The 56755-nt window shown below is 65.4% G+C and carries 53 protein-coding genes and 1 tRNA gene (1 of these 54 only partly in view); 39 read left to right on the plus strand and 15 right to left on the minus strand.

All coding sequences use genetic code 11. The annotated features are described in order from the left end of the window. From LK535_RS12425 to LK535_RS12445, 5 genes are all read left to right on the plus strand, one after another. A protein-coding gene (locus LK535_RS12425) for a class I adenylate-forming enzyme family protein (RefSeq protein ID WP_227772217.1) crosses the window boundary here: on the plus strand, positions 1-240 show its 3' end. It extends 1260 nt beyond the left edge of the window; the window shows 240 of its 1500 coding nt (coding positions 1261-1500); the start codon falls outside the window, past its left edge; its stop codon occupies positions 238-240. A 10-nt stretch (positions 241-250) separates the two neighbouring features. Beyond that, the gene (locus LK535_RS12430) at positions 251-1489 is read left to right on the plus strand and encodes a cytochrome P450 (RefSeq protein ID WP_227772218.1); all 1239 of its coding nucleotides are present in this window, start codon (positions 251-253) and stop codon (positions 1487-1489) included. Beyond that, entirely contained in the window at positions 1486-1887 is a 402-nt protein-coding gene (locus LK535_RS12435) for a Zn-ribbon domain-containing OB-fold protein (protein WP_227772219.1), read from the plus strand. The genes LK535_RS12430 and LK535_RS12435 overlap by 4 nt, the downstream gene beginning before the upstream one ends. Beyond that, positions 1884-3050 carry a thiolase C-terminal domain-containing protein gene (locus LK535_RS12440; protein ID WP_227772220.1) on the plus strand — a complete coding sequence of 389 codons (1167 nt, stop codon included), beginning with the start codon at positions 1884-1886 and terminating at the stop codon, positions 3048-3050. The genes LK535_RS12435 and LK535_RS12440 overlap by 4 nt, the downstream gene beginning before the upstream one ends. A gap of 134 nt (positions 3051-3184) precedes the next feature. Then, complete coding sequence (locus tag LK535_RS12445) at positions 3185-5317, plus strand: molybdopterin-dependent oxidoreductase (protein WP_227772221.1); 2133 nt, start codon at positions 3185-3187, stop codon at positions 5315-5317. Here LK535_RS12445 and LK535_RS12450 read toward each other — a convergent pair. Beyond that, entirely contained in the window at positions 5314-5925 is a 612-nt protein-coding gene (locus LK535_RS12450; protein WP_227772289.1) for a TetR/AcrR family transcriptional regulator, read from the minus strand. The genes LK535_RS12445 and LK535_RS12450 overlap by 4 nt on opposite strands. A gap of 177 nt (positions 5926-6102) precedes the next feature. Here LK535_RS12450 and LK535_RS12455 point away from each other — a divergent pair, with 177 nt between their 5' ends. The 4 genes from LK535_RS12455 to LK535_RS12470 all read left to right on the plus strand — a co-directional run bounded on the left by LK535_RS12455 (position 6103) and on the right by LK535_RS12470 (position 7990). Beyond that, a complete protein-coding gene (locus LK535_RS12455; RefSeq protein WP_227772222.1) occupies positions 6103-6519 on the plus strand; it encodes a GFA family protein in 417 nt (138 codons plus the stop codon). Next, the gene (locus LK535_RS12460) at positions 6509-7387 is read left to right on the plus strand and encodes an alpha/beta fold hydrolase (protein ID WP_227772223.1); all 879 of its coding nucleotides are present in this window, start codon (positions 6509-6511) and stop codon (positions 7385-7387) included. Before LK535_RS12455 ends, LK535_RS12460 begins: the two co-directional genes overlap by 11 nt. Before the next feature lie 53 nt (positions 7388-7440). Continuing rightward, positions 7441-7704 carry a hypothetical protein gene (locus LK535_RS12465; protein WP_227772224.1) on the plus strand — a complete coding sequence of 88 codons (264 nt, stop codon included), beginning with the start codon at positions 7441-7443 and terminating at the stop codon, positions 7702-7704. A gap of 91 nt (positions 7705-7795) precedes the next feature. Next, the gene (locus LK535_RS12470; protein ID WP_227772225.1) at positions 7796-7990 is read left to right on the plus strand and encodes a helix-turn-helix domain-containing protein; all 195 of its coding nucleotides are present in this window, start codon (positions 7796-7798) and stop codon (positions 7988-7990) included. Positions 7991-8431: 441 nt separating this feature from the next. On the opposite strand, the gene LK535_RS12475 is transcribed toward LK535_RS12470, so the two are convergent. Then, complete coding sequence (locus tag LK535_RS12475; RefSeq protein ID WP_227772226.1) at positions 8432-9340, minus strand: sigma-70 family RNA polymerase sigma factor; 909 nt, start codon at positions 9338-9340, stop codon at positions 8432-8434. 162 nt (positions 9341-9502) lie between these two features. Here LK535_RS12475 and LK535_RS12480 point away from each other — a divergent pair, with 162 nt between their 5' ends. From LK535_RS12480 to LK535_RS12490, 3 genes are all read left to right on the plus strand, one after another. Next, complete coding sequence (locus LK535_RS12480) at positions 9503-9958, plus strand: carboxymuconolactone decarboxylase family protein (RefSeq protein WP_227772227.1); 456 nt, start codon at positions 9503-9505, stop codon at positions 9956-9958. 29 nt (positions 9959-9987) lie between these two features. Further along, positions 9988-10467, plus strand: coding sequence for a carboxymuconolactone decarboxylase family protein (locus tag LK535_RS12485; RefSeq protein ID WP_227772228.1), 480 nt, complete (start codon positions 9988-9990; stop codon positions 10465-10467). A 367-nt stretch (positions 10468-10834) separates the two neighbouring features. Then, positions 10835-13114 (plus strand): TonB-dependent receptor domain-containing protein, encoded by a 2280-nt coding sequence (locus LK535_RS12490; protein WP_227772229.1) that lies wholly within the window; start codon positions 10835-10837, stop codon positions 13112-13114. Between the two features lie 142 nt (positions 13115-13256). Here the strand turns inward: LK535_RS12490 and LK535_RS12495 are convergent, their stop codons facing one another. Together LK535_RS12495 and LK535_RS12500 are read right to left on the minus strand one after the other, a co-directional pair. After that, entirely contained in the window at positions 13257-14150 is an 894-nt protein-coding gene (locus LK535_RS12495) for an NAD(P)/FAD-dependent oxidoreductase (RefSeq protein WP_227772230.1), read from the minus strand. Continuing rightward, complete coding sequence (locus LK535_RS12500; RefSeq protein WP_227772231.1) at positions 14140-14604, minus strand: Rrf2 family transcriptional regulator; 465 nt, start codon at positions 14602-14604, stop codon at positions 14140-14142. Before LK535_RS12500 ends, LK535_RS12495 begins: the two co-directional genes overlap by 11 nt. Before the next feature lie 301 nt (positions 14605-14905). Here LK535_RS12500 and LK535_RS12505 point away from each other — a divergent pair, with 301 nt between their 5' ends. The 4 genes from LK535_RS12505 to LK535_RS12520 are packed head-to-tail and all read left to right on the plus strand — an operon-like array spanning position 14906 to position 20358. Beyond that, entirely contained in the window at positions 14906-16924 is a 2019-nt protein-coding gene (locus LK535_RS12505) for a TonB-dependent siderophore receptor (protein WP_227772232.1), read from the plus strand. Positions 16925-16934: 10 nt separating this feature from the next. Then, complete coding sequence (locus LK535_RS12510; protein ID WP_227772233.1) at positions 16935-17675, plus strand: ABC transporter ATP-binding protein; 741 nt, start codon at positions 16935-16937, stop codon at positions 17673-17675. Next, the gene (locus LK535_RS12515) at positions 17672-19111 is read left to right on the plus strand and encodes an ABC transporter permease (protein WP_227772234.1); all 1440 of its coding nucleotides are present in this window, start codon (positions 17672-17674) and stop codon (positions 19109-19111) included. Before LK535_RS12510 ends, LK535_RS12515 begins: the two co-directional genes overlap by 4 nt. Then, positions 19108-20358 (plus strand): DUF3526 domain-containing protein, encoded by a 1251-nt coding sequence (locus LK535_RS12520; protein ID WP_227772235.1) that lies wholly within the window; start codon positions 19108-19110, stop codon positions 20356-20358. Before LK535_RS12515 ends, LK535_RS12520 begins: the two co-directional genes overlap by 4 nt. On the opposite strand, the gene LK535_RS12525 is transcribed toward LK535_RS12520, so the two are convergent. Next, positions 20300-20617, minus strand: coding sequence for a hypothetical protein (locus LK535_RS12525; RefSeq protein ID WP_227772236.1), 318 nt, complete (start codon positions 20615-20617; stop codon positions 20300-20302). The genes LK535_RS12520 and LK535_RS12525 overlap by 59 nt on opposite strands. Before the next feature lie 627 nt (positions 20618-21244). Here LK535_RS12525 and LK535_RS12530 point away from each other — a divergent pair. From LK535_RS12530 to LK535_RS12550, 5 genes are read left to right on the plus strand one after another with little or no spacing between them, the layout of a single operon-like run. After that, entirely contained in the window at positions 21245-23674 is a 2430-nt protein-coding gene (locus LK535_RS12530) for a TonB-dependent receptor (protein WP_227772237.1), read from the plus strand. Positions 23675-23688: 14 nt separating this feature from the next. After that, complete coding sequence (locus tag LK535_RS12535; RefSeq protein WP_227772238.1) at positions 23689-25056, plus strand: LLM class flavin-dependent oxidoreductase; 1368 nt, start codon at positions 23689-23691, stop codon at positions 25054-25056. Further along, positions 25053-26021, plus strand: a complete 969-nt coding sequence (locus tag LK535_RS12540) for an aliphatic sulfonate ABC transporter substrate-binding protein (RefSeq protein ID WP_227772239.1) — start codon at positions 25053-25055, stop codon at positions 26019-26021. The genes LK535_RS12535 and LK535_RS12540 overlap by 4 nt, the downstream gene beginning before the upstream one ends. Positions 26022-26031: 10 nt before the next feature. Continuing rightward, the gene (locus tag LK535_RS12545) at positions 26032-26889 is read left to right on the plus strand and encodes an ABC transporter permease subunit (protein ID WP_227772240.1); all 858 of its coding nucleotides are present in this window, start codon (positions 26032-26034) and stop codon (positions 26887-26889) included. A gap of 1 nt (position 26890) precedes the next feature. Continuing rightward, the gene (locus LK535_RS12550) at positions 26891-27631 is read left to right on the plus strand and encodes an ATP-binding cassette domain-containing protein (RefSeq protein WP_227772241.1); all 741 of its coding nucleotides are present in this window, start codon (positions 26891-26893) and stop codon (positions 27629-27631) included. Positions 27632-27676: 45 nt separating this feature from the next. Here LK535_RS12550 and ssuD read toward each other — a convergent pair whose 3' ends face one another. The 3 genes from ssuD to uraH all read right to left on the minus strand — a co-directional run bounded on the left by ssuD (position 27677) and on the right by uraH (position 30322). Then, positions 27677-28825 (minus strand): FMNH2-dependent alkanesulfonate monooxygenase, encoded by a 1149-nt coding sequence (gene ssuD, locus LK535_RS12555; protein WP_227772242.1) that lies wholly within the window; start codon positions 28823-28825, stop codon positions 27677-27679. Next, positions 28822-29757, minus strand: coding sequence for a TauD/TfdA family dioxygenase (locus LK535_RS12560; RefSeq protein WP_321576563.1), 936 nt, complete (start codon positions 29755-29757; stop codon positions 28822-28824). The genes ssuD and LK535_RS12560 overlap by 4 nt, the downstream gene beginning before the upstream one ends. Positions 29758-29923: 166 nt before the next feature. After that, positions 29924-30322 (minus strand): hydroxyisourate hydrolase, encoded by a 399-nt coding sequence (gene uraH, locus LK535_RS12565; protein WP_227772243.1) that lies wholly within the window; start codon positions 30320-30322, stop codon positions 29924-29926. A 96-nt stretch (positions 30323-30418) separates the two neighbouring features. Between uraH and LK535_RS12570 the strand changes: the two genes are divergently transcribed. Beyond that, positions 30419-31270 carry a LysR family transcriptional regulator gene (locus LK535_RS12570; protein ID WP_227772244.1) on the plus strand — a complete coding sequence of 284 codons (852 nt, stop codon included), beginning with the start codon at positions 30419-30421 and terminating at the stop codon, positions 31268-31270. A gap of 130 nt (positions 31271-31400) precedes the next feature. On the opposite strand, the gene LK535_RS16945 is transcribed toward LK535_RS12570, so the two are convergent. Then, the gene (locus LK535_RS16945) at positions 31401-32555 is read right to left on the minus strand and encodes a GGDEF domain-containing protein (protein WP_227772245.1); all 1155 of its coding nucleotides are present in this window, start codon (positions 32553-32555) and stop codon (positions 31401-31403) included. A gap of 377 nt (positions 32556-32932) precedes the next feature. Between LK535_RS16945 and LK535_RS12580 the strand changes: the two genes are divergently transcribed. The 6 genes from LK535_RS12580 to LK535_RS12605 all read left to right on the plus strand — a co-directional run bounded on the left by LK535_RS12580 (position 32933) and on the right by LK535_RS12605 (position 41543). Next, positions 32933-35296 (plus strand): TonB-dependent receptor, encoded by a 2364-nt coding sequence (locus LK535_RS12580; protein ID WP_227772291.1) that lies wholly within the window; start codon positions 32933-32935, stop codon positions 35294-35296. A 3-nt stretch (positions 35297-35299) separates the two neighbouring features. Further along, a complete protein-coding gene (locus LK535_RS12585; RefSeq protein WP_227772246.1) occupies positions 35300-36607 on the plus strand; it encodes a spinster family MFS transporter in 1308 nt (435 codons plus the stop codon). Continuing rightward, the gene (locus LK535_RS12590; protein WP_227772247.1) at positions 36604-38250 is read left to right on the plus strand and encodes a carboxylesterase/lipase family protein; all 1647 of its coding nucleotides are present in this window, start codon (positions 36604-36606) and stop codon (positions 38248-38250) included. The genes LK535_RS12585 and LK535_RS12590 overlap by 4 nt, the downstream gene beginning before the upstream one ends. Further along, the gene (locus tag LK535_RS12595) at positions 38247-39818 is read left to right on the plus strand and encodes an AMP-binding protein (protein ID WP_227772248.1); all 1572 of its coding nucleotides are present in this window, start codon (positions 38247-38249) and stop codon (positions 39816-39818) included. Before LK535_RS12590 ends, LK535_RS12595 begins: the two co-directional genes overlap by 4 nt. A gap of 46 nt (positions 39819-39864) precedes the next feature. Next, positions 39865-40575: a TetR/AcrR family transcriptional regulator gene (locus tag LK535_RS12600; protein WP_227772249.1), complete on the plus strand. Its 711-nt coding sequence runs from the start codon at positions 39865-39867 to the stop codon at positions 40573-40575. A gap of 65 nt (positions 40576-40640) precedes the next feature. Continuing rightward, positions 40641-41543: an SDR family NAD(P)-dependent oxidoreductase gene (locus tag LK535_RS12605; protein WP_227772250.1), complete on the plus strand. Its 903-nt coding sequence runs from the start codon at positions 40641-40643 to the stop codon at positions 41541-41543. A gap of 202 nt (positions 41544-41745) precedes the next feature. On the opposite strand, the gene LK535_RS12610 is transcribed toward LK535_RS12605, so the two are convergent. Beyond that, a complete protein-coding gene (locus LK535_RS12610; RefSeq protein ID WP_227772251.1) occupies positions 41746-42324 on the minus strand; it encodes an alpha-ketoglutarate-dependent dioxygenase AlkB in 579 nt (192 codons plus the stop codon). 387 nt (positions 42325-42711) lie between these two features. Here LK535_RS12610 and LK535_RS12615 point away from each other — a divergent pair, with 387 nt between their 5' ends. Then, entirely contained in the window at positions 42712-43221 is a 510-nt protein-coding gene (locus LK535_RS12615) for a CinA family protein (protein WP_227772252.1), read from the plus strand. A 179-nt stretch (positions 43222-43400) separates the two neighbouring features. Here LK535_RS12615 and LK535_RS12620 read toward each other — a convergent pair whose 3' ends face one another. Genes LK535_RS12620 through LK535_RS12630 form a run of 3 tightly spaced genes read right to left on the minus strand, consistent with a single transcriptional unit; the run spans position 43401 to position 47064 of the window. Next, positions 43401-45218 carry a flavin-containing monooxygenase gene (locus LK535_RS12620; protein WP_227772253.1) on the minus strand — a complete coding sequence of 606 codons (1818 nt, stop codon included), beginning with the start codon at positions 45216-45218 and terminating at the stop codon, positions 43401-43403. Between the two features lie 39 nt (positions 45219-45257). Then, positions 45258-46196, minus strand: coding sequence for an SDR family NAD(P)-dependent oxidoreductase (locus LK535_RS12625; RefSeq protein WP_227772254.1), 939 nt, complete (start codon positions 46194-46196; stop codon positions 45258-45260). 37 nt (positions 46197-46233) lie between these two features. Next, on the minus strand, positions 46234-47064 hold the full coding sequence (locus LK535_RS12630) for a phytanoyl-CoA dioxygenase family protein (RefSeq protein WP_227772255.1): 831 nt from the start codon (positions 47062-47064) through the stop codon (positions 46234-46236). Between the two features lie 287 nt (positions 47065-47351). Between LK535_RS12630 and LK535_RS12635 the strand changes: the two genes are divergently transcribed. Genes LK535_RS12635 through LK535_RS12665 form a run of 7 tightly spaced genes read left to right on the plus strand, consistent with a single transcriptional unit; the run spans position 47352 to position 53059 of the window. Then, positions 47352-47870 carry a c-type cytochrome gene (locus LK535_RS12635; RefSeq protein WP_227772256.1) on the plus strand — a complete coding sequence of 173 codons (519 nt, stop codon included), beginning with the start codon at positions 47352-47354 and terminating at the stop codon, positions 47868-47870. Beyond that, the gene (locus LK535_RS12640; protein ID WP_227772257.1) at positions 47849-48895 is read left to right on the plus strand and encodes a c-type cytochrome; all 1047 of its coding nucleotides are present in this window, start codon (positions 47849-47851) and stop codon (positions 48893-48895) included. The genes LK535_RS12635 and LK535_RS12640 overlap by 22 nt, the downstream gene beginning before the upstream one ends. Next, positions 48892-50808, plus strand: a complete 1917-nt coding sequence (locus tag LK535_RS12645; protein ID WP_227772258.1) for a cbb3-type cytochrome c oxidase subunit I — start codon at positions 48892-48894, stop codon at positions 50806-50808. The genes LK535_RS12640 and LK535_RS12645 overlap by 4 nt, the downstream gene beginning before the upstream one ends. Further along, positions 50805-51422, plus strand: coding sequence for a cytochrome c oxidase subunit 3 (locus LK535_RS12650; protein WP_227772259.1), 618 nt, complete (start codon positions 50805-50807; stop codon positions 51420-51422). Before LK535_RS12645 ends, LK535_RS12650 begins: the two co-directional genes overlap by 4 nt. Further along, entirely contained in the window at positions 51419-51763 is a 345-nt protein-coding gene (locus LK535_RS12655) for a hypothetical protein (RefSeq protein WP_227772260.1), read from the plus strand. Before LK535_RS12650 ends, LK535_RS12655 begins: the two co-directional genes overlap by 4 nt. Next, entirely contained in the window at positions 51751-52659 is a 909-nt protein-coding gene (locus LK535_RS12660; RefSeq protein ID WP_227772261.1) for a cytochrome c oxidase assembly protein, read from the plus strand. The genes LK535_RS12655 and LK535_RS12660 overlap by 13 nt, the downstream gene beginning before the upstream one ends. Continuing rightward, positions 52649-53059, plus strand: a complete 411-nt coding sequence (locus LK535_RS12665; protein ID WP_227772262.1) for a c-type cytochrome — start codon at positions 52649-52651, stop codon at positions 53057-53059. Before LK535_RS12660 ends, LK535_RS12665 begins: the two co-directional genes overlap by 11 nt. 19 nt (positions 53060-53078) lie before the next feature. Here LK535_RS12665 and LK535_RS12670 read toward each other — a convergent pair whose 3' ends face one another. Next, complete coding sequence (locus LK535_RS12670; protein ID WP_227772263.1) at positions 53079-54380, minus strand: SLC13 family permease; 1302 nt, start codon at positions 54378-54380, stop codon at positions 53079-53081. A 67-nt stretch (positions 54381-54447) separates the two neighbouring features. Here LK535_RS12670 and LK535_RS12675 point away from each other — a divergent pair, with 67 nt between their 5' ends. From LK535_RS12675 to LK535_RS12685, 3 genes are all read left to right on the plus strand, one after another. Further along, positions 54448-55347, plus strand: a complete 900-nt coding sequence (locus tag LK535_RS12675) for a hypothetical protein (protein ID WP_227772264.1) — start codon at positions 54448-54450, stop codon at positions 55345-55347. After that, complete coding sequence (locus LK535_RS12680; protein ID WP_227772265.1) at positions 55340-55720, plus strand: YidH family protein; 381 nt, start codon at positions 55340-55342, stop codon at positions 55718-55720. Before LK535_RS12675 ends, LK535_RS12680 begins: the two co-directional genes overlap by 8 nt. 257 nt (positions 55721-55977) lie before the next feature. Then, positions 55978-56148, plus strand: a complete 171-nt coding sequence (locus tag LK535_RS12685; protein ID WP_227772266.1) for a hypothetical protein — start codon at positions 55978-55980, stop codon at positions 56146-56148. A 395-nt stretch (positions 56149-56543) separates the two neighbouring features. Here LK535_RS12685 and LK535_RS12690 read toward each other — a convergent pair. Continuing rightward, positions 56544-56620: transfer RNA gene (locus LK535_RS12690), tRNA-Met, on the minus strand. Between the last annotated feature and the right edge of the window lie 135 nt (positions 56621-56755).

Raw genomic sequence — 56755 nt, forward strand, 5'->3', positions numbered from 1 at the left:
ATCGCCGCGCCTGATCCCAAGTTCGGCGAGACGCCCTTTGTCGTCTATCACGGCCCCGCCGAAGTCGATGTCGCGGCGCTGATCCGCTACTGCGACACCAACCTCTCCAACTACAAAGTGCCGCGGTACGTCGCCTTCTCCGCCGATCCGCTGCCGCGGCTCGCGACGGGGAAGCTGTCCAAGCCCGCAGTTCGTGAACTCTACGCCGGGGCGCACGAGCGCCTCTCGCGCGTCCGCTGAGGAGCCTCACATGAACGCTCATGCCGCCGTTGCCGCGCCCCGTCCCGTGCCCGCGCACGTGCCGCCCGAACTGGTCTTCGATTTCGACATTTATGCCGATCCGCGCATCGGCGAGGACGTGCAGGGCACTTATGCCGCCGCGCTCACCGATGCGCCGCCGGTCTTCTGGACGACGCTGAACGGCGGTCACTGGATCGTGAAGGCGTTTGACGCGATCACCGCTGTTGTCACCGACCCCGAGCATTTCTCCGTTCGCGAAATGCAAATCCCGCGTGTCGCGAACCCGCCCTTCTTCATCCCCCTGAGCCTCGACCCGCCCGAGAACCTGCCGTACCGCCGCGCGATGATGCCGATGTTCGGCCCGGTCGCGATCAAGGCGATCGAGCCGCAGATCCGCGATTGGGCGCAGAAGCTGGTGGATCAGGTCGCCGCGAGCGGCCGCTGCGACTTTCAGGGTGACGTGTCCAAGGTCTTCCCCGTCAGTGTCTTCATGGAGCTGATGGGCATGGACCTCGCCCGCCTGCGCGAATTTCGCGAACTGGCGGAAGCATTCTTCGACAATCAGAACAACGCCGAGGAAATGGGGCGCCTGTCCGGCCTGATCCTGGGCGAGATGAAGGCGTTGATCGAGGAGAAGCGCGCCAATCCCGACGACAAGTTGATGAGCCACTTCATCACCGTCGACATCGGCGGGCGGACGATGAACGAGGACGAGATCCTCGCCATGAGCTTCGTCCTGTTCCTCGGCGGCATGGACACCGTCACCAACGTCACCGGCTTCGCCTATCAGCAGCTGGCGCAGATGCCTGACTTGCAGGCCCGCCTCGCCGCCGACCCGTCGCTGATCCCCGCCTTCGCCGACGAGGCGATCCGCCTTTACGGCGTCGTCAACACGCCGCGCCTCGTAGTGCAGGAACAAACGATCGGCGCGGCCACATTCAAACCGGGCGAGATGGTGTTGTGCGTCCTATGCCTGGGCAGCCGCGACCCCGCCAAGTTCGATGCACCCAATGCGTTCGACATCGATCGCAAGCGCACCGCGCACCTCACCTTCTCCAGCGGGCCGCATCTGTGCATCGGCCACGTCCTCGGCCGCGCGGAGCTGCGCATCCTCACTGAAGAATGGGTGAAGCGAATCCCGTCGTTCAAGCCGGTGGCAGGCGAAAAGCACGCGTTCCGCACCGGCACGGTCATGGCGCTCGAGAACCTGCCGCTCGAGTGGACACCTGTTGAACGGACCGGAGCATGAGCCGAGCGGACGGCGCGGACGCACCTTACTGGAACGGTTTGGAAGAGGGGAAACTGACGCTGCCGCGCTGTGACGGCTGCGACCGCTGGATCTGGCCCGCTGGCCATCGCTGCGGCGCGTGCGGCACCACCGGCGTCCATTGGGTCGAGCGACCGATAGCAGCCACCGTCTTCTCCTGGACACGCACCTGGCACGCCTTTGGCGGGGCCGAGTCGCTCGGCCTGCCGTTCACGACCGTGCTGGCGGAGATTGAGGATTGCGGCATCCGCCTGCTCGGGCGGCTCGACGATCCCGACCGGATCGATCCCATATTGGGCGAAAAGCTGACCGGCCAGATCGGCCGCACCCAGGCCGGCGACGACTCCATTCCCACCATCATCTGGAGCCGTGCCGCGTGACGCATCCCCTCTACGGCACCACCGCCATCGCCGGCGTCGGCCTGAAGCAATATAAGCGCGGCGCCTCACCGCTGCCCGAACGCAGCGTGCTGGTGGAAGCGATCCTCGCTGCCTGCGACGAGGCCGGTTTCGATCCGGCCGAGATCGACGGCTTCGTCTCCTATGGCGACGACAAGAACGAACCCGTCCGCCTGATGCCCGAACTCGGCAGCCGCGAATTGCGCTGGTCGGCGCAGGTCTGGGGCGGCGGCGGCGGCGGGATCGCCGGCGCATTCGGCGTCGCGGCGGCGGCGATCCTGTCCGGTCAGGCCAGCGCAGTCGTCATTTTCCGCGCGTTGGTAGAGGGGTCGAGCGGCCGCATGTCGGCCGCTGTGATGGCCCACCATCTTAACGATCACCTGCGCGCGACCGGCATGGTTTCGCCGGCGCAGGCCTGCGCCGTGCGAGCGACACGGTTGTTCGACCACCACGGCGTCCCCCGCGACATCGTCGAGGAACTGGTCCGCGCGTCCTATCATCACGGCAGCCGCAACCCGGAGGCGGTGAGCTACGGCCAGACGTTCGACGTCGAGCAGTTGCGGCAATCACGCCTCATTGCCGAACCCTTCCGCCTGTTCGATTGCAGCCGCGAGAACGACGGTGCCGGAGCGCTGCTGATGGTTTCCGCCGAACGCGCGCGCGATCTTGCCAAGCCGCCAGTCTATATGCTCGGCTGCGCACAAGGCGCCGAGGCCGGTTGGGGCGACCTGCTCGAAAATGACGACGCCGACCTTTACGTCACCGCCGGCTTCCGCGGGCTGGCGAAGCGGCTTTATGCCGACACCGGCCTCACCCCCGCCGACATCGACGTGGTCCAGCTTTACGAGAATTTCGACGCGCAGGGCGTCATGTCGCTAATCGATCACGGCTTCTGCACCTACGAAAATGCGACGGAGGTGATCCGCTTCGACAACCTCATCGCCGATGGCGGCAAGCTGCCGATCAACACCTCGGGTGGCAATCTCGCGCAAGGCTTCATCCACGGCATTGGCCTGCCCATCGAAGCTGTCCGCCAGCTGCGCGGGGAAAGCGCCAACTCCGTTGCCGGTGCGCGGACTTGCCTGCTCGCCGGCGGCCCGGGCGCGCCGACGGTGAGTTCCGCGATCTTCGCCAATGCGATCTAACCACCGCCTCACCCCGGCGAAGGCCGGGGCCCGATATCGGTGAGGTCGACAATGCACGCAGCGCGTCGTTACCTTGACCTTCCGAACTGGGCCCTGGCCTTCACCGGTGAGGCGCCGAGAGAGCACGGCCACACATGACCACCGAGGCTCGCACCTTCTGCCGGATCTGCCAGGGGATGTGCGGCCTCGTCGCCACCATCGAAAACGGCCGTGTCACCAAGGTGCGCGGCGACAAGGAGAACCCGCTCACCCGCGGCTTCGCGTGCAGCAAGGGCCTCGCCTCGCCCGAGTTCCACTATGGCCCAAAGCGCCTGCTGCGACACCAGCGCCGCCGCCCGGACGGCACGCATGAGGCGATCGGCTTCGGCGACGCGATCGACCTCATAGCGACGCGCCTGCGACCGATCATCGATCGCCACGGCCCGCGCGCGATCGCCGCTTATGTCGGCACGCAGGCGACCTGCAACGCCATCTACCGACCGCTCGCAATCGACTTCCTGCGCGCGCTCGGCTCGCCGTCGCTGTTCACCTCCATGACGATCGACCAGTCGGCCAAGTGGGTGACGATCGGCCGCATGGGAAGCTGGCTCGCTGGGCGCCAGCCGCTGAAGAGCGCGGACGTTTGGCTGCTGTCGGGCGTCAACCCGATGGTCTCCCTGTCGGGATGGTCGGGCAATCTGCCGCCCTATGATCCGGTAAAGCAGATCAAGGAGGCGCGCCGCGCCGGCCTCAAGCTGATCGTGATCGATCCGGTCCGCACCCAGACGGCGGAGAACGCCGACCTGTTTCTCCAACCGCTTCCCGGTTACGACGCCGCGATCTTCGCTGCGCTCCTCAACATCATCCTGAGCGAAGGTTGGCACGATGCGGCCTTCTGCGCCGAGCATGTCGCGGGCCTCGCCGAGCTGACCCAGGCCGTCGCCGCCTTCGATCCCGCGCTGGTGGAAGCGCGCGCCGGACTAGGGTTCGGCCAGCTCCACCAAGCCGCCGCCATGTTCGCCCGCGACGGCTGTCGCGGCTGCGCCGGTGGCGGCACCGGCCCCAACATGGCCGATCACTCCAACCTCGCCGAGCATCTGATCGAGACGCTGAACGTCGTCTGCGGTCGCTTGCTGCGTGCCGGCGAGCCGGTGCCCCGCCTCCCCGTTCTCAACCCCGACCGGCCGGTCCGTGCCGAGGTCCGGCCGGCGCGCCGCGAGTGGGAGAGCGGCCATCGGGGCGTCACCGGCTACGGCACGATGTTCGGCCAGATGATGACCGCAACGCTCGCCGACGAGATCCTGAGCGACGAACCCGGCGGCATTCGCGCGCTGTTCTGCATTGGCGCCAACCCCGCCAACGCCCTCCCTGACCAGCGCCACGCCGTAACGGCGCTCCGCAGCCTCGACCTGCTCGTGACCAGCGACGTGGTCTGGTCCGAAACCGCGAGACTCGCTGATGTGGTCTTTGCCGTGAAGCAGCCGTTCGAACGCCCGGACCACACACAGTTCCTCGAGGCGCTTGGCCTCGAACTGCCCTTCGCGCAATATACCCCCGCGTTGGTGGACCCACCGAGCGAGGCCGACGTGGTCGACGATTGGCGCGTCTATTTCGCGCTCGCGCAGCGCCTTGGCCTGTCACTCGACCTTGCCGGCCCACTCGACATGCATGAGACCCCCAGCAGCGATGCATTGCTTGATCGGCTCGCAGGCGGCTCAACCGTGCCGCTGTCCGTCGTGAAAGCCTGTCCTTCCGGCGCGGTGTTCGACCGCCCCGTTCCTACCGTGAAACCAGCCCGCGAAGGCCGGCGCGATCGGCTGACGATCGCGCCCCCGGACGTGCTTGTCGAGTTGCGCCAGTGCCGATCAGACCTGGCTGTCGCACGCACGGTGCGGGGCGGGTCAGCGTCGCATCTCCTGGTCGCCCGGCGCGAGCGAGAGACGATGAACAGCTTCGGCCGCGATCTTGCTGGCACCCGAAAGCGGTTCCCGCGCAACCCGGCATGGATTGCGCCGGTAGATGCCGACGCGCTTGGTGTCTCGAACGGTGACCGCGTCCGCGTCATGGCCGAGCATGATGCCGTGATCGCAGAGGTGCGGATCGATGCCGCAATTCGGCCGGGGGTCGTATCCATGTCGCACGGCTGGGGCGGCTTGCCCGATGCGACCGATCCGTTGCGCGACGGCGTGTCCACGACGCGGCTGGTGGCGCGCGATCGTGCGGTTCAGCCGATCAACGCCATGCCCCGGCTGTCGGCAATTCCGGTGCGACTGGAGCGCGCTGATTAGGGCGCCAGCCGCATGCCCCAGCTCTTCGTTGCCGCCCGAGCCATGGCTCCCCCCAGGAACATGCGCAGCGTCTCGACGAACAGCTCCTCGTCGGCAAACGGGTTCGACGCGAGCGCATGCGTGAGCGTCGGATATCGCGCAGCATCCACTGTCGGGAAGGAGGGAACGTCAGCCGATCGCGCGAACGCCTCGAACAAGGCCGAGCCGAACGTGATCTTCTCCGTCCCTTCGATCACCGCCATGTGCAACTCGGCCGCGAGTGGATCCTCTCGCGCTGCACGGTCATATTCGTCCAGCAGAAGATGGCGCGGGAAATATTGGAGGATCAGCGAAGCAGCCCGCGGGTGTTTCAGCAACGATCGGCGTGTCTTGAGGCACAGCTCAATAAGTCGCTCCGGCCAGTCCGCTTCGTCCAGCGCAAAGTCACCGGGGTCAAGCAGCAGCAAGGCCACCTCCGCCAACACCTCCCGCCGATCGCGAAAGTGATGGTAAAGCGACGGCGGCTTGACCCCCAGCCGCTGGGCAACCAGCGCCATGTTGAAGCCATCAAGCCCGTGTTCGTCGATCACTGCAAGCGCCGCTTCCGCAGCCCCGCGACGCGATATCATCGGCTTGACTGGTCTTGGCACGATCTCGCTTCCTCATCGCTGCGATGACCAGCCGGCTGGTCAACCGGATACAGGTGAAGCGTCAACTGTCACCTCGGGCAAGGAAGTAATCTACTGTTGTTAGAATAGCTGCTTTGGGCCATTCTTCGCGCAAGACGACAAAAGCAGGAGAGCAAAATGGCAGAAGACGCGGTCACGGGCAGGTGCAATTGCGGTGCGGTTAGCTGGCGGATCGCGGGCTCGCCCCTCGCGGTGGCAGCCTGCCATTGCACGAACTGCCGCGCTCAGTCGGGCGCAGCTTTCTCGGTCAACATCGTCGCCAAGTCACGTGAAGTCACGGTCGACGGGCCCATCAGGACGTTCGAGGACAAAGCGACTGCTAGCGGACAACCTGTGTTGCGCCAGTTTTGCGGCCAGTGCGGCTCACCGATCCAGTCGGTGATCACCGCCAACCCTGCGGTTGTTGCGATAAAGGCCGGCACTGCCGACGAACCCGGCAATTATGCTCCGACCATCCACGTCTGGACGCAAAGCAAGCTGCCTTGGGTCGACATTCCCGACAACGTGCCGAGCGTCGCTCGCGATGTCGGCTGAAGCGGTGCGCCGGCGCGACGTTCGCACACCGGACGGGCTGACGATCGCCCTCGACGAAGGTGGGCCGGCGAACGCACCCACTGTCGTGCTCCTCCATGGCGGCGGGCAGACGCGGCATAGCTGGTCGGCGGCGATGCGCGCGTTGGTGGCTGGCGGCTATCGCGTCATCAACTTCGATGCCCGTGGCCATGGCGACAGCATGTGGTCGCCCGAAGGCGACTATCTCCTGGACCACCGCGCTTCGGATCTGCGCGCGGTGGTAGGCGAGACAAGGCCCCTCGCTCTGGTGGGAGCGTCGCTGGGTGGCGCAACATCGCTTCATGCCGTGGCCCAGGGGCTGGCGGTGGATGCATTGGTGCTGGTCGACATCACCCCGCATCCGGAACCTGCCGGCATCGAACGGATCACCAGCTTCATGCGCCGTCATACTGACGGCTTCGCGACGCTCGACGAGGCGGTGGACGCGGTCGCCGCCTATAATCCGCATCGTCCGCGTCCGCGCGACCCCAGCGGGCTGCGCCGCAACCTGCGCGAGCATCCCGACGGTCGCCTTCGCTGGCATTGGGATCCGAAGATCATCGGCACCGCGCCGGCCGTGCACCACGCCACGGTACGCGTGTCCGCCGACCGGATCGCGGCAGGCGCGCCCTTTCCGCTGATGCTCGTTCGGGGGCTCAGCAGCGACATCGTCTCGGACGAAAGCGTCGCGGCCTTCCGTGCTCTACTGCCCTGGGCGGAAGTCGCCGACGTGGCGGGCGCCGGGCACATGATCGCGGGCGATCGCAACGACGCGTTCAACGCCGCCATACTCGACTTCCTTGCCCGTCATCTGCCCGTTCAAACAGCGAATCCGGCAACAAGGACCTGAACTGGGCCTGTCAAACCAACGTGGCAACGCCTGGCGAGCGCTGCTAGCTCGGCGTGATCAGCCGCCGATCGAGAGCCAAGCCGCCCAGCCCGTTCCGCCGGTTCAACTCGTCGATCGAGGTGATCCGGCTTGGCGTTCTGATGTACGTGCGGTTTCCGCTATCGCTGCGGAACGTCGAGAATTCGCTGTTCGAGCGCGGGGTCGACATCTGCCACGAGACCGTGCGTCACTGGTGGAATCGGTTGGGTCCGTTGTTCGCTGGCGACATCCGTTGGCAGCGCGTGTCGCGGATGCGCGGCGTTCGCCAGTGGCGCTGACCACCACATCCGGCCACGGGCGAAGGTGATCCACATCGTGCCAGGATCAGCGTCGAAGAAAGCACGTGCTTCATTGGTGTACCCGGTCGCCGTGGCTGGGAGCCGCCCTTGCTTGCGGCGGGCGAAGGGCATGGGCCAGGAAAAGTTCGCGCTCGAGTTTGGGATTGATCGCCCGTACGTCAGCGGGATCGAGCGCGGTGCGCGTGACCCGACCATCACGGTGGTGCAGCGCCTGGCAGACGCTTTGGAGGTTCCCATCTCCGAATTGTTTGCCGAGATCGAGTAAGCTCCATCTCGGGCGACGATGCCCCCGCTGCGACAAAGCTGCATCTGCACTTCGGGAGCGTCGTCGCGCTTCGTGCCACGACTATGGCAGACGACCGCGACCTCGTTAATCAACTTCTACCCGAGCAGGCATGATGATGGAAGATGCGCATCAGTGAAGACGGAGAAACGGGGAAGCCGCGACTTTACCAGGCAGCACATTCAGGACGCGATTGGCGCAACGAGCGGTCGAGATTGATCATGTGGCGATCGACCGTTCAGCGGCTACGTCGACCCATCCCCGGACCTTCAGACCGGCCAGGCCGCTCCTCAGAAGCAGACTCTCATTCATCGGGCCTTTCACGACCGCTTAGCGCCTCAATTCCCGCTCTCTAGCCTCGCTGGGGGCACGCCTAGAAGCGGCCGTTCTGCGTGGTCCAGCGGGGAGGCTCGGTCGGTTGATCTAGCTGATCATTGCGCCTGCCAGATGCTGCAACTTGTCGGGGTTGCGAACGATGTAGATCGCTGCGATCTTGCCGTCCCGTATATCGAGGGCGGTAGTCTGCACGAGCCCGCGATCGACGCTGATGTAGCCAGGCAAACCATCGATCTCGGCAGTGCGTAGCAGTTGCGCGGTCGGCGCGTTCTTGCGCCGCAGTCCAGCGAACAGGCGCAGCGCGCGATCGAGGCCGCGGATCACGTTGCGGAAGGCCATGACCTTGCCGCCGCCGTCCGAATGGATCTCCACCTCTTGGGCAAGCAGCGAGGCAAGTGAGGCGGTATCGCCATCGCGTGCGGCAACGAAAAACGCCTGAGTGATCCGGCTTGCCTCGGCTGCTTCCACGCTGAAGCGCGGCCGTGCGGCCTGGACATGCTTGCGTGCGCGAGAAGCCAGCTGGCGCACCGCCGCCGGCTCGCGACTAAGCGTCACGGCGACTTCGCTCAGAGCGATATCGAATACGTCGTGGAGAAGGAAAGCTGCGCGTTCCAACGGCGACAAGCGCTCCATGGCGAGCATCAGCGTGACCGTGATATCGTCGGCAATCGTTTCATCGGGATCGGTCGAGCCCACCAGCGGGTCCGGCAGCCATGGGCCGATGTAGGTTTCGCGGCGTGAGCGAGCGGATTTCAGGCGATCGAGGCACAGCCGGGTGACGACCTGCGTCAGATAGGCAGCGGAGGAGTCAACGCCACCCTCGACCTGCTCCCATTTCAACCAGCTATCCTGGACCACATCCTCGGCTTCACTGAACGAGCCGAGCATCCGATAGGCCAGGCGGACGAGCCGCTTACGCTCGCGCTGAAAGTCAGCCAGGCGAGAGCCCGGTCCGATCGTCTTTGCTGACACCTTCACGCTGTCGACCCTCGTCATCTTGCGTCGCTCCAATGGCTTCCCTGATCTGACGAGCCAGCTCGCTGCAGTGTGACATGGTCGCGGGTAGAACAAAAATTCCTGGGGCATGTCACATCATCAGAGCCCGCCTCGTCAGTGCAGCAAGCGTCGAGTTGGCGCTGCTGCAAAAGGAGCGATGGCATGAACGAGACCAAGAGGCCCGTGTGGCATGAGGTTGCGCCCGTGGGCGCAAAGGCACTGTTCGGCGTGCACCACTACGTAACGACGGGCACCAATCTGCCGGAAGAGATGATCCACCTCGTGTTCCTGCGCGTGTCGCAGATTAACGGCTGCGCGCATTGCATCGACCTGCATACGCGCGACCTGCTCAAGACGATGCCGCTCGACAAGGTGGCACTGCTGCCGGTCTGGGCTGAGGTGCCCCACCTGTTCGCGCCACGGTATCGCGCGGCGCTTGCCTGGGCGGAGGAGGTAACGCGGGTGAGCGAGACCCATGCCTCGGACGAGGCTTATGCCGCCGCAGCGGCAGTGTTCGAGCCGCGCGATCTGGTCGATCTGACGATAGCGATCGCGGCGATGAATGCCTTCAATCGACTTGGCGCGCCGTTCCGCTTGCCGGTCAAAGCGAAGCCCTGACACACCCCAACTTATTGGATCTACGGACCATGACCGAACGACTGAACCATATGCGCCAAGTGCCGGCACTGACGCAGAAGCTCACCGAGCTTACCCTCGCACTCAAGAAGGGGACGGTCGGGCAGACCATCCTGAGCTTGGTCGAGATACGCGCGTCACAGCTCAATGGCTGTGCCTTCTGCCTCGACATGCACATCAAACAGGCCAAGCTGCACGGCGAACGCGAACTGCGCCTCCACCACGTCGCGATCTGGCGTGAGTCGACCCTGTTCAGTGATCGCGAGCGCGCCGCATTGACGTGGACCGAAGCGCTCACCCGGCTCTTGCCCCGCGGTGTGCCGGACGACATCTACGCGGACGTACGCGCGCAGTTCTCGGAAGATGAGCTCGTCTACCTCACCTACATGGTGATGGTAATCAACGCTTGGAACCGCGCCTCGATCGCGTTCCGGTCGGTGCCCGGGTCGCAAGACAAGGCTTTTAGGCTGGATAAATCAGGCCTGTCTTAATCGGAGCATCAGTTCTTCGTCGAGCGGTCGCCCAAAGGCGCTCAAGTGAAATGAACGGCCGCTCGTCTGAAGACACTCATTCGTCCGCTACGCGCCGTAATCCCGGTCATTCGGCAGGGTCGAGTTGCTGCCTGAAAGCCGCGGAAGGTGTCACGCTCGCATTGGGCCACGCGATCCTAGAAGGTGAACAGTAGGGCGCCCCACGCGCAGCTCTGCTGCAAGGCCTGGGTATGGCAGGCGGGCTGAGCCGACCAACACGGTCTGTCTGCCGCCACATGAACGTTCCGCCGCACTCCACACTTTGTACGTTGACGATACGGTATAACATTACGTATTCGCCGCTGTGAAAAGGGTGGAGTAGAACACGATGCGTTTTCCCGATAACCGCGGCGCAGCGGCGCTGCTGGCCACAGCCGCTTTGGTGCTTGCGCCGTCAGTGGCTTGGAGCCAGTCAGGATCCGACGCGCAAGCGGAGAACGATCGGCAGCGGCAGCGGCGCGGCGGGGACGGTTCAAGCGACATCGTGATCACCGGCCGCTCGCTCAAGACCGAAGAGAGCGCCCTGCCCGTTCAGGTGCTTGAAGGCGATGCGCTCGTCCACCGGCGCCAAGGCGGTCTGGGCGAGACGCTCGCCGGCCTTCCCGGCATTCACCTCGATAATTTCGGCGGCGGCGCCTCGCGTCCGGTGATCCGCGGCCAAACCTTGCCACGTATCGAAGTGCTCAGCGACGGCGCCAATCTGTTCGATGCGTCTTCGGTCTCACCCGACCACGCGATCACCACCGATCCGTTGCTGCTCGACGCGATCGAAATTCAGCGGGGGCCTTCCGCGATCCGCTATGGCGGCAACGCCACCAACGGCGCGATCAACCTGGTCGACAGCAAGGTACCCAAGTCGGTTCCGGTCGGCGGCGTCACCGGGGCAACCGAGGTCCGCTACGGCACCGGCGACGAGGAAAAGACGGTGGTCGGCCGCGTAACCGCGGGTGTCGGCCAGTTCGCGGTCCATGCCGAAGGCGCGCGCCGCGCGGCAGAGGATTACGACGTGCCGGACGCCTATGGGTCGGACCGCCTGCGTGACTCCTTTGCCGAGAGCACCAGCTATGCCGTCGGCGCTTCCTGGATCACATCGAAGGGCTATATCGGCGCTGCCTATTCGCGAATGGAAAGCGAATATGGGCTTCCCGGCCACAGCCATCGAAACGCTGTCTGCCACACCCATGGCCTCGACCTCCATTGCGCAGCGCATGGCAGCTTTGAAGACCCGTTCGGCGGGCCGGACGATCATACCGCCGCGATCAGGCTGCACAGCGACCGGGTGGATGTCCGTGCAGACTATACGGACCTGCTGCCGGGGTTCTCCGACGCGCGGCTGCGTCTCTCCTATACCGATTATTCACATGACGAGGTCGACGGCGATCTGCTGTTCACGCGCTTCACGAATGAGGTCTGGGACGGGCGCCTGGAGCTGACCCACAAGCCGGTTCTTGGCTTCGCCGGCACGCTTGGCGTGCAATATACCGACGGCAGGTTCGGCGGGATCAACGTCAACGACCTCCACAAGCCGTTTCCCGAAGGCGCCTATGGCTTCGACGGGAACCCCGATTTCCTGACCGAGAATGTGGGAATCTTCCTCGCCGAACGTCGCTCTTTCGGGCAGGTCGATATCGAAGCTGCCGTGCGCAAGGACTGGCGCAGGATCGACGTTACGGTGCCGACCTGGCGCTCCACGTTGAGCCCGGACGTCGAGGCCCAGTTCGTCGAATGGTATGGAACCGACTGGAAGAACATCCTTGAAAGCGAGGACGTCGACGCGTTCCGGGCGCGGAATCCAACTGTGCGGCACAATCCGTTCTCGGCGTCGCTCGGCGCTACCTGGAATGTGGGGCAAGGTTATGCGCTGGCGCTTTCTCTCGGGCATACCGAACGTGCCCCAAACGTGCGCGAACTCTATGCGCGCGGCAACAATCTGGCCACCAACAGCTACGAGCTCGGGCTCGCCGTCGGCAATCCGGTCCTGGGAGAGGCCGGCCTCTCCGCAGAAGATGTCCTGGAGAAAACCGACGCGATCAATTTGACGTTCCGAAAGACGGGCGGTCCGCTCGAATTCGAGGTCGGTCTCTTCTACCAGAGCGTGGACGACTATGTGTTTGCACGCCTGCAGGAGACGGAAACCGAAACCGGCATACCGCACAATTTCCTGGTCTACACCGCGGCGGCCGCGCGTTTCGCCGGGATCGACGGCCAAGTGAGCTACGCCTTCAACCCATCGTCGCGCCTCACGTTGTTCGGCGACTATGTCGACGCCGACCTCAAGCGCGAGGACGACAATCTGCCGCGCATCCCGCCCGGGCGTCTCGGCGCGCGCTATGACCTTTCGGCAGGCGCTGTGTCGGGCGATGTGGAATACTATCACACCTTCGCCCAGGATAAGGTGGCTGCCTACGAGACGCCGACGCCGGGTTATGACATGCTCAATGCCACGCTCAGCTACCGCCTCGATCTTGGACAGACCAAGGGGGTGGAACTATATGTGCGCGGCACCAACCTGCTCAACGAGCTGGCTTTTGCGCACACCTCGTTCGTGAAGGACCAGTCACCGCTACGCGGTCGCAGCCTTGCGATCGGCATGCGGCACTCGTTTTGAGTATCGGCGCCGGCGTGCATCTGCACGCCGGCGCTTCCAATCGCATCTTCCTGGATAGCAAGCCCGGCACCTTGCGCGGCGTGCTCTGCGCCTAGGTCGTCACCATCGAGGGGCCGGTGAAGGGTTGCCTGGGAGCGACCGATCAGCCGAACACGAGGGTACGATGAGCGGCGGTCCCCGCCGTGACCCCATCGGCAACCGCCCAGCTGACCGCATGCGGAGCGCGTGCGATGTCGCCAGCGGCATAGAGGCCGGGTACGGTGGTCATCTTGTCCGCATCGGTCCTGATCACTGGCCCCAACGGGCCTTCGTCGATTGCGGCGCCAAGCTGCTCGGCGATCGGACTCGCCATGCAGGATTGCGGGGCCACATAAAGCGCCTCAACCGGCCTTGTACGCCCGTCCTCGAACTCCACGGCAGACAAGCCGGCATTCTCCCCGACCAGCCGCGCCAGCCTGCCCGCCTCGACGCTCACGCCATGTTTCGCGAGCCTTTCCGCGCTCTCGAGATCGAGCTGCCCGCCGTTCAAGAACAGCGTGGTCGGCCCCCATTCGGCGACCAGGCAGGCCTGGTGTGCTGACATCGGCGTCCGGAACAGCACGCCCAAGCGCCGACCGGCAAACTCTAAGCCGTGGCAATAGGGACAGTGGAGCACGGTCTTGCCCCAGCGCTCCTGCAGGCCAGGGATCGGCTCCAGCGTGTCGCGCAGCCCGAAGGCCAGAATAGCCTTGCGCGCCGAGACCTCCTCGCCGCTCGCAAGCGATACTGCGAATCCGTCAGGAAACGTGCGCGCTTCCGTCGCTTCCGCTTCGATCATCGTCACGCCTGGATACCGGGCCACTTGGCCGCGCGCCTTGGTAAGGATCGATTGCGGGTCCACGCCGTCGAAACCGAGAAAGCCATGCGAGGCGTCGGCGAAGCGATTGCGCGGCCGGCGCGCGTCGATGATGCAGACGCGCCGTCGCGCACGAGCGAGATAAGTGGCGGCGGCGAGTCCGGCGAAAGCGCCGCCGACGATGACGACATCATGCTGCATGGTTGGTCTCCAGGGCGAGCGACCCGCCGCGTTCGGCGAGGCGCATGTGAAAATCGGCGCTGAGTGCAGCAAGCGAGACTTCGCCGAACCGACAGAGCAGCAGTGCTTCGGCTTCATCGAAGGCCTCGCCGAGCGCAGCGTTCACTGCCTGCTCGACAAGGCAGCCTGGCGCCTCGGTCCGGTTGCCCATCGCCAGGAGTTCGGGGCGGCCAAGCGCTTCGTAGACGTCGCGGAGCGTCACCGACGCGAGATCGCATGCAATCGTCCAGCCGCCGCGATGGCCCTTGCCGGAGCGGACATAACCCCGATCGCGCAAGCCCGCCATAATCCGGCGGATCACCACGGGGTTCGTGCCCATCGCACGCGCCAATGCCTCCGATGTGACCGGAGCCGGCTGTTCCGCCATGTGGAGCAGGACGTGGAGCACGCCCGAGAGTCGGCTATCTCTTCTCATGCAACTTCATATGTTGCGTATGTTTGTCGGCTTCAAGTGCGTTTGTCATTCCCTCACAAGTTCACCTCGAGTCAGTCGACGCATGCCGGCGAGGGCCCGCCGTGCAGCAGCCTTGGGCCAGGTGCAGGCACCGGGGCGCGGCATTGCGGTGGGCAAACCGACAAGGCTGTGTTGCATCATGACGGGAATGTCTTATGAGATGATGCAACATACCATGAAGCGAGAATAATCGATTGTGCCTGTTGAGCCTTCTACGCATCTGCGCTCGTCTGTCCTCTGGCTTGCGCTCTCTGCCGGGGCGGTGACCTCTAACGCGCAGGCTCAAGACAGGGCCGACCATATTCGGCAAGATGCCGAGAAGTACGACATCGTCGTACTCGGATCGCGCGACACCGTGGATCGCACGCTTTCCTCCGATCGCGTAACCGAACGCATGTCGCAGTCGAGCCGGTCCATCGAGCGGGACATACTGGACGCGGCAGGCACTTACCGCTTGAGCGACGCACTCGAACTGGTGAGCGGTTTTAGCCAGCAGAACAATCGTGGCGGCGTGATCGACAATTTTGCCGTCCGTGGATTTCTCGGCACCCCTGACGGGGGTGCGGAATACTATCTGAATGGCTTCATGGCGAACCGCGGCATGGCGCCGCCGCGCGATCCGGCGACCACCGAACGGATCGAAGTGCTGAAAGGGCCGGCTGGCGCGCTGTTCGGCGATGTCGATCCGGGCGGGCGGGTCAACATCGTGACGAAGGTGCCACGCTTCACGCCCCACGCCAACGCCATGATCAGCTACGGCTCCTTCGACACGCGCCGGGTGGAAGTGGATGCGACTGGGCCGCTCAGTGATAGGCTGGCGGCACGGATCGTGGTCGCGGCCGAAGACAGCGACGGGTGGCGCGACACGGTGTCGATCCAGCGTCGGGTCGTGTCGCCGTCGCTCACCTGGCGCCCGAGCGAGGCGGTACGGCTGACCTATTCGGGAGAGTTCAGCCAGTTCGATACCCCGTTCGATCGCGGCATTCCCGCGATCGACGGAGACGCTAATGCGCTGCCGCGCTCCAACTATTATGGGGAACCCTCGAACGGCCTCACCAGATCGCGCAACGACCAGCACCAGCTGACTGGACTTGCGGATCTCGGGGATGGTTGGACGCTGAATGGCGGCTTTGTCTGGCGCACGGGGACGCTGAAGGGTCTGTCGGCGGATCAATCGCGCATCGTCGGCACGTCGCTATGGCGCCAGCGCCGCTCGCGCGACTTCAGCGTCGATGATCTGTCAGCACGGCTGGAGCTCGCCGGCCAGCTCGGGCGGCATCGCCTCAGCGTCGGGCTAAAGGGGTACCGCTTCCGCTATGGCGAGCGCTGGATGCGCATCAATCCGTCGGCGGCCGCGCCTTACGCAATCGACCTGTTCGATCCGGTCTATGGCTCAGTGGCGGCGCCGCTGCGGCCGTTCACCAACAATGACGAGAGCCGCTGGGCGGGCACCATCTACCTTCAGGACATGTGGGAGATCACCGATCGGCTGACGCTCGTCGGCGGCGCGCGGATCGACCCCTATCGACAGAAGATCGTCAACAACAACACCGGCGGCACAGGCCGTAACATCGACGAGCCGGTGAGCTTCCGCCTCGGCGGCCGCTATCGCTTGAGCGACGCGATCGCAGTGCATGCAAATTGGGGTGAGAACTTCTCGCTTAACACAGGAACGGATCGCAACGGCGCTGGCTTCGGACCGGAAACCGGCCGCGGCTATGAGTTGGGCATTGCCGCCAGTCTGCCAGGGATCGACGTGGCGGCGACCTGGTTCGACATCCGCAAGCAGGACATCCTCACCACTGATCCGGTTGATCCGAACTATCTCGCTCCGGTCGGCAGCTTGGTCAGCCGCGGGATCGAGCTCGACGCATCGGCACGGCTCGGCCAGCGCTGGCAGATCGTCGCCAACTATGCCTGGCTCGATGCGAAGGCGGACGATGCGGCATTCCCGACGCCGGAGGTACTGAACGTGCCGGAGCATTCGGGCACGCTGCTGGTGGTGCACCGCATTCCGACCGGACGCGGCGACTGGCAGTTGAGCGGCGGCGTTGCTTATGTCGGCGACCGAGCCGGATCGGTGGCGGCGACGCCGGTGCTGCTGCCGGGCTATGTCAAGGCGAAGGCGGCGATAGAGGCGCCCCTCACCGACAACCTCCGCTTCCGCCTGGAGGCGGACAATCTGTTCGACGAGCGGTACGCGGCCAGCTCCTACAGCGCCTTGTGGATCTACCCCGGTGCACCGCGCACCGTGCGCGCGTCCCTCCGCTTCGACATCTGAGGATCAGCCGATGACCAAAGACAATTTCGCACCGATCCTAATCGACAACCTGGTGCTCGCGTACGGCCAGCATTGCGTCCTCGACGGGCTTTCCTTGCAGGTGCCCGCAGGCAGCATCACGGCACTGCTCGGCGGCAACGGCGCGGGCAAGTCGACGACGCTGGCGGCATTGCTCGGCTTCGTGCGCGCGCAATCCGGGACGGTTCTGGTGTCGGGAATCGACCCGGGAAGTGCTGCGGACGCCGCGCGCCGGTGCATCGCCTATCTGCCGGAGAATGTGGCGCTCTACGAGCATCTGACCGCCGTCGAGAATGCCGATTATCTGCTGGCGCTGTCCGATGAGCGCAAGGAACGGCGGATCATCACCGATGCCTTTGCCGCGGCGGGGCTTCAGGACCGCGCCTGGGACCAGCGGCTTGGCGGCTTTTCCAAGGGTATGCGGCAGAAGGTAGCGATCGCGGTCGCGTTGCTGCGTGAAGTGCCCGTGCTGCTGCTCGACGAGCCGACCTCCGGGCTCGACCCGCGTGCTACCGCTGATTTCAATGCGCTGGTCGCCGCGGTGCGCGATCGCGGCACCGCGGTGCTAATGGTGACGCACGACCTGCTCTCAGCCGCCCATGTCGCCGACCGGATCGGATTTCTCGAGGCCGGCCGCATTGTCGAGGAAGTCGCGGCGAGCGGGCCGGAGCGGTTCGACGTGCGCTCGCTCCACGCCCGTTTCGCTGTCGCGGCGGAGCGGCTCGCGGCATGAGCGCTACTCCCCTTATCGCTCGTGACGAGCTGCGGCTGATGGTCCGCAATCGTGTCGCGGTGATCGCTTTTACGCTTCTGGTGCTGCTGACACTGGTGGCCGTGCTCAGTTCCTGGGCGCACCAGCGCGGCAATGCGGAGCTGCGTGCCCGGCACCAGCATGCCGCGGAGCACGCCTTTGATGCGCAGCCCGACCGTCATCCGCACCGGGTGGTCCACTATGGCCACTTCATCTTCCGGCCGCTGGGACCGCTCGCGGCCTTCGATCCCGGCGTCGACGCGTTCACGGGCAGCAGTATGTTCCTCGAGGGCCACCGTCAGAACACCACTAATTTCGGCGACGTGCGGCAAAGCTCGCTGCTGGTCCGCTTCGGCCAGCTCACTCCCGCTTTCGTCCTTCAGGCCGTCGCGCCATTGTTGTTGATTTTCTTGGGCTATGGCGCGCTCGCGCGGGAGACCGAACGCGGCACGATGCGCCTGCTGATGCTGCAAGGCGCGTCGCGCGGCCAGGTGGTCCGCGGCAAGCTGCGGGCGCTGGGCACGGTTGCGCTGCTCGCAGGACTGCCGGCGATGATCGGCTTCGTCGCGATCGCCGACCAGCCCGGCGCACTGGCCTTGCCCATCGCGACTATCGCGATCGGCTATGCCGCCTATCTCGCGCTCTGGGTTGTGCTGATCCTGCTGGTGTCAGCCTCGGTCCGCCGCAGCCGCGATGCGCTGCTGGCGCTGGTCGCAATGTGGGCCGTCGCCGTCGTGCTGCTGCCGCGTGTCGCGCCCGATCTGGCGAGTGCCGCGGTGCCGCTGCAGAACCGGCTCCAAACCGATGTCGCCATCGCCCGCGACCTGCGACGGATGGGCGATAGCCACAATCCCGACGATCCGCACTTCGCCGCCTTCAAACAATCGGTGCTGAAGCGTTACGGGGTCATGCGGGTCGAGGATCTGCCGGTCAACTACAAGGGCCTTCTGGCGCTCGAAGGCGAACGGCTCACCTCCGAATTGTTCGAACGCTATGCCGGCAAGAGCTACGCCGCTCAAAACCGGCAGAATGCGCTCGTGATGGGAGTAAGCGTGCTGAGCCCGGCGATTGCGCTTCGCTCGCTGTCGATGGCTGCCGCCGGGACCGACTTTGCAGGACACCGCCGCTTCCTCGAGCAGGCGGAAGCATATCGCTACGCGCTCGTCCAGCGGCTCAACCGGATGCAGGCCGAGGCAGTCAGCTACAGCGACGACACCGCCACCGACACCGATGCCGACCGGCGCAAGCGCGTGGCGGCGGATAATTGGGAACAGATGCCGGACTTCACCTATCGGCCGCCGAGCGGCGCCGCACTTGCCACAGGCGCGCTGCCGGGGCTGGCAATCGTGCTTGGCTGGCTGGCCGTCGCTGGCGTGCTGCTCGTCCGGGCCTCCCGCCGGTTGGGAGAGAGCCGATGACACTTTGGAAGCATGAATTGCGGCTGCTGCTGCGCGGGCGCCTCAGCACCGTCGCATTGGCGCTGCTGGCGGCTCTTTCGATAGCCGCCTGCGCCGCGGGCATGGCAGAAGTGTCGCGCCAACGCGCGGCAATCGCCGCGATCCCCGCGGCGCAGGCGGAGGACATCGCCGCCGTCGCGGACTATGTGGACCGCACCAAGGATGCCGGCGGCGCAGCCTATTACAGCTTCCACCCGACGTGGGACGCGCCGTCGCCGCTCGCCTTCGCGGCGCTCGGGATGCGCGACGTATCGCCCTACATCCTGCGCATCCGTGCGCTGGGATTGGAAGCGCAAATCTACGATGGTGACACCTTTAATCCCGAGCTCGCGCTTCCCGGGCGGTTCGACTTCGCCTTCATGCTGGTGTTCCTGGCGCCCTTGTTCGTGATCGCGCTGTTTCACGATCAGGTCTCGGGTGAGCGCGAGGCAGGGCGACTGCGTTCGCTGATGGCGCTTCCGCGCGGCGGGTCGGGGCTGATGCGCCGCCGGACCTTGCTGCGGCTCGCGTTGCTCTGGGCGGTGCTGGCGGTGCCGTTCACATTTACCGCTATTGTGTCCGGCGTCGGCGTCGACGTGATCCTGCTGATCCTAGCGGTGATCGCGGCGTATCTGTTCTTCTGGATCGTGCTGACGGCGCTGATCGGCCGCTTGCGCTGGAGTTCGGTCGCTAACGCCGCAACGCTTGCCGCCTGCTGGCTGGTTTTGGTGCTGATCGCCCCGACTCTGGCGCATGTCGCGATCAACCGCGCGGTTCCGGTGGATCAGGGGGCCGAGATCGCTCTGGCGCAGCGCGAGCGCGTGAACCACGCCTGGGATATCCCGCGCGAGGAAACGATGCGGCGCTTCTACGCCAATCACCCACGCTGGGCGGCCTCGGCCCCACTTGGTCCGGAGTTCCACTACAAATGGTATCTCGCCTTTCATCAGAACGGCGACGAGAGCGTGGCGGGCCAGGTGCGCGCCTATCGCGCGGGGCTGGAGCGGCGCGACGCTGCCGCGCGCGCGCTTGGCTGGGTGCTGCCGTCCGTTGGCGTGCAGGCGCTGCTCACTCGGCTGGCCAAGACGGATCTGACCGCACAGATCGCCTATCAGGACCGCATCCGCGACTTCCACCGCCGCCTGCGCGAATTCTATTACACTTTCCTCTTTAACGATTACCCATTCGGCAAGGAGGATTTCGCGCGAGCGCCTGTCTTTGGGCGATGACTTTCATCCGGGTGTGACGAGGCCGATTGCTGGTCCTGATGATAAAAGGCAACGTGGTGAGCGTCAGGTCGACCAGTTCCTTCGACGTGAACGCAGCGGCCGCCGCAGCACAGGCCTGATCGGACGCATGAATCGCGCTGATGTTGGTGACTTCCTCCGCCCAGACCAGCGCAGCGCTATAGCGATCCGAGAACAGGTGCGGCACCTCTGCCCGGACCGGGATGAGCGCCACTTTGTCGATCAACATCGTCTTCAGCATGTCGACGCGATGCGCGCACGCGTTGATCTGCAAGACGCGCAGGAAGATCAGGTGGACGAGCTCCTCCGGGGGTCGGTGTTCTTCGTCACATAATGGTAGATCCCGAACCGGGCCTTGGCGCCGTCCGGCGCGACGTCGTACCAGTTCAGTCGTTGCGTTGCGCTCATGATGCTTTCCTCGTCAGAGGCGCCGACCACCGGCGCTGACGGACTTGACGAGACGCGAGGACGCGTCGTGACACCGCGCCCGAGATGGCGAGTAAGTAGCGAGCCTTTCTCGCGAAACGAGGTCGGATCCTGAGCGAAGCAGATCTCTCATCGGGTGAACCAAAGCTATCTTGCCGTTAATTCCTACTTGTTCAGTATGGATTCAACGGTGGTCGCCCGATTGCGGCCCGCGGCGTTTTGATGGGATCAGCTTGCTCCGCGTCACCAACGGCTAAAGCGCACCCGGCGTGTCGACTGGCGGCACGGCGCGTGTTCCCGCATCTCGGGAGAACGAGCATGGTCGACCCGCCGCGCTAGGCCGCTTCACGCATCCATCGCCAGCGCCTGCCCACTCGCCAGCATGATTGGCGGGCAGCGAGCGCGCGGGCTGATTACAGATCGATAAAGGGACCACATCGCAATGCCCCTGCCCCTCACTGCCTGGCTGTTGGCCAGCGCAGGCAGCATATCTGTGCCCTCTGGCCATGCCGCCACCGTCACGATTACTCCTTCGCCCACTGCGGGGACGACCGCCGCGAGCATCGACCCCGAAACCACAACATCAGCCAACCCCCCTTCCGATGGTGGTTCTGACATTCTCGTCACCGCGAGGCGCCGGGCGGAAAGCGTGCAGGACGTGCCGCTTGCCATCAGTGTGCTGGGCGGCGAGGCGCTGGAGCAGAAAGGCGCCTATCACCTCCAGCAGATCTATCAGGAGGTGCCGAGCCTGACGGTCTATACCTCGAACCCGCGCAACGTGACGGTCAACATCCGCGGCTTGGGATCGAACGTCGCCACGGCGAACAACGGGCTGGACCTCGGCGTCGGATTCTACGTCGACGACGTCTATTATGCGCGCGTCGGCCAGTCCGGCTTCGACCTGGTGGATCTCGATCGAGTGGAGATCCTGCGCGGGCCGCAAGGCACCCTGTTCGGCCGCAACACCACCGCCGGGGCCATCGTCGTCACCACCAAGCGACCGAGCTTCACGCCGGAGGCCTCCGGAGATGTTTCGGTCGGCAATTACGGGCTGTTCCAGGCGCGGGGAACCCTGTCCGGCGGAATAGCCGAGAACGTCGCCGGGCGCCTGTCGTTCGAGGCGACGAAGCGCGACGGATACCTGCGCAACATTTTCCAGGATCGCCGCGTCCACGACTTTCAGAACTATACCGTGCGCGGGCAATTGTTGTTCACGCCGACCGAAGCGCTGAGCGTGCGCGTCATCGGCGATTATGCCCGGCAGGAGCAGAATTGCTGCGTTCCGGTGCTGCTCGGATCGCTCGCCGCTTATGACAATGGCGCGCCGATCGCGTTCAACTACGCCCAGCGGATCGCCCAGTTCGGCTACACCCCGCCGCTCGCCGACCCCAAGGATCGCATCACCGACAGCGACTGGCTGGGCCCGATCCGCATGGAACAGGGCGGCGTGCAGGTGAACGCGGAATATGATTTTGGCGGGGCTACGCTGACCTCTGTCTCCGCGGCCCGCTTTTGGAACTGGACGCCGCGCAACGACCCTGATTATTCGGCCCTCAACATATCGCTGGAGGGCAATCAGTACGACCGCCAGCGGCAGTTCAGCCAGGAATTTCGCCTTGCCTCCAACGGTCGGCGGACGCTCGACTGGGTGGTGGGGCTCTATGCCTTCCACCAGAAAATTCCTGGTTGGTTCATCAACGAATATGGCCGCGACGCGGGCGAGTTCCTGATTGCGCCTGGCACTGCCGGCCTGACCCCGGCGCAGCGCCGCGCCGCGCTGGAAGGCACCTACACCTACGCCTCGTCGGAACCAAAGACGACAAGCGTTGCGGCGTTCGGCCAGGGCGTGTGGCACCTGACCGACGCGGTCGATCTGACGGTTGGCCTGCGGTACACGCATGAGCGCAAATACGGGTTCTACGAGCAGGTCCGCGGCGGCGGGGCGCCGCTTTCGACGCTGACGCCAGCGCAGATCGCGCTGCGTAACGCCTACACCCCTGTCTATGCGCGCTACGATCTCGATCGCAGTTGGGGCGACCTTTCTGGCATGGCGAGCCTGTCGGGCAAGTTGGGCGAAGACGCGCTGGTCTATGTCACCTATGCGCGTGGGCAGAAGTCGGGCGGGCTGAACTTCGCCACGCTGCCGCTCTCTCCGGACGGTACGCCACTGCTGAATCTGGCAGTGGTCTCGCCGGAGAAGGTCGACAATTACGAGGTCGGCCTGAAAAGCGAATGGTTCGACCGGCGCCTCACCACGAATTTCTCGGCATTCCTGACCGACGTCTCCAACTATCAGTCGACGATCGTCGACGCGAGCGTGGTGCCGCCCCGCGCCTACATCGCCAACGTCGGCGATGTCAGATCCTATGGTATCGAAGGCGACGTGCGGGCGCGTCCCGTCGGGGGGCTCTCGCTCTACGCCAGCGGCACGTGGAACCCTGCCGAATACCGCCGGTACACCAACGCACAATGCCCGTTTGAGATACGCGCGCCTGGGCAACCCACAGTCTGCGATCTGTCCGGGCGCCGCCTCCCCGCCGCCTCGCGATGGGCCTGGTCGGCGGGCGCCAGCTATGACGCGGCGCTGAACGAAACCGTCACCGGCTTCATCGGCGCGGACTATGCGTACCGTTCGTCCTTCTACACGACGTACAACCTCAGCCGCTTCTCGCTGGTGGAAGGCTTTGGCCTCCTCAACGCGCGGCTCGGCGTGCGCGGCAAGGATGGTCGCTGGGAAGCGTCCCTCTGGTCCCGCAACCTGCTGAACAAGCTGTATTTCTACTCAAAGGGCATCAGCGAGAACGGCGCCGTCTTCTACGGCCAGCCCGGTGATCCGCGCACCTTTGGCCTCACCTTGCGTCACCGTCTCTGACCGGGAGAACAACCATGACCAAACGCACCGACAAGATCCGCCTTGGCGCTTTCCTGATGGCAACAGGCCACCATGTCGCCGCATGGCGGCACCCGCGCGCCGCCAAGGACGCAGGCGTCGATATCGAGCATTACGTCTCGCTCGCGCAGAAGGCGGAAGCCGCGAAGTTCGACATGATGTTCCTGGCCGATAGCCAGGGCGGCTTCGTCGATCGGGGCGATCCGGAAAGCATCGCACGCATGGCAGGCGTCGCCGGGTTCGAGCCGATCACACTGCTGAGCGCGATTGCGGCTCGCACGCAACGCATCGGCCTCGTCGCGACAGCGACCACGACTTACTATCCGCCTTTCCTCCTCGCTCGCCTGTTCGCCTCGCTGGACAATGTAAGCGGCGGGCGCGCGGCTTGGAACCTCGTCACCTCCGCCTCGGCTGGTGAGGCGCAGAACTTCGGGCTGGAGCAGCATCCCGAGCCGGAGGTTCGCTACGCCCGCGCCGCCGAATTTGCCGCGGTGGTAAAAGGATTGTGGGAGAGTTGGGAGGACGATGCCTTTCCGCGCGATCGCGACAGCGGCCTCTTCGCCGATCCGTCAAAACTCCACATCCTTGGGCACAAGGGCGCGCAGCTTTCGGTTGCCGGGCCGCTCAACGTGCCGCGATCGCGGCAGGGGCATCCCGTCGTGGTTCAGGCTGGTTCGTCCGAACCGGGGCGCGAACTTGCGGCTGCGACTGCCGAAGTGGTGTTCACCGCGCACCAGACGCTCGCCTCCGCCGCAGACTTCTACGCCGATGTGAAGGGCCGAATGGCACGGCACGGCCGGCGGCCCGAGACACTGAAGATCATGCCCGGTGTCATGGCCGTTGTAGGCGACAGCGAGCACCACGCCCGCGAAAAGTACGAGGAGCTCCAGGCGCTCGTTCATCCCGAGATCGGCCAACGGTTCCTCGCCCGGCTGTTCGAGGACGATCGCCTACTGGAGCATGACGAGAATCAACCGCTTCCTGATTGGGTGCAGGTCGACGGGCGCAAGAGCCGCCCCGCTCTACTGTTGGACATGGCGCGGCGGGAGAACCTGACCGCCCGCGAGCTTCACCTGCGTGTCACCGGCGCGCGCGGCCATTGGACGATCTTCGGCGATGCCGGGCAGATCGCCGACCAGCTTGAATCCTGGTTCGATGGCCATGGGGCGGACGGCTTCAACGTGATGCCGCCGCACCTGCCGGACCATTTGGATGACTTCATCGCCGAGGTGCTGCCCGAACTGCGCCGCCGCGGCCGCTTCCGCACGGACTATGAGGGAACGACACTGCGAGAAAACCTGGGCCTGCCCTTTCCGGAGCACCCCGCCCGAAGAGCGGCCGCGCTGGCGGAGGCGGCGGAGTGAGGCGCCGTGCATTGCTGGCCGGCACGCTGGCGCTGATGCTCGCCGCGTGCGGCAAGGGCGGCAGCGCAGGCACAGGCAAGGGCCTGACGATCGGTGTTCAGAAGGGCGGCGTGCTGTTCGTTGCGAAGGAGCGTGGCGCGGTAGAGAAGACGCTCGCGGCACAGGGTATTACGCCGGTGCGGTGGGTGGAATTCCCCTCCGGCCCTCCATTGATCGAAGCGATGCGTGCGGGCTCGGTCGATCTCGGCGCCGTCGGCGATACGCCGGTCGCCTATGCGCAGGCGTCCGGATCGGACATCGTCTATGTCGCGACGCACAGCTTCCCGAGCGCGATCACCGGCGGACTGATCGTGCCACGCCAGTCCCCGGTACGCACCGCCGCCGATCTTAAGGGCAAGCGCCTCGCCTTTACCAAGGGCTCGGCCAGCGAACTCAGCGCGGTCATCGCGCTGAAGAAACACGGGCTGACGCTGAAGGACGTGACGCCGGTGTACCTGGCGCCGGGCGACGCAATGACCGCGTTCAGCAACGGGTCGATCGATGCCTGGATCACTTGGGATCCCTACCGGGGGCTCGCCGAGGAGCGGCATGGCGCACGCGAGGTCCCAATCGACCGGGCTGGCCTTGCCTCCACCGTCTTCTACATCGCCCGCGGCACGGTGGTTAAGGAACGGCCGGAAGCGATCGCCGCCACGCTCGACGCGCTGCGCGATGAGGCTGCCTGGGCGCGGGCGAACCTAGACACGGTGAGCAAGCTTTCTGCCGCCGCGACCCGTCTCCCGCTTCCCGTGCAGCAGAAGATGCTCGCGCGCTACAAGGGCGCCGCCTTTGTCGTCGACCCGGTCACGCAGGCCGACATCGCCAACCAACAGCGTGTCGCCGATTATTTGACCGAGGCGGGTGTACTGAATCGCAAGCTGGACGCCCGCGCGATCGCCTGGACCGGCTGGACCCCAAAAAGCTGAGGAGACGATTATGGCCAGTCTCGCGCCTAACCTGACGCTCTCTAATGCCAATGCGGCCCCACCCGGGCCGACAAGCACCCTTTCCCCAGCACCCGCGGGCTCATGGCTCGCCCGCACACGCTGGACCCCCGCGATCCTGCCAGTACTTCTGCTCGCCACCTGGCAGCTCGCCTCGACCACCGGAGCGTTGCCGGCAACGATCCTCCCCGCCCCCACCGCAGTGATCGATGTCGGGGGTGAGCTGATCCGCGACGGCACGCTGATCGCAAACCTGGGTGTCAGCGCGGCGCGCGCGCTGGTTGGTCTCCTGGCGGGCGGTACGATCGCCCTTGCGCTCGGCCTTGCCACCGCATTGTCACTAGGGCTTCGGCGCCTGCTGGATCCGACGCTGCAGGCGGTGCGAACCATTCCGCACCTCGCGCTGATCCCGCTCGTCATCCTCTGGTTCGGAATCGACGAAGGGGCGAAGATCCTGCTGGTCGGCTGGGGCGTGTTCTTCCCGATCTATCTCAACACTTACCACGGTGTGACCTCCGTCGACCCGGGATTGATCGAGATGGGACGAGTGTACGGAATGCGGCGTATGACGCTGTTTCGCCGCGTGATCCTGCCCGGAGCGCTGCCGTCGATCCTGGTCGGCCTGCGCTTCGCGCTGGGCATCATGTGGCTGACGCTGATCGTCGCGGAGACCATCGCGGCCAATTCGGGGATCGGCTACATGGCGAACCAGGCTCGCGAGTTCAGCCAGACCGACGTGATCGTCCTCGCGATTCTGGTCTACGCCTGCCTTGGCAAGCTCGCCGACAGCATCACGCGCCTGATCGAACGGCGCTTCCTGCGCTGGAATCCAGCTTATGGAGAACGCTGACATGGCCACCGTTCATACCCTTGCCCGCACAGCGGCGCAGGGCGGCGCGACGATCACGATCCGCGGCCTCGGCATTGCGTTCGGCAGCAATCGCGTGATCGACGCGCTCGACCTTGATGTCGCGGCTGGCGACTTCGTCTCGATCGTCGGCCGGTCCGGCTGCGGCAAGAGCACGCTGCTGCGCGCGATTACCGGGCTGGAGCAGCCCGATGGCGGCACGATCGAAACGGATCGCGATCGCACGCGCGTAATCTTTCAGGAACCGCGGCTGCTGCCCTGGGCCAGTGTGCTCGACAATGTCGTGGTGGGCGCTGACGGCACCCCGGCCGAGAAGCGTGAGCAGGCGATCGAGGCGCTCGCACTCGTCGGCCTGACCGAAAAGGCAGCCGAATGGCCCTCGCGCCTGTCCGGCGGCCAACGCCAGCGCGTCGCGCTGGCCCGCGCGCTCGTCAGCCGGCCACGCCTGCTGTTGCTGGACGAGCCGCTCGGCGCACTTGATGCGCTGACGCGGATCGAAATGCAGCGACTGATCGAACGGGTCTGGCTGAACCAGGGCTTCACCGCGCTGTTGGTGACGCACGACGTGACCGAGGCGGTGACGCTCGGCAATCGCGTGGTGATCATGGAAGGCGGGCGGATCGCGCTCGATCGGGCCGTTCCGGCGGGCCGTCCGCGTCGCCATGGCGATACAGGGCTGGCACTGATCGAGGGCGAAATTCTGGAACGACTGCTGGAGAAATAAGGCGGCAAAGCTCCCCTCCTCCCTGCGGTGGAGGGGAGCAATTGCTCAGCTCGCCGCGGCCTGCCGCAGTGTGGTGAAAGGGAATTGCGGCGGCGCTTCCTGCACCTTCGGGCCGTTCACCAGATTGAGATGCGGGAACAGCAGCTCGGCCACTCGATAGGCCTCCTCGAGATGCGGATAGCCTGAACCGATCACGGTATCGATGCCGATCGCGGCATATTCCTCCAGCCGCTCGGCGATCGTTGCGGGGTCGCCCACCAACGCGGTACCGGCACCCGTCCGCACCAGGCCGATGCCGGCCCACAGGTTTGGGCTGACCTCCAGATCCGCGCGGTTGCCCTTGTGGAGGTCGCGCATCCGCGCTTGACCCACTGACTCCGTGCGCGCCAGAGCGGCCTGAAAGCGGGCGATATCATCGTCGGTGACATGGCGGATGAGCTCGTTCGCCGCGTCCCATGCCTCGCCTTCCGTCTCGCGCACGATGAAGTGCAGCCGGATGCCGAAGCGGATGGTGCGCCCCCGCGCCGCCGCCCGGGCACGCACGTCGTCAATCACCTCCTTCAACTGGGCGGGCGGCTCACCCCACGCCAGATAAACGTCGACATGCTCGGCTGCGATCTCCCGCGCGATGTCGGAGGAACCGCCGAACCAGATTGGCGCATGCGGTTTTTGCACGAACGGGAATTCCAGCCGGCCCTTGCGGATCGACAGGTATTTGCCTTCCCGCGTCACCGTCTCGCCGCGGCCCAGGGCACGAAAGATGTCGAGGAACTCGGCGGTTTGTTCGTATCGCTCGCGGTGATCGAGGAAGATCCCGTCCCTCGCCAGCAACTCGCTGCTGCCGCCGGTAACGACGTTGAGCAGCAGCCGCCCTTCGCTGATGCGATCCAGCGCCACCGCCTGCCGAACCGACTCCGCTGGCAGCGTGAGCCCCGGCCGCAGTGCGACCAGCAGCCGCAACCGCTCGGTTACGGGGGCGAGGCTGGCGGCAGTGACCCATGCATCGGCGCAATGCGATCCGGTCGGCATCAGCGCGCCGGAGAAGCCTAGCTGGTCTGCAGCGATTGCCACCTGTTTCAGATAGCCCGGCGTCGCGGCGCGCGCGCCATCGGTAGAGGCCAGATACCTCTGGTCGCCGGCTGAGGGCAGGAACCAGAGGAAATCGAGCGGGCTGCGGTTGGCGGCGGCGGTCATTCCGCAGCCTCCAGCAGTTTGCCGTCCGCCTCCGGGCGGATCGCACGGCTGCGACGGCCGTCAATCGACACCGGAACGTCACCGGCAATGGTCACCCGGCGGACCGTGCGCCGCTGCAGGCCGAAATCGGCGGTGGCGCGGTGCTGGGTAGCGCGATTATCCCAAATCGCCACATCACCTTCGCGCCAGCGCCAGCGGACGATGTTTTCCGGCTGGAGGATATGGTTTTGGAGGATCTGGAACAGCGCCAGGCTGTCCGCCTGCCCCAGGCCGACGAAACGCTGCACGAAATGGCCAAGCAGCAGCGTCCGTTCACCTGTTACCGGATGGACGCGTACCACTGGATGCTCGGTCTCGTGCACGACGCGGGCGAACACCTCGCGCTGGTAGCGGATCCGCTCCGCCGAGGATTCGGGACGCAGCGCCGCATAATCATAAGCGTTGGAATGAACTGCCCATAGTGTATCGGCCAGCACGCGCAGCGGCTCCGGCAAGGCATCGTAAGCAGCGGCCGTATTCGCCCATTGCGTGTCGCCGCCCGCCTCCGGAATGGTCACGCCGCGCAGGATCGAAGCGGCCGGATAAGCCGGGACGAAGGTGACGTCGGTATGCCAGGAGTTTGCGGCCCGCCCGTCGGTTGAATCGAGGTCGAGGATATGCTGCGTTCCCTGCCGTACCGGAACGGTCGGGTGCGACACTGGAGCGCCAAAGCGCGCCGCAAATGCCTCCTGCCCGGCATCGTCCAGCTGGTGCTGATCGCGGAAGAACAGCACCTTGTGCCGCGCGAGTGCCGCATGAAGCGCCTCGATGATTTCGGGTGCGAGATCGGCGGATAGTGTAATTCCGCGCACCTCGCCGCCGATGCGGCCGGCGACAGGCGTGATGGCCAGCGGGCTGGCTGGGTCGGGCATGTTGATGAACTGAGTCGTCATTGGGCACCTCCTAATTCCTATCTTCTTAGTAGGATTAGAGTAGTGCCACGAAGATCGGCTTCGTCACTCAAAAGCCGGGCTAATGAGTTCGCAAGGGTGTTAGAAGGTTGGAATGGCCAACGGGCCGGAGGACCACATGCCTACTCCGGACAGCGCGGCTATCATCTCAATTGCCCCGATACGTCGAATAGCCGAACGGGCTTACCACAACCGGAACGTGATAATGGGCGGCGGCATCCGTCACGCGGAACACCACGGTGATTTCCGGAAAGAACGGAGCGGCGCTGGCGTCGGGATAAGCCGACATATCGAAGGTCAGCCGGTAATCACCCTTGTCGAACTTTGCGGGATCGCCAAAGCTGCGCACTCGGCCGTTGGCGTCGGTGCGAGCCGTGCCCACCTGAACCCAGCTGCCATCAGCCGTGCGCTTGGCAAGCACCACGGGCACATTCTGGCCGCCGACCCCCCGTGCGAGATCCAGGACGTGCGTTGACAGGTCGGCTGCCGCCGCCGGCGCGGCCGTGCTGGCGAGAAGGAGGCCCAGGCTTAAACCAATGCGCTTCATGCTGATCCTCGGAGTTCAAGTGAGGTGTGGAAGAGGTGGCGTCGCCAACCGCCATCATCAAACGATATTTCCGGATGAAGATCATTCATCTATCGAATGACGGTGCTTGATCCACGCCTGCTGCAGACCTTCATCGCGGTGATCGACACCGGCAGCTTCACGGTGGCGGCGGCTCGGCTGCATTCCACGCAATCCACGGTGAGCCAGCATCTCGCACGACTGGAACGCGCGATCGGCTTCAGCCTGGTCGACCGGGCCGCCCGACCAGTCGGGCCGACTGCGGTCGGAGAGCGCCTTGCCACTTACGCGCGGCGCCTCCTGTCCTTGCAGGAAGAAGCGATCATGCTGTTGTCCGATCCGGCCGGTACCTCAACCATCCGCATCGGCATTCCCGACGATATCGTCACGGCGCAGATGAGCCGCAGGTTTTCGGCCTTCGCGCAAGCCAACCGGCAACATCGCCTGGATGTTTCCACCGGACTGAGCCGGGATCTGTCGCGCCGCTATCAGGCGGGCGAGCTCGACATCGTCGTGGTCAAGGAACCTGTGGCAAGAGCCGAGGCCCTGGCCAGCTTTGACGAACCTGTCATGTGGTTCGAAAGTGCGAGCGCTGCGGCACCGTTGGTAGATCCCGTGCCTTTGGTCACCTTTCCGCCGGGTGGGCTGTACCGCGACCTGATGATCGAGCGCATGGCAAGTGACGGCCGACGTTGGTACGTCGCCTTTACCGGCAACAGCCTTGCCAGCGTATTGTCGGCAGTGGAAGCGGGCGTCGGCATCGCCATTCTTCCGCAAAGCGCCGTGCGTGGCGCGGCTGTACGCGAACAGGAGGAGCTGGGAGATGCGCCTGCCCTGGCCGTTTCCCTTTACGCCTGGGAGCGTAACGCGGCAGTGGCCGCGCTGGCCAAGGGCATGGAGGAAGAACTGCGGGCCACGCGGAGCAACTGAAGCGCGCCGCTTGGTTCGGCCGCTTTATCTGCGGGAGCGATCTCCTTCAGCGAAGGCGGCGGCCCGGCTTGTGGAGAGTGCGCTGTTTCAGGCGCCGTCGCCCTGCTGGCACGCAAGGAGCGACTGACGCTTACCTCCGTAGGAACTGCTGACCAGCGACAGAGTCGTCGCTTCTCGTGTCCGGCCAAGGCTGTCGATACCGTCGGCCAACGCCCTTGCCCGCTCCCTTGGCAGCATAAAGTGCGTCATCCGCGCGCAAGCGCAACTCGACAGCGGTTGCAGCATCCTCTGGCAGGCAGGCGAAGCCGACGCTGGCACCCACATGCACGACAAGTCCGCCAACGTCATAGGGCGCCCGAGCGATTGCCTCGATCAGCCGATCCACCAAGGGCGCGACATGTTCCGGCCTCATGTCTCGAACAATGACCATGAACTCGTCGCCGCCCATTCGGCCCAGCAAATCCTCCGGTCGCAATTCCCGCTTCATCCGGTCGGCGACCTTGGTCAGCAGAATGTCCCCGACCCCATGACCGTACCGGTCATTGACCTGTTTGAACCCGTCCAGGTCAATGCTGAGCAACGCCATCTGTCGCTCTCCGCCAGGAGGGATGCGGCTCAACGCCCGGTCCATGCCGTGGCGATTGAGGATGCCGGTGAGGGAATCATGTTCCGCCAAGTGAAGCGCTGTGGCCCGGGCGGCGAGCGTCATCAGCATCGTTCGATGGAAGGAACGAATGATCTGCATAGCGCCGACCAGGAACAAGGGCGTGAGCGCTACTATGGGGGTAAACCACATTTCACTCGAAGCCATCGCACCGGCCACGAATGGCAGATCACACAACAGCACGAGCAAGAAGGCGAAGCGCGGTGCCGCGTAATTGCGGGCGCAGATCGGGCCGAGCATCGCCGTGACCAAGGTGGCGGAAAGCACGCTCAGCACGAGATCGCCCGACGACATGATCGTGAATGCGAGTGCGCCCTGCAACGTGCACCAGAGCGCGGACAGCACGGCGGACGCATCGATGCTCGGCACATGATCGGGACGTTGGCCGGACCGTGCAGAGCGCCAGCGCCATTCGGTGACACGCAGCGCGATTAGCGACGCTTCGAGCGCGCAGAAGACCATGTAGCTGGGGTCGCCGCTGCGCAGCAGGGCTGTCCCGGAGACGATGAGCGCGCAGAAAGATCCCATGACGGCTGCGGCGACCGACCCAAGCAACTCGCCAAGGAGAAAGCCGCGCCCGGTCGGATCAACGGTGCCGGTCGGCTGGAAAAGCCAGCTCACGTGCCGTGTGACCCGTCCAAGCCTGGCGTGAGAAGAACCGTTCACCGTCGAGTGCCTGCTGCGTAAAGTCTCTTTCTGCGCCGCAAGAGGCTACCTAACACTTAAGAAGATCGTTCATTCCAGAAGCGGCGGGTTCTTCGTGACCTCGCTGCATGTTCCTTGATCTGAGCAGCGTTTTTCCACCGCTCCACCGCGAGATGAACGGCCATGAGCGCGATTGCTGACCGGGCGACGCAGAACAGCGGACGCCAGGATCATCCGGAGCCTCACAGATACTCACACACGAGTGAGTGAGTGTTGACATGACCTCTCCATTGCGGCAACCGATGCTCATCAAACTCGCATTACGGGTTTCAGGGAGGGGATCAGTGAGGGCCATGTTGCTGGCGTCCGCTGCGGCGATGACGCTTTTCTCAATTGCACCGGCAGCTGCGCAGGACGCGCCGGCTTCGGATCAGACCGGGGCCGGTCAAGCCAGCACTAATCAGCCTGCGGGCGATCTGACGGCCGGCGCGACCGATGATGCGACGGATTCCGGCGACATCTACGTTACGGCGACGCGCCGTGCCGAACGCATCCAGGATGTGCCGATCAGCGTCAGCGCGTTTCAGCAGCAGGAACTGACCGAAAAAGGTATCGTCGGCTTCGAGGGCATCGCGCGCGAAACCCCGGGCGTGGTGCTGAACCGCCCGACGCAGAATTTCAACAATTTCACCGCGCGCGGCATCGCCACCAACGGCTATAATGCCAACCTGCAGAGCTCGGTCGCGGTCTATATTGACGAGCTGCCGGTCTCGACGATCGGCAACACCACCGTGGTCGACCCGAACCTGTTCGACGTCGAGCGGGTGGAATTCCTGCGCGGTCCGCAGGGCACCTTGTTTGGCTCCGGTTCTCTGTCGGGCGCGATGCGCATTCTGACGAAGAGCCCGGATCTCAACCATTTCGACACGTCGGCGCTAATTGACCTGGGCCTCACCGGCTCGGACAGCCTGCGTCAACGTTACAATCTGATGGTCAACGTGCCGATCGTCAGCGACAAGCTCGCGATCCGCGGCGTCGGCTTCTATCGCCACGAGGAAGGCTATCTCGACAACGTCGGGACGGGTGTGCGCAACTCGAACACGCTCGTCGACTGGGGCGGCCGGTTGACGATGCTGTGGAAGCCGACGGATCGCCTCTCGATCAAGTTGCTCGGCTCCTATGAGGACAGCGATCCAAAGGACTCGTCGCTCACCAGCCCATCGCTTGGCCGCGAGAAGCGCATCTCCGACCAGCCGGATCGCTTCACCGGCAAGCAGCTGATCGCCAATGCGACCATTGACTACGAGTTCGATTTCGCGCGCCTCACCAGCTCATCGACCTTCTCGAACTTCGATCAGCGCTTCTGGCTGGATCTCGCCGGCACCTTCCCGCAGGGCTCCTTCCCAGGCGCGCCGATCGCATTCGGCCTCGATGCGAACGCCTATGACAAGGTGTTCGTGCAGGAGACGCGTTTCGTATCGACTCTGGATGGCCCGCTGCAGTTCACGCTGGGCGGCTTCTACCTGAAGCGCCGTCGCGACACGGACTTCTTCTATCGATCCAACCCCGAATTCCTGGCAGCACGCGGCATGACCGGGCTGCCCGACCAATATTATCAGAAGCAGTACACGCATCAGATCAACGAGGAACTCGCCGGCTTCGGCGAACTGACCTATCGCTTCTCGGACCGCTTCTGGCTGACCGGCGGCATGCGTTATGGCCGCATCTCCGCCCAGGCATTCACCGAAGCCGGGGGCTACCTCGCGATGGCCACCTATCCGGAGTTCGGCGTTGACCTGAACTATCTGCAGCTCGCGCTGGGCAATGTGCGAAACCTGCCGTTCAACCGCTTCCCTGCGTACGAAGCGGCGGAGGGCGTCAAAGCGAAGGGCCAGAAGCCGCAGTGGAAGGCCAGCGCCTCGTTCAAACCGGCCGAGACGGTGACGACCTACGCCACCTTCTCCACCGGCTTCCGCGCGCCGATCGTCAACGCCTTTGCCGGGCGGGCGAGTGTCGTTGACCAGAATGACATCATCATTCCGAACGGCGCATCATCCGATCGCCTGGAAAGCTACGAGATCGGGGCCAAGGGCCGCTGGCTCGACGGCCGCGTGACCATCAACCTCGCTGCGTATCTGATCGACTGGAGCAATATCCAGGCGCAGGCCAACCGCGTGTCGGATTCGGTCCAGTTCGCCACCAACATCGGTGCGGCGCGCAGCAAGGGCTTCGAGGTCGAGATGGGGATCATTCCCGCAACCGACGTCTTCATCGGCTTCAACGCGGCGTACAATGATTCGAAGATAACGAAGCTAACGCCGGAAGAAGCCGCGATCTCCGGCGCGGTGCTTGGCCATCGCCTCTCCGCGCCGCGACTTCAGGGCGCGATGTACACCTCGATCGGGTTCGATCTGGGCGAAAGCAGCAAGGGCACCTTCGCGGTGAACGCGCAATATGTCGGGTCGTACAACAGCTCGTTCCCCAACACGCCAGGCAATCCGAACCTGCGCCTGTCGACCTTTGGCAAGACGGACGAATATGTGAACGTCAATCTGAATCTCGGCGTGAAGCGGGGCGCGTGGACGGGACAACTGTATGTGGAGAACGTGTTCGACGATCACTCGATCACCTACATCCACCCGGAGGCGTTCCTGGTCAGCCGGTTCGGCACGCTGCGGCCCCGCACCGTTGGCATCCGCCTCGGCTACGGGATCTGATCGATGAGCGTGGCGACGGGCGCGCCGGTTGAAGCGCACGGGGCGGCCCCCCGTGCGCAGCGGCCGGTCTGGGTGCTGGTGACGTTGACGTTCGTCTATGTGCTGAACTTCCTCGATCGCCAGCTGATCGGCATCGTGGCCAAGCCGATCCAGGATTCGCTGGGCGTCACCGATGGCCAGCTAGGCCTGATCGGCGGGCTGTATTTCGCGATGTTCTATTGCTTCATCGCGATTCCCGTCGGCTGGCTGGCGGACCGGTCCAGCCGCGTGACCGTGCTGTCGCTCGCCTGCGCGATCTGGAGCGGCGCGACTGTCGCCTGCGGGCTGGCGCAGAATTACACGCAGTTGGTGATCGCGCGTATGACCGTCGGCTTCGGCGAGGCGGGCGGCGTGCCGCCATCCTACGCGATCATCACCGATACCTACCCGCCCGGCAAGCGCGCGGCGGCCTTTGGTATCTTCAATCTCGGCCCGGCGATCGGCGCTGCGATCGGCGTCGCATTCGGCGCGCTGATCGCCGAACATTTCGGCTGGCGGATGCCGTTCATCATCATTGGCGCGGTCGGCATCGTGACCGCCGTGCTGCTGCGCATCTTCATGCGCGAACCGGAGCGCGGCGCAACCGATCCGGCGGGCGCCAAGGCTATCGAAGCGGTGCCGCCCACCGGCTTCTGGTCCACCGTGCGCATGTTCCTGACCAATCCCGTGCTGATGTTGGCCGCGCTGGGCAGCGGGGCGACGCAGTTCGTCACTTATGGCCTGGGCAATTTCGCCGTCCTGTTCCTGATGCGGGAAAAGGGCATGAACCTGAGCGACGTGGCCATTTGGTACGCGCTGGTGCTGGCGATCGGCATGGGGGGCGGCATGGTCGTGTCCGGCCGGGTGATCGACCGCATGACGCGCCGCACGCGCGTCGGCTATGCGACCGCTCCGGCGCTGTCGCTGGCAATCGCAATGCCTTTCTACCTCGGCTTCATCTGGGCGCCCAGTTGGCCGCTCGCGCTGCTGCTGCTGTCGGTCGTCATGGTGTTCAACTATTTCTACCTCTCCGCCTCGGTCGCGCTGGTGCAGGAAGAAGTGCGGCCGGACCAGCGCGTCCTGTCGGGCGCGCTCCTGCTGCTCATCATGAACTTTATCGGACTTGGGCTTGGCCCCACGTGGGTCGGCCAGGCGAGCGACTGGTTCAAGGCGCAGGGCGACGCCCATGCGTTGCAAACCGCGCTTTACACTCTGACGCCCTTCTATTTCATCGCGATCGCGCTGTTTCTGTGGCTGGCGCGGCTGCTTCGCCGCGAGGGAAACCGCGCATGACATCACTGACCGGCGCCGCAATGGCGGCGTCCCTGCTCAGCGCTGCCGTTCCGGCGGCCGCCTCCGCCGCGCCGGCCGGTGCCCCGATCGTCCGCGCGCCCGATGGCGCGGTGGCAGGGAGCACGCAGGGTACGGTGCGGGTGTTCAAGGGCATTCCTTATGCCCAGGCGCCGGTCGGCCCTCTGCGGTGGAAGCCGCCGGTGCCGGCCGCGCCATGGGCCGAGGTACGCCAGGCGACCTCGTTCGCCGCCGCCTGCGTCCAGCCGCGCTCCTCCGCGCCCAGCATCTACGCCAACCCGCCGCAGCGAATGAGCGAGGATTGCCTGGCGCTCAACATCTGGGCGCCGCGCGAGGCGAAGGACCTGCCGGTGATCGTATGGATCCACGGCGGCGCGTTGGTCAGCGGCTATGGCCATGAAGCGATGTACGATGGCGCGAAAATGGCTGCGCGCGGCGCGATTGTGGTGTCGATCAATTATCGGCTCGGCATCCTCGGCTATCTCGCCCACCCCGAGCTGAGCCGGGAATCGCCGGACGGAATCTCGGGCAACTACGGCCTGATGGATCAGATGGCGGCGCTTCGCTGGGCCCAGCGCAATATCGCGGCGTTCGGCGGCGATCCCGCCAATGTCACCATCGCTGGCGAATCCGCAGGCGCGCTCAGCGTCATGTATCTGATGGCGAGCCCTGAGGCGCGCGGCCTATTCCACCGGGCGATCGCGCAGAGCGCCTACATGATCACTGCGCCCGAGTTGAAGCATGCGCGCCATGGCCTGCCCTCGGCGGAGGACGCCGGCTCCCAGATCATGACGACGCTGGGTGCCAAGGATCTCGCCGACCTGCGCGGCATGGATGCCGAGACGCTGACGCAGAATGCAGCGATGAAGGGCTATGGTCCGTGGGGCACCGTCGACGGCAAGCTCCTGAAGCGCCAGTTGGTCGACACGTGGGACCGCGGCGAGCAGGCGCCGGTGCCGGTGCTGACCGGCTACAATGCGGGCGAGATCCGATCGCTGCGCATGTTGCTGCCCCCCGCCCCGGCCAATGCTGCGGCCTATGAGGCCACGATCAAGGAGCGCTACGGTGACCTCGCCGAGCCGTTCCTGCGGCTTTACCCGTCCAGCGACGTGGGCGAATCCATGCTAGGGACGACGCGCGACGCGCTCTATGGCTGGACGTCCCAGCGGCTGGCGATTGGCCAAACCGCGATCGGGTGGCGCGGCTATCTTTATTATTTCGACCACGCCTATCCCGCGGCGAGCGAGAACAGGCTTCATGCCTTCCACGCCGCCGAGATCCCGTACGTCTTCGGCACCAACGGCAGCACGCCGCCCTTCTGGCCGAAGAATCCCGATGGCGTGGTCGACCGGCGGCTGTCGGCGGCGATGATGGATTATTGGCTGTCGTTCGCGCGCACCGGGCAGCCGGTGGCGGACGGCCAACCCAAATGGCAGCCCTATGGCGAGGCGGCGCATTTCATGGCGTTTGCGCAGGCGCCAGTGCCCGGCACGAGGCTTTCGCCGGGCATGTTCGCGCTGCACGAGGCGGCGATGTGCCGGCGCCGCGCAGCGGGGAACCAGCCGTGGAACTGGAACACGGGGCTTGCCTCCCCGATACTGACAAAGGCGGCCGGTTGCCGATGATCGACGGAACGATGCAGGATTTCCCGCTGACGCTGGACAAGTTCCTGGCGCATGCGGCCAAGTGGCATCCCGACGCGGAGGTGGTCACGGCCGGCGACGACGGCGCTCTCACGCGGATCGGCTATGCCGCGCTGCATGCGCGCGCACGGCGCGTATCGGGCGTGCTGGCGGACCTCGGTATCAGGACGGGCGACCGGGTCGCCACGCTGGCATGGAACAGCCAGGCACATGTCGAGACATGGTATGGCGTCATGGGCATGGGGGCAGTCTGCCACACGCTGAACCCGCGCCTGACCGCGGCGCAGCTGGCCGACATGGCGATGCAATCGGAAGCAAAGCTGCTGGTGGCGAGTGCCGACCTGCTCCCGCTTGCCACGGCGATCGCAGAGGCAGCGACGACGGTCCGGCACGTCCTGGTCATTGACGGCGAGGTGCCGGAGGGTGCAGCGGGTGAGCCGCTGGAGTCGATGATCGGCGCCACCAGCACTCATGTCGCCTGGGGGAATTTTCCCGAGACGGCGCCGTCGGGCCTTTGCTTCACGTCCGGCACCACCGGCGCGCCGAAGGGCGTGACTTACACCCATCGCTCCAGCTTCCTGCACACGCTGCGAACCTTGCAGGCGGATGTAATGGCGATCGCGCGGACCGACGCGGTGCTGACGGTCGTGCCGATGTTCCATGCCAATGCCTGGGGCCTCCCCTTTGCCGTGCCCGCCGCGGGCGGGCGGCTGGTGCTCCCGGGGCGGCGCAACGACGGCGCAAGCCTCGCGCGGCTGATCACCGAGGCGCAGGTGACGGTGGGCGTCGGCGTCCCGACGGTATGGTTGGGGCTGGTCGAGCATCTCGACGCAACGGGCGCCGAGGTGCCGAGCCTGCAGCGGATCATCGTCGGCGGCGCGCCGATGCCACCCGCGCTGATGGAGCGGCTGGAACAGCGGCTCGGCGTGACCGTGCAAACCAGCTGGGGCATGACCGAACTGTCGCCGTCTGGCACCGTGGCGCCGCCGAACGATCCGGCGCGCACCGCCGCGGTTTCGGGCAAGCCGGCGATCGGCGTTGACCTGTTACTGACCGATGCCGATGGCGTGGCGCTTCCCGAACAACGCGATGTCGAAGGGCATTTGCGCGTGCGCGGTGCCGCCGTGATCGAGCGCTATTTCGGGCAGGACGCCCCCGCGACGGACACGTGCGGCTGGTTTGCCACCGGTGATCTGGCGCGCATCGATCGTGACGGCAATCTCATCATCACTGGCCGGGCCAAGGATCTGATCAAGTCCGGCGGCGAGTGGATCAATCCAGCCGAGATCGAGGCGATCGTCGGCGCGCTGCCGCAAGTGGCACAGGCCGCGGTGATCGGGCGCGCCGATCCCAAATGGGGCGAGCGGCCGGTGCTGCTGGTCGAAATGCGCGATGTTGCGCTCAGTGACGACGACCTCTTGGGCGCGTTGACCGGCCGCGTCGCGCCCTGGTGGGTCCCTGACGCCGTCGTCAGGCTGCCGGCCATGCCGCTTGCCCCTACGGGGAAGATCGACAAGATACGTCTGCGGGCCGAGCATGGAGGCGCTTGAGGGGAGCGGCGGGCAAGGCGTGCCAAGAACAGGGACAGTCGACCGCGTGACCGTTACCGAAAAGCCGGTGAAAAGGCCGGAGAAGATGACGCGCCGGCGCGCGACCAAGGCCGAGCAGCGCGCCGACACGATGGAGCAGATCCTCGACGAAGCGGAGTTCCTGTTTTCCAAACATGGTCTGCACGGCGTGACGCTGAAGGATGTCGCCAAGCGCGTCGGCGTTCATCACACGCTGATGAACTATTATTTCGAGGACAAGAAGAAGCTGTTCGACGCCGTCTTTGCCCGCCGGGCGGTGGTGACCAGCGAACAGCGCATGCGCGCGCTCGACGATTATGAGGCTGCAAGCGCCGATCAACCGACTGTCGAAGGGGCGCTGCACGCGTTCCTCGACACCGACCTCGATCTCTACATCAAGGGTGGCGAAGGCTGGAAGAACTACGGCGCACTGGGTGCGCTGGTCGCCAATACGCCCGAGTGGGGCGCCGAGCTCATGGACGAGCATTTCGATCCGGTCGTGCTCCGCCTGATCGCGCTGCTGAAGAAGGCGCTGCCAGGGTGCGCCGAAGAGGACATCTACTGGGGCTATCACTTCGTAACGGGTGCGCTGATGGTGACGCTCGCGCGCACCGGCCGCATCGACAAGCTGTCAAACGGGCTGTGCCGGTCGGACGATTTCGAGTCCGTGAAGGCGCGTATGGCATCGTTCATGGCCGCCGGGCTGCGGGAGATCTGCGCGGAGCGGGCAAAGAGTTGATGCCGCGCAATGCGGCAGAAGAACGCTCAAGATATTCACTGGCTGGTTAGCGAATTTACGAAAGGATGAGCATGATGCTGGACGGACGGGTGGCAATCGTCACAGGCGCAGGCGGCGGGCTTGGCCGCGCTCATGCCCTGTACCTCGCCAGCAAGGGCGCGAGCGTCGTTGTCAACGACCTGGCGCTGGACGCGGCGGAGAAGGTGGCCGCCGAGATCAGCGCGAACGGTGGCCGCGCAATGGCGATTGCCGCATCGGTAACCGATGAGGCAGCGGTCGGCGCGATGACCGCCAAGGTGATCGACGATTGGGGCAGGATCGACATCCTGATCAACAATGCCGGCATCCTGCGCGACAAGAGCTTCGCCAAGATGACCATCGATGACTTCCGGTTGGTGGTGGACGTGCACCTGATGGGCGCCGCGATCTGCTGCAAGGCGGTGTGGGAAACGATGCGCGCGCAAGGCTACGGACGGATCGTCATGACTACCTCGTCTTCCGGGCTCTACGGCAATTTCGGACAGGCCAATTATGGCGCGGCGAAAATGGCGCTGGTTGGCTTGATGCAGACCCTGGCCATCGAAGGCGAGAAGTACGGCATTCGCGTGAACAGCCTGGCGCCGACGGCGGCAACGCAGATGACCGAGGGCGTGCTCTCCAGCGAAAGCCTTGCCGCGCTTGACCCGGCGCTGGTCAGCCCGGGGCTGCTCGCGCTGGTCGGACCGGATGCACCGACGCGCACGGTTCTGAATGCGGGCGCCGGGCACTTTGCCTGTGCCAACGTCACGCTGACGCAGGGCTGCTACGTCGGCAGCGGCACGGACGCGGGCGAGACGTTGCTCGCCAGGTGGGGCCAAGTGTCCGATCGGACCGGCGAAATCATCCCCGACTACGGCTTCGTACAGGCTGAGCGGGAAGTGGCGAGCGCCCAACGTGAAGCCGCTGCCGCACCGCGCGCCACCATCTGACGGCGCGAGATATCGACTGAATGCCCGCCCCCATGCGTGCGACCGGGGGCACACGTGGAGGCGGGCTGATGCCGTGAATGGGGCGATGGCGCTGCCCGTAGCGTGGGGATCCAGGCACAGGGACAGTGGCTTGCGAACGCTCCGGACTACCAACGCCTTGGATCGCCACAGCCGATGATCGGGTGATGCCGACATCGCGGCGTTAGGTGTGGGCTGTTCCCTGACCCTCGACCAGACTGCGGAAGGTGATCGACCAGCGCGTTCGGTCCATCTCGGCGATGCTGTGCTCCCAGCCGTGCCGTGCCTCGCCCGAAAGGTGATAAGCGCCGCGCGGCAGGAGTGGCACATTCACCCGCTGAAAACGATCGCCCTGGCGCCGGCGGAAGCGCATCGTTGCGGGCGCGCCGAGCGATATCCCGACCACGTGTTCGAAAGCCGGCCGGTCACGATGCCACCCGATCCCTGCGCCGGGATCGTAGCGGATCAGCAAGGCCTGAACGAGCGTATCGGCGGGCAGCCCGGCGAAGGCGGCCGCCCGGCCGCGTACAGAGAGAAGCCAATCGGGAAGCGGCTCCGCTTGCCGCAGGCGCATGCGATCGAAATCATAGCTCCAGCCGAAGGAGCTCGTGAGCCGCTTGCCCTCCCACCCTTGGAAACGGAAGGGTGACGGGCTCGTTGCATCAATAGCGGCGATCAGCGCGATTTCCTCGGCTTCACTGACCAATTCCGGTTGCGAGCTAAGGCCGGGCAGCGCGGGTAGATCGAACAGATCAAGCATCATGAGTGCCCGCCCGGTCCGCAGATTGGCGCTGAGAAAGGTGGGCAAGTGCGGTGCGAGTGAAGCTCGCCGGCCGCCGCAGCTTCGGCTGTTGTGGGCCGAACCGCTTGGGGAGAAACGGGAGGCGAGGTGGTGAAGGACGATGTGGCGGCCATTGACGCTCAGTAACATTAAACGAACGTACCGGGAACATAATTGGCGACGGTGCCCAATTCCGTCCGCTCCAACGCACTGACTTCCAAGAAATATGTCCGCCCGAGCAATTTGGTCCGCAGCGATCGATGCTTGGAGGTTCATCACCTCTCGCAATGGCCGCTGTTGGGCCTACGCAGCGGGCCCCACGTTCGCTATCGTTTGCGAAGCCAGCACAATCGCGGAGAATGGAGAAGGATGCTCGACGAACTTGCCCCGGTCGCTGCTCGTGCGGCCGCCATTCTGACCGAGCGGCGCGAGACGATCGCGGTGGCCGATGGCGCGACGGGCGGATTGATCCTTGCCGGCCTGCTGACGGTGCCGGGCGCGACGCGTTTCTGCCGCGGGGGAGGGGTCGTCTATTCACTGCGGGGGCGTGACATTCTTCTTGGCTTGTCGCGCGACGAACTGGCCGGAATGGAGTCCGTCACGGAGAGGTACGCGCTGGTTCAGGCGGAGGCGATCAGGGCCCGGTTCGGCGCCGACTGGGGCATTGCCGAGAGCGGATCGGCCGGGCCGGACCACCACCCGCGCGGCGCACCGGCCGGCCGAAGCTGTATCGCCGTCAGCGGACCGGGCATTTCCGTCGCCACGACGTTCGACAGCGGCACGAGCGAGCGGATTACCAACATGGGGGCGTTCGCCCGAGCGGCGCTGGCGTTCCTGGTAGAGACACTGGAGATGACGGCGCCCTTGCCGGAAGCGTGATTTCTTGCGGATCATCGGCAAAGGCTCGGCGAAAAACAGCCTGCGTTCGGCCTCAAGCGGCTGTCCCCCGGCCTGCTCCCGGATATGAAACGGCCGCTTGCGACGGAAAACGGCCAGACGCCCTCCCCTGACGTCCCGCGCGATTGGGGAAAGCACGTCCGGGCGACCGATTGCGGTGATCAGGCCTTCAGCGCCAGCCCCTCCAGCTCGCCATTGTTGCGCCAGTCGGCGAGCAGCGCGTTGAAGGCGTTGATGCCGGGCGCATAGGTCTGCCCCGCCTGGCCACCCTCCAGATCGCCCTCATTGTTGTAATAGCCGGGCGTGCAGCTTTCGAGATAGGCGCGGTTCACCACCGACAGCTTCTTGATCGTCGTGACCCAGGCGTCCTGCGCCTCCGGCGTCGGCTCCACCTCGGTTGCGCCGCGCTTCTTCGCCTCGGCGATGATATAGGCGATATGCTGCGCCTGATCGTCGAACATCGCGGTCATGTTCACCGACAGCCCGTTCTGCGACACGCCGATGTAGAACCAGTTGGGAAAGCCGGTCGTGGCGAAGCCGTGAAGCGTCTTGTAGCCGTTGGCCCAGTGATCGTGCAGCAGCACGCCATCGCGCCCCTTGATGTCGAAGCCGACGCGCCGCTTGAACGAGGTCGTGATCTCGAACCCCGAGGCGTAGATGATGCAATCGACCGCATATTCGCGGCCGTTGGCGACGAGCCCCCTGGGCGTGATCCGCTCCACCCCCTTGCTTTCGCTGACATCGACCAGCGTCACATTGGGGCGGTTGAAGGTGGGCAGGAATTCGTCGTTGAAGGTCGGCCGCTTGCAGAACTGCCGATACCAGGGCTTCAGCTTCTCGGCGGTTTCGGGGTCCTTCACCACATCGTCGACGCGCTGGCGGATGGTGTTCATCTTGCGGAAGTCGGCGATCTCGGCGTGGCGGATCGCGGCCTCCGGCCCCATCGTCTTCGCATTGCGGATGACAAAGGACTGCACCTCGCGGAAGATCGACGTCCAATTGTCGTTGACGAGGTCATGTTCGAACGGGCGGCCTTCGATGATGTCGGCGAAATTGTGCCGCCGTGCGCGCTGCCACCCGGGTTCGAGCGACTTGGCCCATTCGGGATCGGTCGGCTTGTTGCCGCGCGTGTCGACCGACGAGGGCGTGCGCTGAAACACATAGAGCTGCTTGGCATGGCGGCCAAGCGCCGGGATGCACTGGATCGCGGTGGCGCCGGTACCGATGATCGCCACCGTCTTGTCCTCCAGCTTCCAGAGGTTTCCGGTCGTGTCGCCGCCAGTGTAGTTATAGTCCCATCGGCTGGTGTGGAAGCTGTGCCCTTCGAAGCTTCCGATGCCGGGGATGCCGGGCAGCTTGGCACGGCTGGCGGTGCCGAGCGCCGAGACGACGAAGCGCGCGCGGATCGCATCGCCGTGATTGGTGCGGATCACCCAGACCTTTTCCGCATCATCCCAGGCGAGTTCGGAAACGCGCGTTTGGAACAGGGTGATCGGGTAGAGATCGTAATGCTTGCCGATCCGCTGGCAGTGCTCGAATATCTCGGTGACGTAGGAATATTTTTCCTTGGGAAGGTAATTGAGCTCCTCGAGCAGCGGCAGGTAGCAATAGCTTTCGATGTCGCATTGCGCGCCGGGATAACGGTTCCAGTACCAGGTACCGCCGAAGTCGCCGCCCGCCTCGATGATGCGAAGGTCGGTGACGCCCTTTTCCTTCAGCCGCGCGGCGGCCAGCATCCCGCTGAACCCGCCGCCGATCACGGCGACCTCGACGAAATCGGTCAGCGGATCGCGCGTGAAGCCGGGCTCCACATAAGGGTCTTCCTCGGCGTAGCGGGCGTAATCGCCCGACAGCTCCTTGTACTGACGATCGGCATCGGTGCGCAGCCGCTTGTCGCGTTCCGCCTTGTAGCGCGCGCGCAGCGCCTCGACGTCGAAATCAGCCTCGAGCGTCGCCTCCTGGCTTTCGCTGTTGCTCATCGTGCCTCTCCGTTCTTTTTTGAGTAGGTCGCCCCGGCGCTATTCGGCGGCATAGGCGAGGAAATCGGGGTCATAGGCGCGCTCGGGATCGGCGCGGACGCGGCGGTCGAGCCGCTCGGCATCCTCGCCCACCAGGATGCGCCAGCGCTGCGCCTTCACGCCATCGAGGATGATCGTCGCGGCGCGCGCGGCGCTGGTCGGCGCGAGTTCCTCGAACCTTTTGGCGAGCATCGCCTGCGCCGCCTCCAGCGCTTCATCGTCCATCGTGTCAGCGCCTTCGACGCCGATCATCTTCAGGTGCTGGCGCAGCTTGCGGCGGGTGACGTCGGTCATCGCGCTTGCGAGCACGCGGCGCGAGTTGAGGCCGATCGGCGCGCCGATGCCGCCGGGCATGACGATCGAGGCGCGGATATGCGGCGCGTAGTTGCGCAGGTCCGTCACGAGCGACTCGGTGAAGCCCTTCACCGCGAACTTCGCCGCGCTGTAGGCGGTCTGCGAGACGCCGGGCATCAGCGCCGCCCAGAAGCCGTTGGCGCTGGACGTGTTGACGATATGCCCTTCGCTCGCGCGCTCCAGCATCGGGAAAAAGGCGCGGCAGGAATAATAGACGCCGAACCAGCAGATCTGGAACACGCGGTCCCATTCGGCGCGATCGTCGAGCACGAAGCTGCCGCCGCCGCCGATCCCGGCATTGTTGAAAAGGAGGTGGATGTGGTCGCTCTGGTGATCGCGCGCGACCTCGGCGGCGAAGCGCTTCACCTGATCCTCGTCACCCACGTCGGCGATATGGCAGGTGATGCGCACGCCCTGCGGCACGCCGTCTGCCTCGCACAGCGCGACCGTCTCGGCCATCGTGTCGGCGAAGAGATCGCACATTGCGACGCTGGCGCCCTCGGCCACGAGCTGGCGCACCAGTTCGCGGCCCATGCCGGTGCCGCCGCCGGTGACCACCGCCAGCTTTCCGCCGAAATCCTTCATCGCGATACTCTCCTTGTCCTAGTGGCGCGGCGCGGGATCACGCGGCGGTCGCTGCCGTCTTGGGGTGGAGGCGCAGGAAGCTGGGCGCGCGCATCGGGTCGCCGGGCTTCAGCTTCGTCGCCATGTCGGGGAAGTTGGGCAGGGATTTCGCTGACTTCGGATCGTAATGCGTGCGCTCGCCGAAGAAGCGCAGCGTCAGCGTGCGGCGGCGCTGGCCGGGACGCGTCGGCGCGCCGCCGTGCAGGCTGCGAAAGTGGAAGAAGATGACGTCGCCCGGCTGGACCGCCCAGGAAACGATGTCGTGCTTGTCACGCGCTGCCTCGACATCGGGGAGGCGCGGCAGCGACAGGCGGTCATCGATCGGGCGCGTGTCATCATTGGGGTCGAAGGCCGAGGTGTTGTACATCGGGCCGAGGTGCGAGCCAGGGATGAACTCCAGGCTGTCCTCGCGAGGAAGCGGTTCGAAGGTGATCCAGGCGACGGCGTTATCCTCGCCGTCCATCGGGAGGTACGATCCGTCCTGGTGCCAGGGCGTGCGCCGCGTGTCGCCGCCCTCCTTTAGGAACACCTGTTCGTAGATGAACCAGACCGGGTCGCTGCCCCATAATTGTGCGCACGCCCGCGGGATCGGCGAGCTTTCCAGCATCTCCCGATAGCCGTCGAGCACGTTGGGGTGAAACGAGTCGTTGTAGAACAAGGGCGTGCCGTCGCGCTTCAGCAGCGGAGCGTTGCGCGGCGTGGGATTGGCGAGGCTCCATTCCCACGCCCGGAGGGTGGCGGCGAGCTGATCGGGATCGAGCAGGCCGGGGATGTGCACCACCCCGTCCCGCTTGTACGCGGCACGCTTTTCCGCCCAGTCTATGACCATGGCATCCTCTCGCTTTTGCGCGGGAACCTATAACACGTTTCAATTCTGTCAAAGGATTAGATGTTGGTTGCCGCGCGGGCACGAGCGCCAAGCGCATCTCGAACCGTGCTTGTCGAGCGGGGCTGAAGGCCGGTCAGCCAATCCGAAAACTTTGCCCAAAGCCGCTCGCTCCCCAGCCTCCGCTTGTGGCCTCGTCACGTTGGCGCTGAGCGCCCGTTGCCATCCAACCATCGGTGCGGGCTGAGAGAGGCGTCCCCTCCACTGTGCGCGGTGCGCGACGCGTTCGGGTGAAGGCGCTTGACCGCGTGCGCGGGATTGGCAAGGCTGCTGGTGTGGCGGGCAACAAACCCTCTTTTTTCATCGTCTTGCTGACGCTCGCCACGGCAGGATGCAGCGCCGAGTCCCGAACGGTGGGGCCGGACCTTCCCCAAACGCCGCCGCATGGCGCAGCGGATCCACGCATCGCCCGCTATGAGCGCAACGTGTATCAGGTGTCGCAGGGCGGCCGCTATTTCACCTGGTATGGCTGCGGTGCATGCCATGGCGCGGATGCGACGGGACCGAGCAACCTCAACGACCAGCAATGGGCCAACGGCAGCGGCTTCGATCAGGTTTACCGCTTCATCGCCACCGGCCACTCGGGCGCGCTGTCGCGATACGGAGAACGGATCCCGACCGAGCAACTCTGGCAGATCACCGCCTATGTTCGCACGCTTCCGCAGCTGAAACCGGAAAAGCGCCGCCGACAGGATGTCGACCAGGTCGGGGAGGGCCAGGGGGCCACGTGGCACGGGCCGGTATCGTGACCTCCGGTCTTCGGCGCGCGGCGCTCCCCTTCTGTCTCGTTCCCCTGCTCGCGACGGGCGGCTGTGGCGGTTTTCAGTCTCCGCTGGCGCCCGCAGGTGAACAGGCGGCAAGCATCCATTCGCTGTTCTGGCTGATGATGGCCGTGTGCGGCTTCATGTACGTTCTGGTGCTAGCCGGATTGGGCGTCGCCGTGGTGCGGGCGTGGCGCCGCCGCGGGGCGTCGCCCGGCGAACCCAGCATCACCCGGTCTGACCAAGGGCTCAACCGCGGGCTGCTGGCGTGGGCGGGGCTGATCGTGGTGGGGCTTACCGTGCTGATCGTCGGCAGTTTCTGGGTGGAGCGCACCATTGCCAGCGCACGGGCGCGCGATGCGCTGGAAGTGCGCGTCACCGGGCATCAATGGTGGTGGCGGATCCAGTATCGCGATCCGGCGACCGGCGGCTGGATCGAGACGGCCAACGAGCTTCACCTGCCGCTTGGCCGAACGACGCGAGTGTCGCTTGGTGCATCGGATGTGATCCACAGCTTCTGGATCCCGAACGTCGCCCAGAAGCTCGATCTGATCCCCGGGCGGATCAACACGATCGATCTCACTCCTACCCGGGCGGGCTGGTTTCGTGGTCAATGCGCGGAATTCTGCGGCGTTCAGCACGCTCATATGGCGCTGGACGTGAAGATCGACACCGCGCAGGAGTTCAACAGCTGGCTGGCAAGCCAGGCGCGGCCCGCCGCCCGCCCGGCGGATCCCGCCGCCAGCCGCGGCTTCCAGCTCGTGACTGAGGGCCAGTGCGCCATGTGCCACGCAATCCGCGGCACCCCTGCGCGGGGCAGAGCGGGCCCGGACCTGACGCATTTCGGCGCACGCCGGTCCGTTGCCGCCGGCACGCTGACCATGAGCCGCGGGGCGATCCAGGGCTGGATCACACAGCCGCAGGCGGTGAAGCCGGGCACGATGATGCCGCCGGTCGCGTTGTCGCCAGCCGATGCGGACGCCGCGTCGCGATATCTGATGGGTCTAAAATGAGCGACGCCGCCGATCACACCGCCGGGCACGACCGCGAGATCGAGAAATTGGCGGTATCGTGGCGCGATGCGCCGGGGATCTGGGGCTTCCTCACCACCGTCGATCACAAGCGGATTGCCGCGCGCTACATCCTGACCATCGTAGTGCTGCTGTTCCTTTCCGGAATGCTCGCGCTGGACATGCGGCTGCAGCTGGCCATGCCCGACATGGGCCGCATGACGCCGCAGCTCTATAATGAAAGCTTCTCGCTGCACGGCTCCACCATGTTGTTCCTGGTGTCGGTGCCGGCGATGGAAGCAATGGCGATCTGGCTGGTGCCATTGATGCTGGGGCAGCGGGCGCTCGCCTTTCCCCGGCTCGCCTCGTTCAGCTACTGGCTCTACCTGGGCGGCGTGCTGATGCTGTGGGTGCCGCATGCCTTCGGCATCACGCCCGACCTCGGCTGGTTCGAATATCCGCCGCTGTCCGGGCCGGCCTATTCGCCCGGGCACCGCGCCGACATCTGGGCGCAGATGATCACCTTTACGGAAGTTGCGGCGCTGGCCGCGTCGGTGAACATCGCCGCCACCGTGCTGAAGATGCGGCCGCCGGGCATGACGCTGGCGCGCATCCCGCTGTTCGTCTGGGCGATGTTCATTGCATCGCTGATGACGATCTTCGCCCTGCCGGCCGTGATGCTGGTGACCAGCATGCTGATTTCCGACCGGCTGGTATCAACACAGTTCTTCGCCGCGGCGACCGGCGGCGACCCGGTGCTGTTCCAGCACCTGTTCTGGTGGTTCGGTCACCCGGAAGTCTATATCATCTTCCTGCCCGCAGCCGGTTTCGTCTCGGTGATCGTCGAGACCTTCTCGCGCCGACCGCTGTTCGGCCACACGGCCGTGGTGCTTTCCATGCTGGGAATCGGCGCGCTCGCCTTCGGCCTTTGGGTTCACCACATGTTTGCGGTGGGACTGCCGCGCCTCGGCAATGACTTCTACACAGCCGCGAGCATGGCCGTCGCCCTGCCGGCCGGCGTCCAGATCTTCTGCTGGATCGCGACCTTGTGGAGCGGCCGGCCGCGCTTCGACACGCCCCTGCTGTGGGTGCTGGGCTTCATCGTCACCTTCGTCATTGGGGGGCTTTCCGGCGTGATGACGGCCTCGGCTCCGCTCGACCAGCAACTGACGGACACCTACTTCATTGTCGCGCATTTCCACTACGTGCTGATCGGCGGGGCGATGTTCCCGCTCTTCGGCGCCATCGCTTACTGGTATCCCAAGGCGACCGGGCGGCTGATGTCGGAGAGGCTGGGCAAGATCAGTTTCTGGATGATCGCGGGCGGGTTCAATCTCGGCTTCTTCCCGATGCACATCCTGGGGCTCCAGGGCATGCCGCGCCGGGTCTATACCTATAGCGAGGGCATGGGCTGGGGCACGCTGAACATGGTGGCGTCGATCGGCTCTGCCATTGCCGTGGCCGGCGGGATGCTGTTCGTCGCCAACGCGGCGTGGAGCTTCTATCGCGGCAAGCGCGCCGGGCCCAATCCCTGGGGCGGCTCTAGCCTCGAATGGGCCATTCCCTCGCCGCCGCCGCAGCACAATTTCGATGCCATGCCGGTGGTGGACAGCCTGACGCCGTTGTGGACCCAGCACCAGGGGCTGGCGGTGATGACCGGCCTTGCCGTGGACCGGCGCGAAGTACTGGTCACGTCCGTGGTCGAGGCAGCGCCCGAATATCGCCAGAAGAGCCCGCCACCGTCGATCGCGCCGCTGTTCGCCGCCGTTGCCGTGTCGATCCTGTTCGTCGGCAGCATCTTCACCCCATGGGCCCTGGTCTGGGGCGCAGTGCCGGTCGCGATCGGCCTGACCATCTGGTTCTGGCCGCAGCGTCCACGCTCCGAAACTGGCCCGCTTCGAGTGCGCAATCGATGAGCGACGCGGTGAAAACACGGGTGGTCGGCGACGTCTCCGACCTGCCGGAAAGCGCATCGGGCGCCAGCCACCTGGTGTGGTGGGGCAATATCGGCTTCATGGCGATCGAAGGCACCGCTTTTGCCTTGGCTGCCGGGACCTATCTCTACCTCATGAGCCAGACCGCAGGCTGGCCGCCGGACGGCCTCCGCCCGCCCGATCTTCTCTGGGTGGCGGTGCTGACGCTGGGGCTGCTGCTCAGCGAGATCCCCAACCTGTGGGTTCGCCGTCGCGCCCAGCAGAAGGACGAGCGCGGCGTTCGCATCGGTACGCTGGTGATGACCGTCATCGGCGTGCTGCTGTTGATCCCGCGCGCCTTCGAGTTCGGGCACCTGAACGTCTCATGGCATGACAATGCTTATGGCTCGCTGGTGTGGATGCTGATGGTGCTGCACACCAGCCATCTCATTACCGACCTTGGCGACACCGCCGTCCAATGCGTGTGGCTCTACACCCATGAGGTGGGCGACGATCAGTTCGCCGATGTCGAGGACAACGCCAATTACTGGACCTTCGTGGTGCTGACATGGCTGCCCGTCGGCGCGCTCATCTATCTGGCGCCGAGGCTGGGGTGAGCGCGCCCGACGGCCTGTCCCGCGCCGACCGCGTCCGGCCATGGGCGGCGTTGCTGCTGCCACCTGTCGCCTGGTATGTATTCGAACTGGGCCTGGGCAGCGTGCTCAAGGTGGATTGCGCCCCGGTTGGCACATGGCTCGGCTTGACCTGGGGCGCCGCCAGCCTCGCGATCTGCGGCCTGGCGATGGCGCTTGCGTGGCCCTGTGCCCGGCCAGCCGATGACCAGACGCCGCCCAGAGCCTGGCTGTCGCGAGTTGCGCTGATCCTCGCCGGAATCTTTGCGCTGGCCATCGCCTTCCAGACGCTGGCCGTGCTGATCGTTCCGCCATGCGTCGGCTGATCCGCCTGAGCCTGCTGTGCGCAGCGGCGCTGCCTGGCGCAGCATTGGCGCACGGCGGGCATGATCATGGCGAGCCGCCGGGATGGACCTGGGATCCGTGGATCACCATGCCATTGTTTCTCTCTGCCCTGCTGTTCGCCATCGGCTGGCGCAGGCTCTACGCGCGCTCCGCCGGGGGGCAGCCGCGGCTGCGGCGGCGCGCATGGCTCTTCGCCGCGGGGTGGGCGACGCTGGCGGGCGCGCTGGTGTCTCCCCTGCATGAAGCGGGCGAGCGATCCTTCACCGCTCATATGATCGAGCATGAACTGCTGATGCTGCTGGCGGCGCCGCTGATCGTGCTGGCGGAACCGTTATCGGCGATGCTGTGGGCCTTTCCTCCAGCGGCCCGCCGGGCACTGGGCCGAATAAGCGCCAGTCGGCCGATATCCGTGCCCTTCACCTGGGCGAGCGGAGCGGTGGTTGCGACCTTGATCCAGGCGGCAGTGCTGTGGATCTGGCACATGCCCACCCTGTTCGACGTGGCGCTCGCGAGCGAAGGCTGGCACGCGACGCAACACCTGTGCTTCATCGTCAGCGCGCTGCTGTTCTGGACGGCGATGCTCGGCCGGCGCGGCGCCGCGGCCAGTGCGCTTGGCGACCGGGCGCTGGCGGCATTCTGCCTTCTGGTCACATCCTTCGTCACTGGTGCGCTGGGCGCGCTGATGGCCTTCTCGGACTCGCCCTGGTACGCTGGCTATGCACGTCTCGCGCTGGCGCCGTTCGGCCTTAGCCCGGCGGAGGACCAGCAGGTCGCGGGGTTGATCATGTGGGTGCCGGGCGGCCTGGTGCATCTTGCCGCGGCGCTGGCGCTGTTCCGCACCCTGCTGGTTCCGCAAAGGAGCGCAGATGCCGTCTGAGCTACGCTTCGCGCTGATGCTCGCCGGGCTGGCAACCGCTGTCGGCGCCGCCTCGGTGTTCGGCATCTACCGCCAAGAAGCGGTGGAAACCCGCACCCAAGCGGAGGCGATGACCGGCGGGCATGTCGATGCGGGCAAGTCCGCCATCGCGCGTTACAATTGCGGCGCGTGCCATAGCATCCCCGGTATTGCCGGTGCGGAGGGGGTGACCGGGCCAGCGCTGAACAGCATCGCGCTGCGCGCCGAGCTGGCCGGCGTTCTGGTCAACAACCCGCAGAATCTGGCCCGCTGGCTGCGCAACCCGCAGCAAGTGCTGCCCGGCAACGGCATGCCGGACCAGGGGATCACGCCACAGGAAGCCCGCGACATATCCGCTTATCTCTACACCATTCGACGGTAACGTCCCGGGATCATCAGGCTCAGAACGGAAAGAAGGCGCGGATCGATACGATCGCGGCGGCAAAGGTGATGAGGTTGAGCGGCAGACCGACCCGGACGAAATCCATGTAGCGATAGCCGGCCATCTGATAGACGATGACGTTGGTTTGATAGCCGAACGGCGTGGCAAAGGCGGCGCTGCCAGCCATCATCACGGCCACGATGAACGGCCGGGGGCTGACGCCCAGGCTCTCTGCCAGCGCAACCGCCACCGGCGTCACCAGAACGGCGACGGTGGCGTTCGATAAAAGCTCGGTCAGCACCATCGTCAGGCCATAGAGGATGATAAGGGCGGCAAGCGGGCTGATGCCGTGCAGCGCGCCGACCAGCGCGTTGGTCGCAGACGCAGCGAGGCCGCTTTCCTCCATCGCAATGCCAATCACGACCATGCCGGCGATCAGGATCAGGATCTGGGGACGCAACCCGCCATAGGCCTCATCCGCGGAGATGACCCGCAGCAGGATCAGCAGCACCGCCCCGGCAAAAGCGGTGGCGGCGATCGGCGCAACCTCCAGCGCGGCAAGCGCGATCGCGCCAACGAAGACGGAAAAAGCAATTGCCGCCTTTGCGGGCTGATAGGGACGCGGCTCGGCGAACAGCTCGGCATGGCCGACCTGTGCGCTTGCCACCATGATCTCGCCGGTGTCCGAGGGCTGCGGCGAGGCACCGAGGCTGCGGTCGAGGAGCTTGCCCGAAAAGAGGAAGAGGTAGAGCCCGCCCGACAGCGCGATTGACAGGCCGACCGGCGTGATTTCGAACAATCCAAATCGTGGCTGGCCGGCGACCCGCGCCATGTCGTCGACCAGCAGGTTGGTCGATGTGCCGATCAGGGTGCAGCAGCCGGTGAGCACGGTGATGTAGGAGAGCGGCATCAGATACCGCTTGGGCGACAGGCCGAGTGTCTTGGCAATGTCGCGGATCACCGGCGCGCCCAGCACCACGATGGGGGTGGAATTGAGAAAGGCGGAAACGCAACCGATCGCGCTCAGCAATAGCCAGAGGCCGGTCGACCCCATTCGCCGACACATCGCAACGCCCGCGGCAATGGCGCGGTCGAGCAGCCCCGACAGCTCCAGCGCGTAGGCGATCACGAACAGCGAGGCGAGCGCGACGATCGCCGGGCTGGCAAAGGCGCCCTGCAACTCGACCGGCCGAATAACCCCGGTGATCAGAAGCACCGCTGCGCCGGTAAGCGCCACGACATCGGCGCGTACGCGATCCCAGATCAACGCAGCAACCACCGCCACCAGAACCGCAAGCGTCATGGCTTGGTCGACCGTCACACGTCCTCCAGCTTGGCTTGTGATAGGATGGTATGGAGCATCACACAGATGTTGCTAGTGTAACCGCATGGTTGAGCCCAGCCTTCGATCCAGTCGGTTAGCGATTGCCGCTGGCCTGGCGGCGGCGATTGCAATCGGCGGTGGCGGTTTCCTGCTCGGCCGCAGCACGGTGCCCCGGCCCGAACCTGCCGCGACCTTGCCGCCGCCCGCCCCTGCGCCGACCGCCGAGGCGCCAGTGCCGGCCGACGACATATTGCGGCGGTCCGACCTGATTGCGCTTGGCGCCGCAGCGGCGGATGCGGCAACGTCCGCGCGTGACCTGCCCGCGCAGGCGGCCGCTGTGGCGGGCAAGCGGTTTGAGCTCGACATTCCGTTCGGATGCGATGGTCCTGCCCCCGAGACATCCGAGCTGCCGATGCGGTGGCGGTACGACGCGGCCGCCGGAGCGCTGCGCGTCCATGTCGCGCCGGTGAGCTGGGCCCCAACGGAGTGGTGGGCGGCGCCGCCAGCGGCGGTTGAAGCGCTGGAAGGCTTCTGGATCGAACGGCCCTGGTCTTCCAGCGAGACCTGTCCGGCGCGCGCCGAACCACCGGCAGCACCGGCGGAAGCGGACGCGCCTTCCCCGCCGGTGGGCGGCGAGACCCTCGGCATCGCGCAACTGATCACGCCCGATACACCGCGGCAGATGCAGCGCAGCGGCAAGGCTTATGAAGCCGTCGTCCGCATGGCCGGCGATGCGGTGGCGATCGACCGCGGGCTTCGGCTGCGGCTGAGCGGGCGGATCGGGCGCTTTCCTGATGGCCAGCCGGTGCGGTGCCGCGATGGCGGCGGACCCCATCAGCGTCCGATCTGCCTGATCGCCGTGTCGCTGGACGAGGTAGCGTTTCAGAACCCCGCGGACGATGCGCTGCTCGCCACCTGGCAGCCGACCGCCGATACACCAGCGGGCGATCGCCTTCGTGAATGACCGGACCGACTTGGCCGAGGATCGAACGCATCTGGCGGAAGATCGTACGGTCCTGGCGCACGAGCGGAGCTTTGCCGGCTGGGTGCGGACGGGGATGGCGTCGGTAGGGATCGGTCTGGGATTTCATGCGCTGTTTCGCGCGATTGATCCGCCTTGGATACCCAAGGCGATCGCGACCGCCTTTCTGTTGATCGCCGTTGCGATTTTCCTGTCGGCCGAACGCCGCGCCTGCGCCATCATGAACCGGCTGGAGGCGCACAGGATTGCCGCGTTGCGGCCGGTCCGCCTCCGCTTGCTGGCGTGGACGCTGTCGGGGGCGACATTGGCGCTGGTGGTGGTGATCTGGCTGTTCTTGGGTTCAGGCCCGGTCTGACGGGACGCCCTGACACGCGCGGCAGCTTTGAATCTGGGTGATCGCTGTTCTGCCGTCCGGCCGGCTATTCAGCACACGTCCGGGGACAAGCGTGACGGCTGGCTGACGCACTCGGCTCCCCTACTCTTCTGCTGAGTCCGCATGGCATGACGGCGCAGAGTTCTAAGTGCGGTCTGACGCTGACGATCGGCAAGCATCAGCATTAGGTGACGTCTGCACCGTGCCGTGCGGCGCGTAGGTCGCAGGATAGCCGGCGAATGGAAGTGATGCTGCAGGCTGGCCAGCGCACGGCCGACGTCGCGTATCTGCGTGTTGTCTATGCCGTGTTCCACCCACCCCCCAAACAAGCGCGCTGTGCGGGGTTTTCCGGAAAGGTGTACAGCCAAGCGTCGAAAGTGCCGAAGGTCCAGTGGAAGGTCTCTTCCTGATCGCCTGCTCCCGGGTGGCCGTTCAGTCACCAAGCAGAACCGGGAATGATCGCGGGCCTTAGCGTCCCACCGCTGCAGACAACCGCGATCACCCTCCCCCCGGAAACCCCTAATTAGCGCACCGATGCCGCGGTGCCACTGGAAGTTTTTACGTGTAATCCGGGGCGGCTTTCTCCCAGCAGCGCAGAGGCAGCCGCATTTGGGTCAAGCGTGCTCGCGAGCGGGCGGTATTCCGTACGGAAGGACGCCGCAGTTGTCTTGGCGACCCTGATGGAGAGCGTCACCATCCGCTCAGCGACGCTCGTCCTGAGTTCGAGATGATGGCTAACACCGCAGCCCTGCGGTTGTTTGCGGTGCCGCCGATGCCGCGTGTGGGGGGCGTATTGAGTTGGTGTTGGTTGCGGGGACAGGATTTGAACCTGTGACCTTCAGGTTATGAGCCTGACGAGCTACCGGGCTGCTCCACCCCGCGTCACCAAGTGTGTCCGTTTGGAAACACGAACGCCTCCGCGTTGTGGCGGAGGCGACGGTGTGTCCTTGGTGGACGGACGTTATGAATGGGTTCTGGGAGAACCGTACAACCGCAAGCTGCAATGCCTGGCGACGC

It is taken from the genome of Sphingomonas sp. IC4-52 (genome assembly GCF_020707225.1).
In the GTDB taxonomy this organism is placed as follows: Bacteria; Pseudomonadota; Alphaproteobacteria; order Sphingomonadales; family Sphingomonadaceae; genus Sphingomonas.

Excerpts from the sequence above, each read along its gene's own strand:
- LK535_RS12550 (WP_227772241.1), top strand. The coding sequence starts at position 26,891 with ATGGCCACCGTTCATACCCTTGCCCGCACAGCGGCGCAGGGCGGCGCG.
- LK535_RS12530 (WP_227772237.1), top strand. The coding sequence starts at position 21,245 with ATGCCCCTGCCCCTCACTGCCTGGCTGTTGGCCAGCGCAGGCAGCATA.
- LK535_RS12650 (WP_227772259.1), top strand. The coding sequence starts at position 50,805 with ATGAGCGACGCGGTGAAAACACGGGTGGTCGGCGACGTCTCCGACCTG.
- LK535_RS12685 (WP_227772266.1), top strand. The coding sequence starts at position 55,978 with ATGGAAGTGATGCTGCAGGCTGGCCAGCGCACGGCCGACGTCGCGTAT.
- LK535_RS12500 (WP_227772231.1), bottom strand. The coding sequence starts at position 14,604 with ATGAGAAGAGATAGCCGACTCTCGGGCGTGCTCCACGTCCTGCTCCAC.
- LK535_RS12475 (WP_227772226.1), bottom strand. The coding sequence starts at position 9,340 with ATGACGAGGGTCGACAGCGTGAAGGTGTCAGCAAAGACGATCGGACCG.
- LK535_RS12460 (WP_227772223.1), top strand. The coding sequence starts at position 6,509 with ATGTCGGCTGAAGCGGTGCGCCGGCGCGACGTTCGCACACCGGACGGG.
- LK535_RS12435 (WP_227772219.1), top strand. The coding sequence starts at position 1,486 with ATGAGCCGAGCGGACGGCGCGGACGCACCTTACTGGAACGGTTTGGAA.
- LK535_RS12595 (WP_227772248.1), top strand. The coding sequence starts at position 38,247 with ATGATCGACGGAACGATGCAGGATTTCCCGCTGACGCTGGACAAGTTC.
- LK535_RS12665 (WP_227772262.1), top strand. The coding sequence starts at position 52,649 with ATGCCGTCTGAGCTACGCTTCGCGCTGATGCTCGCCGGGCTGGCAACC.
- LK535_RS12525 (WP_227772236.1), bottom strand. The coding sequence starts at position 20,617 with ATGCTGAAGACGATGTTGATCGACAAAGTGGCGCTCATCCCGGTCCGG.
- LK535_RS12615 (WP_227772252.1), top strand. The coding sequence starts at position 42,712 with ATGCTCGACGAACTTGCCCCGGTCGCTGCTCGTGCGGCCGCCATTCTG.
- LK535_RS12590 (WP_227772247.1), top strand. The coding sequence starts at position 36,604 with ATGACATCACTGACCGGCGCCGCAATGGCGGCGTCCCTGCTCAGCGCT.
- LK535_RS12660 (WP_227772261.1), top strand. The coding sequence starts at position 51,751 with ATGCGTCGGCTGATCCGCCTGAGCCTGCTGTGCGCAGCGGCGCTGCCT.
- LK535_RS12630 (WP_227772255.1), bottom strand. The coding sequence starts at position 47,064 with ATGGTCATAGACTGGGCGGAAAAGCGTGCCGCGTACAAGCGGGACGGG.
- LK535_RS12675 (WP_227772264.1), top strand. The coding sequence starts at position 54,448 with ATGGTTGAGCCCAGCCTTCGATCCAGTCGGTTAGCGATTGCCGCTGGC.
- LK535_RS12645 (WP_227772258.1), top strand. The coding sequence starts at position 48,892 with ATGAGCGACGCCGCCGATCACACCGCCGGGCACGACCGCGAGATCGAG.
- LK535_RS12485 (WP_227772228.1), top strand. The coding sequence starts at position 9,988 with ATGACCGAACGACTGAACCATATGCGCCAAGTGCCGGCACTGACGCAG.
- LK535_RS12585 (WP_227772246.1), top strand. The coding sequence starts at position 35,300 with ATGAGCGTGGCGACGGGCGCGCCGGTTGAAGCGCACGGGGCGGCCCCC.
- LK535_RS12450 (WP_227772289.1), bottom strand. The coding sequence starts at position 5,925 with ATGATATCGCGTCGCGGGGCTGCGGAAGCGGCGCTTGCAGTGATCGAC.
- LK535_RS12445 (WP_227772221.1), top strand. The coding sequence starts at position 3,185 with ATGACCACCGAGGCTCGCACCTTCTGCCGGATCTGCCAGGGGATGTGC.
- LK535_RS12560 (WP_321576563.1), bottom strand. The coding sequence starts at position 29,757 with ATGACGACTCAGTTCATCAACATGCCCGACCCAGCCAGCCCGCTGGCC.
- LK535_RS12580 (WP_227772291.1), top strand. The coding sequence starts at position 32,933 with ATGTTGCTGGCGTCCGCTGCGGCGATGACGCTTTTCTCAATTGCACCG.
- LK535_RS12495 (WP_227772230.1), bottom strand. The coding sequence starts at position 14,150 with ATGCAGCATGATGTCGTCATCGTCGGCGGCGCTTTCGCCGGACTCGCC.
- LK535_RS12455 (WP_227772222.1), top strand. The coding sequence starts at position 6,103 with ATGGCAGAAGACGCGGTCACGGGCAGGTGCAATTGCGGTGCGGTTAGC.
- LK535_RS12515 (WP_227772234.1), top strand. The coding sequence starts at position 17,672 with ATGAGCGCTACTCCCCTTATCGCTCGTGACGAGCTGCGGCTGATGGTC.
- LK535_RS12520 (WP_227772235.1), top strand. The coding sequence starts at position 19,108 with ATGACACTTTGGAAGCATGAATTGCGGCTGCTGCTGCGCGGGCGCCTC.
- LK535_RS12570 (WP_227772244.1), top strand. The coding sequence starts at position 30,419 with ATGACGGTGCTTGATCCACGCCTGCTGCAGACCTTCATCGCGGTGATC.
- ssuD (WP_227772242.1), bottom strand. The coding sequence starts at position 28,825 with ATGACCGCCGCCGCCAACCGCAGCCCGCTCGATTTCCTCTGGTTCCTG.
- LK535_RS12545 (WP_227772240.1), top strand. The coding sequence starts at position 26,032 with ATGGCCAGTCTCGCGCCTAACCTGACGCTCTCTAATGCCAATGCGGCC.
- LK535_RS12430 (WP_227772218.1), top strand. The coding sequence starts at position 251 with ATGAACGCTCATGCCGCCGTTGCCGCGCCCCGTCCCGTGCCCGCGCAC.
- LK535_RS12620 (WP_227772253.1), bottom strand. The coding sequence starts at position 45,218 with ATGAGCAACAGCGAAAGCCAGGAGGCGACGCTCGAGGCTGATTTCGAC.
- LK535_RS12610 (WP_227772251.1), bottom strand. The coding sequence starts at position 42,324 with ATGATGCTTGATCTGTTCGATCTACCCGCGCTGCCCGGCCTTAGCTCG.
- LK535_RS12605 (WP_227772250.1), top strand. The coding sequence starts at position 40,641 with ATGAGCATGATGCTGGACGGACGGGTGGCAATCGTCACAGGCGCAGGC.
- LK535_RS12490 (WP_227772229.1), top strand. The coding sequence starts at position 10,835 with ATGCGTTTTCCCGATAACCGCGGCGCAGCGGCGCTGCTGGCCACAGCC.
- LK535_RS12535 (WP_227772238.1), top strand. The coding sequence starts at position 23,689 with ATGACCAAACGCACCGACAAGATCCGCCTTGGCGCTTTCCTGATGGCA.
- uraH (WP_227772243.1), bottom strand. The coding sequence starts at position 30,322 with ATGAAGCGCATTGGTTTAAGCCTGGGCCTCCTTCTCGCCAGCACGGCC.
- LK535_RS12510 (WP_227772233.1), top strand. The coding sequence starts at position 16,935 with ATGACCAAAGACAATTTCGCACCGATCCTAATCGACAACCTGGTGCTC.
- LK535_RS12625 (WP_227772254.1), bottom strand. The coding sequence starts at position 46,196 with ATGAAGGATTTCGGCGGAAAGCTGGCGGTGGTCACCGGCGGCGGCACC.
- LK535_RS12480 (WP_227772227.1), top strand. The coding sequence starts at position 9,503 with ATGAACGAGACCAAGAGGCCCGTGTGGCATGAGGTTGCGCCCGTGGGC.